The sequence below is a fragment of the Streptomyces fuscichromogenes genome (genome assembly GCF_014645815.1).
In the GTDB taxonomy this organism is placed as follows: Bacteria; Actinomycetota; Actinomycetes; order Streptomycetales; family Streptomycetaceae; genus Streptomyces; species Streptomyces fuscichromogenes.
In genome coordinates this window covers 1-49,095 of sequence record NZ_BMML01000044.1, presented here as the reverse complement: position 1 = coordinate 49,095, position 49,095 = coordinate 1, and the positions used below count along the sequence as shown (strand labels likewise).

Annotated in this window: 24 protein-coding genes and 8 pseudogenes; 13 read left to right on the top strand and 19 right to left on the bottom strand. The window is 66.9% G+C overall.

Translation table 11 applies throughout. The features are described 5' to 3' along the window. Positions 1-392 precede the first annotated feature (392 nt). A complete protein-coding gene (locus IEZ11_RS47505) occupies positions 393-1,682 on the top strand; it encodes a nucleotide disphospho-sugar-binding domain-containing protein (protein ID WP_189269328.1) in 1,290 nt (429 codons plus the stop codon). Between the two features lie 230 nt (positions 1,683-1,912). On the opposite strand, the pseudogene IEZ11_RS52800 reads toward IEZ11_RS47505, so the two are convergent. Continuing rightward, positions 1,913-2,167 (bottom strand): annotated as a pseudogene (locus IEZ11_RS52800) (transposase); the annotation flags it as partial. Positions 2,168-2,463: 296 nt separating this feature from the next. Beyond that, positions 2,464-3,012, bottom strand: a complete 549-nt coding sequence (locus tag IEZ11_RS47495; protein ID WP_308426601.1) for a TetR/AcrR family transcriptional regulator — start codon at positions 3,010-3,012, stop codon at positions 2,464-2,466. A gap of 128 nt (positions 3,013-3,140) precedes the next feature. Between IEZ11_RS47495 and IEZ11_RS47490 the strand changes: the two genes are divergently transcribed. The 3 genes and pseudogenes from IEZ11_RS47490 to IEZ11_RS47480 all read left to right on the top strand — a co-directional run bounded on the left by IEZ11_RS47490 (position 3,141) and on the right by IEZ11_RS47480 (position 5,537). Beyond that, positions 3,141-3,881 carry an SDR family oxidoreductase gene (locus tag IEZ11_RS47490; protein WP_189269326.1) on the top strand — a complete coding sequence of 247 codons (741 nt, stop codon included), beginning with the start codon at positions 3,141-3,143 and terminating at the stop codon, positions 3,879-3,881. Positions 3,882-4,127: 246 nt separating this feature from the next. After that, positions 4,128-4,628, top strand: a pseudogene (locus IEZ11_RS47485) (transposase family protein); the annotation flags it as partial. A 444-nt stretch (positions 4,629-5,072) separates the two neighbouring features. Continuing rightward, complete coding sequence (locus IEZ11_RS47480) at positions 5,073-5,537, top strand: MarR family winged helix-turn-helix transcriptional regulator (RefSeq protein WP_189269325.1); 465 nt, start codon at positions 5,073-5,075, stop codon at positions 5,535-5,537. A 94-nt stretch (positions 5,538-5,631) separates the two neighbouring features. On the opposite strand, the pseudogene IEZ11_RS47475 reads toward IEZ11_RS47480, so the two are convergent. The 3 genes and pseudogenes from IEZ11_RS47475 to IEZ11_RS47465 form a co-directional block, all read right to left on the bottom strand. Beyond that, a pseudogene (locus IEZ11_RS47475) lies at positions 5,632-6,501 on the bottom strand (IS256 family transposase); the annotation flags it as partial. A 116-nt stretch (positions 6,502-6,617) separates the two neighbouring features. Then, positions 6,618-7,451 carry a transposase family protein gene (locus IEZ11_RS47470; RefSeq protein ID WP_189269324.1) on the bottom strand — a complete coding sequence of 278 codons (834 nt, stop codon included), beginning with the start codon at positions 7,449-7,451 and terminating at the stop codon, positions 6,618-6,620. A 73-nt stretch (positions 7,452-7,524) separates the two neighbouring features. Then, a complete protein-coding gene (locus tag IEZ11_RS47465) occupies positions 7,525-7,734 on the bottom strand; it encodes a type IV toxin-antitoxin system AbiEi family antitoxin domain-containing protein (protein WP_189269323.1) in 210 nt (69 codons plus the stop codon). 436 nt (positions 7,735-8,170) lie between these two features. On the opposite strand from IEZ11_RS47465, the gene IEZ11_RS47460 reads away from it, so the two are divergent. Further along, positions 8,171-8,782 (top strand): COG4315 family predicted lipoprotein, encoded by a 612-nt coding sequence (locus IEZ11_RS47460; protein WP_229713859.1) that lies wholly within the window; start codon positions 8,171-8,173, stop codon positions 8,780-8,782. Positions 8,783-8,788: 6 nt separating this feature from the next. Here IEZ11_RS47460 and IEZ11_RS47455 read toward each other — a convergent pair. Further along, a pseudogene (locus IEZ11_RS47455) lies at positions 8,789-8,872 on the bottom strand (IS5/IS1182 family transposase); the annotation flags it as partial. Positions 8,873-9,064: 192 nt separating this feature from the next. Here IEZ11_RS47455 and IEZ11_RS47450 point away from each other — a divergent pair. Then, complete coding sequence (locus IEZ11_RS47450) at positions 9,065-10,762, top strand: IS1634 family transposase (protein ID WP_189269322.1); 1,698 nt, start codon at positions 9,065-9,067, stop codon at positions 10,760-10,762. Positions 10,763-10,879: 117 nt separating this feature from the next. Then, positions 10,880-11,148 (top strand): annotated as a pseudogene (locus IEZ11_RS47445) (transposase family protein); the annotation flags it as partial. Positions 11,149-11,330: 182 nt separating this feature from the next. Here IEZ11_RS47445 and IEZ11_RS47440 read toward each other — a convergent pair. Beyond that, on the bottom strand, positions 11,331-12,173 hold the full coding sequence (locus IEZ11_RS47440; RefSeq protein ID WP_189269321.1) for an SDR family NAD(P)-dependent oxidoreductase: 843 nt from the start codon (positions 12,171-12,173) through the stop codon (positions 11,331-11,333). Between the two features lie 92 nt (positions 12,174-12,265). Here IEZ11_RS47440 and IEZ11_RS47435 point away from each other — a divergent pair, with 92 nt between their 5' ends. Beyond that, a complete protein-coding gene (locus IEZ11_RS47435) occupies positions 12,266-12,772 on the top strand; it encodes a winged helix-turn-helix transcriptional regulator (protein WP_189269320.1) in 507 nt (168 codons plus the stop codon). Positions 12,773-12,969: 197 nt separating this feature from the next. Here the strand turns inward: IEZ11_RS47435 and IEZ11_RS47430 are convergent, their stop codons facing one another. From IEZ11_RS47430 to IEZ11_RS47420, 3 genes are all read right to left on the bottom strand, one after another. Beyond that, complete coding sequence (locus IEZ11_RS47430) at positions 12,970-14,361, bottom strand: DUF6002 family protein (RefSeq protein ID WP_189269319.1); 1,392 nt, start codon at positions 14,359-14,361, stop codon at positions 12,970-12,972. Positions 14,362-14,384: 23 nt separating this feature from the next. After that, a complete protein-coding gene (locus tag IEZ11_RS47425; protein ID WP_189269318.1) occupies positions 14,385-15,485 on the bottom strand; it encodes a potassium transporter TrkA in 1,101 nt (366 codons plus the stop codon). Positions 15,486-15,657: 172 nt separating this feature from the next. Then, positions 15,658-29,286, bottom strand: a complete 13,629-nt coding sequence (locus IEZ11_RS47420; RefSeq protein ID WP_268239970.1) for a non-ribosomal peptide synthetase — start codon at positions 29,284-29,286, stop codon at positions 15,658-15,660. Between the two features lie 635 nt (positions 29,287-29,921). Here IEZ11_RS47420 and IEZ11_RS47415 point away from each other — a divergent pair. Then, positions 29,922-30,503 (top strand): annotated as a pseudogene (locus tag IEZ11_RS47415) (transposase); the annotation flags it as partial. A 67-nt stretch (positions 30,504-30,570) separates the two neighbouring features. Here the strand turns inward: IEZ11_RS47415 and IEZ11_RS47410 are convergent. The 5 genes and pseudogenes from IEZ11_RS47410 to IEZ11_RS47390 form a co-directional block, all read right to left on the bottom strand. Further along, a complete protein-coding gene (locus IEZ11_RS47410; RefSeq protein WP_189269316.1) occupies positions 30,571-31,308 on the bottom strand; it encodes a YoaK family protein in 738 nt (245 codons plus the stop codon). Then, a complete protein-coding gene (locus IEZ11_RS47405) occupies positions 31,289-31,813 on the bottom strand; it encodes a DoxX family protein (RefSeq protein ID WP_189269315.1) in 525 nt (174 codons plus the stop codon). The genes IEZ11_RS47410 and IEZ11_RS47405 overlap by 20 nt, the downstream gene beginning before the upstream one ends. 53 nt (positions 31,814-31,866) lie before the next feature. Then, positions 31,867-32,529, bottom strand: coding sequence for a hydrolase (locus IEZ11_RS47400; protein WP_189269314.1), 663 nt, complete (start codon positions 32,527-32,529; stop codon positions 31,867-31,869). Positions 32,530-32,659: 130 nt separating this feature from the next. After that, on the bottom strand, positions 32,660-34,549 hold the full coding sequence (locus tag IEZ11_RS47395) for an amidohydrolase (protein ID WP_189269313.1): 1,890 nt from the start codon (positions 34,547-34,549) through the stop codon (positions 32,660-32,662). 1,900 nt (positions 34,550-36,449) lie between these two features. Further along, a pseudogene (locus IEZ11_RS47390) lies at positions 36,450-36,668 on the bottom strand (transposase); the annotation flags it as partial. Between the two features lie 455 nt (positions 36,669-37,123). Here IEZ11_RS47390 and IEZ11_RS47385 point away from each other — a divergent pair. Next, on the top strand, positions 37,124-38,053 hold the full coding sequence (locus IEZ11_RS47385) for an SCO0930 family lipoprotein (protein ID WP_229713857.1): 930 nt from the start codon (positions 37,124-37,126) through the stop codon (positions 38,051-38,053). 228 nt (positions 38,054-38,281) lie between these two features. Here IEZ11_RS47385 and IEZ11_RS47380 read toward each other — a convergent pair. Beyond that, positions 38,282-39,995: pseudogene (locus tag IEZ11_RS47380) on the bottom strand (IS1634 family transposase). Positions 39,996-40,438: 443 nt separating this feature from the next. After that, positions 40,439-41,866, bottom strand: a complete 1,428-nt coding sequence (locus tag IEZ11_RS47375; RefSeq protein WP_189269312.1) for a hypothetical protein — start codon at positions 41,864-41,866, stop codon at positions 40,439-40,441. Positions 41,867-42,067: 201 nt separating this feature from the next. On the opposite strand from IEZ11_RS47375, the gene IEZ11_RS47370 reads away from it, so the two are divergent. The 3 genes from IEZ11_RS47370 (at position 42,068) to IEZ11_RS47360 (ending at position 47,673) form a co-directional block, all read left to right on the top strand. Next, on the top strand, positions 42,068-42,361 hold the full coding sequence (locus IEZ11_RS47370; RefSeq protein WP_189269311.1) for a WXG100 family type VII secretion target: 294 nt from the start codon (positions 42,068-42,070) through the stop codon (positions 42,359-42,361). A gap of 89 nt (positions 42,362-42,450) precedes the next feature. Further along, positions 42,451-46,857: a type VII secretion EssC family protein gene (locus IEZ11_RS47365; protein WP_189269310.1), complete on the top strand. Its 4,407-nt coding sequence runs from the start codon at positions 42,451-42,453 to the stop codon at positions 46,855-46,857. 225 nt (positions 46,858-47,082) lie between these two features. After that, entirely contained in the window at positions 47,083-47,673 is a 591-nt protein-coding gene (locus IEZ11_RS47360) for a malonic semialdehyde reductase (protein ID WP_189269309.1), read from the top strand. A gap of 363 nt (positions 47,674-48,036) precedes the next feature. Here IEZ11_RS47360 and IEZ11_RS47355 read toward each other — a convergent pair whose 3' ends face one another. Both IEZ11_RS47355 and IEZ11_RS47350 read right to left on the bottom strand, forming a co-directional pair. Next, the gene (locus IEZ11_RS47355; protein ID WP_229713852.1) at positions 48,037-48,711 is read right to left on the bottom strand and encodes a hypothetical protein; all 675 of its coding nucleotides are present in this window, start codon (positions 48,709-48,711) and stop codon (positions 48,037-48,039) included. Then, complete coding sequence (locus tag IEZ11_RS47350) at positions 48,708-49,001, bottom strand: hypothetical protein (RefSeq protein ID WP_189269308.1); 294 nt, start codon at positions 48,999-49,001, stop codon at positions 48,708-48,710. The genes IEZ11_RS47355 and IEZ11_RS47350 overlap by 4 nt, the downstream gene beginning before the upstream one ends. Positions 49,002-49,095 lie beyond the last annotated feature (94 nt).

The following is a 49,095-nucleotide window of genomic DNA, read 5'->3' as shown; positions in this document are numbered from 1 at the left end:
CAGGAGCCGCGTCCGGCACGGACGGTGACCTTCGGCCGAGCCAGCACCAAAAGTGATCCAGAACCCAAATTCAGCCGTTGCCGACAACATCCAGTCCCGCTTCCCCACACAGGCCATAGCCCACGATCCAGGGCCACGCTCCCACGCTCCACCACGACACGACTACCCGGGCTGAGTCACATGATCGTGTTACGAGCTCTTACGGCCCGCAGCCTGGACAACGCGCAGCTGGTCGTCACCGACAACTGCAGCGGGCTGGTGACCACCTCTCGTTTGAGAGTCCGCCATGCTGGTGAACTCTTTCGAGGTCCTCCTTCGTGTCTTGACTAGACACTAGACACTCGGGCGTCTTGCAAAGGTCCGCCCGCCGTCGCTTGGACGAGGAGCGTTGCTTGAGCAGGATTCTGGTGGCCGCTTCACCGGTTTACGGGCACTTCGCCCCGCTGAAGCGAGTAGCTGCGTTTCTGGCCGGCCGTGGGCATGACGTGACGTTGCTGAGTCATGAGCAGTTCCGCCCGATGGCAGGTGAGAATGTCCGGTACGAGGCGTTCACCGGGGAAGCCGGGATCGACGTGGAGCAGGCGCACGCCGAGCCGGAGCGGCTGGCGATACCCGCAGGACCAGAGCGGTTCGCGTGGGATATGCGTAACATTTTCGTCAAGGCGGTGGCACCTCAGTTCCGCGATGTCCAGCGCATCCTCGCGGAAGCCGGGGACGAACCGGTGGTCTTGATATACGAGACGGCATTCCTTGGTGCGGCGCCCTCCTTGCTTGGGGCTCCTGGGCCGCGCCCGGCGGCCACGATCGGACTCGGCCCCGTCGCCTTCACACTGTCGAGCGTCGACACGGCACCGTTCGGCATGGGTCTGGCACCGGACAGCAGCGAAGAAGGCCGTGCACGCCACCGGGAAGCGAACGCCTTCATGCAGGAGCAACTGCTCGGACCCGCGCAGGGACTTTTCGAGCAGACCCTTGCTGAGCTCGGTGTCACTGCCGCCGAAATTCCCTTCTTCCTGGACTCCCCTGTTCTCAATGCGGACCTGTTTCTCCAGATGTCCGTGGAGGAACTCAGCTACATGCGCAGCGACACCCCTGCGCATGTGCGCTTCATCGGAACGCTACCCCCGGCCGACGCCGGGGGTGAGCTCCCGGAGTGGTGGCCGGAGGTGGAGGCCGCCGAGCGCGTCGTAGTGGTAACCCAGGGCACGATCGCCAACCAAGACTTTGGTGAGCTGATCGAGCCGGCTTTGGACGGCCTGGCAAGCTTCCCCGGCCTGGTGATTGCGGCCACTGGCCGCCCGGGGGAAGTCCGCAACGTGCCGGCCAACGCACGTGTGACGGAGTTTGTGCCATTCGACGAGCTGCTGCCGCACGCGGACGTCTTCGTGACGAACGGCGGCTTCGGCGCCGTTCAGCAGTCTCTGCGCAATGGCGTGCCGATGGTGGCCGCGGGTCTCAGCGAGGAGAAACTGGAGAGCAATGTGAGACTGGCCGCCACCGGTGCGGCCGTGAATCTCGCCAGCCAACGGGCGGCTCCCGCCGAGATACGCAAGGCCGTCGAGGAGGTCGTAGCTACCGCGTCCTACCGGAATAACGCCCGGCGCTTGGCGGCCGATTACGCCGCTGTCGACGCATTCGGTGAGATTGAGAGGGCTCTCGCCGAGCTCACCCACTATCTCTGAGCTTGAAGTTTCCGCTCTGGGCAGTTTCGTTGAGACGCCATCCGTCTGTCGATCACTCGCCGAACAGGATTCGTGCGATCAAGTGAAGGCTGGGGCATGGCGGCAAGGCCTGCTGGTGGTTCGGGGGTGCGATCCCAACCGAGTACCGGATGCCCTGCCGCGACCACCCCGCCTGCGACGTAATGACCAGCAAGATCAGCGGCAACCTCCGCCGCCCGCAGAGAGTGAACCGACCCGCTCCGCACCTTCGGGATCTTCAGGTCCAGGTCGCCGGCCTGCGTGGTCAGCAGCCTCTCCCGGTGGCCGTTGCGCCAGGTCGTGCGCGCCTCGGAGTGTTCACGCGGCGCGGCACCGATCACCTCGGTGGCCTCGGCCTCGATCAGCTCCTGCAGAATGCGCTCGCACACCACCCTGATTGCTTCAACTCCATCGGCCCGACGTAGTGACTCAAGCAGCCGCATCAGCTCAGACTGGGACAAGGCCATCGCGTGCTCCTCCGGTCGAACTGCCCGTTCACCAGGGAGACTTGCGCGATGGCCTGCCCATGTTCAGGGAGCATGCACCGCCAACGGATGCACGCCCCGGGCAGACACCCGCGCGTTCCAGGACTCGGTCCGGCTACACCACTTCATGGAACGCGATCGCGGCGGAGTCCGGGGCCCCCGGAGCAAGTGCCTTTGCGGCTGCCCAGTTGGACGTCAGGGGACTACCTGCATCGCCACCAGAAGCGAGAGGTACTGCATCTGCAGACGTGAAACGATCAGAGTCTGAGAGGTACAAGTCAGTCGTGTCTGCGCAGCCCGTCGAGAATGACGACGAGCAGACGGTGAGCCCGCTCGTTCCACTCGCTGGAGTCGATGCGCGCCAGATAGCCGAGTAGCAGGATGACGTCACGGGCATCGACATCGTGCCGAATGGCTCCCCGAGACTTGCCGGCGTCGAGCAGCGTGGTCAGCGCGTCGCCGATGGGCCCAAGGCTGTGTTCGCTGAGGTGCTGCCACACCCCGACCTCCAGCGCATCGAATACTCCACGCTTGACTTGCGAGTACTCGGCGACCCGGTCAAGCCACAGGGCCAGCGCCCTGACGGGTTCGTGCTCGGCGAGAAGTACCGGTGCAGTCGCTACCAGTTCTTCGACTTCGTAGCGGTACACCTCGGCCAGAAGAGCCTCGCGGGTGGGGAAGTGGCGATAGAGGGTGCCCTGACCTACACCCGCGCGCTTGGCAATGGCGTTGAGTTTCACGTCGTCAGAGTCAGCGATCACTTCCCGCGCGGCCCCGATGATACGGGCCCGGTATTCGGCGGCGTCGGGGCGGCGGGAAGCGGCCATCATGCCTCCTCGGCGGCAAGGACTGGCACAGCGGACACGTGTCCGCTACGGTCGGAGAACCGTAGCGGACACGTGTCCGCAACGGGAACTGAAGCGGACACATGTCCACAGTACGCGAGAGGAGTGTCATGCCTTCCTCCTACGACAAGGTCGTTGCGATCACCGGCGCGAGCGCTGGTATCGGCGAGGCGACGGCCCGCCTGTTGGCCGAACGCGGCGCAACGGTTGTACTGGGCGCCCGACGCACCGCGCGGCTCGACGAGCTTGCCGAGTCCATCCGGCAAGCTGGCGGCACCGCGCTCACCTGCAAGGTCGACGTCACCAACCGCGAGGATCTACAGCAATTCGTAGCGGCTGCTGTAGAGGAGTACGGGAGGCTCGACGTCATGGTCAACAACGCTGGCGTGAGCAAGCTCGGCCCGATGACCCAAATCGACATTGACGCCTGGGACGCAATGATCGACGTGAACCTTCGAGGCGTACTCCACGGGATTGCCGCAGCCCTGCCGGCGTTCCGCCGACAGGGCCAGGGACACTTCGTGACAACGGTCTCCACGGCAGGGCTGGGCTACGCACCGACCATGGCTGTGTATGCCGGGACTAAAAACGCCGTTCGCGCCATCCTCGAGACCCTGCGAAAAGAGTCGACCGATGGCGTAATTCGCCAGACACAGATATCTCCGGGATACGTCAGGACCGAACTCGACGTGGGTATCGACGACCCTGATATCCGCAAGGAAATTCGTCGAGGCATGGACGAGTTCGGACTGTCACCCGATGCCATAGCCCGTGCAATTGCGTTCGCCATCGAACAACCCCACGATGTCGAAATCGGCGAGATGTCCATCCGCCCGACGGTCCAGGGCTGAAGCAGCCTGAGTATCCAGAGCAGCACCACGGAAGCACCTGCCCGCCAACTAGCCGCAGTGGCTACATCGTGGTACTTCTCCCGCACCGGGAATAATCAAGCCCCCTGTGGTCAAAACTGGCAGGAGGAGTGCGTCACTGCGCCTTTTCCAACCTGACTGAGCGATCGGGCAGTTGGGCTGGCAGAGTGGTGAAGCCCTTAACAGAGGCGTTTTCGACCAAGGTGAAGTCTCTACCAGTGGCTTCGTGTGTTTTTCTACCCGTCCGGGCCGGATTTGCACCGTGCTTCCTCACCACTCCACTGTGGGAACACCGCCGCGTGCAGGGCACCCGCCGGCGCCTGAACACTGGCCGACAGACCCTGCTCACCCTCGCCCACCTCCGCAACGGCCACCCCTACCCTCAGCTCGCGACCGGGTTCGGCACCACCACCGCCTACCGCTATGTCACCGAAGCCGTCGACCCTCCCGGCCTCACTCGCCCCGGTCCTGGCCGAGGCAGCCCGGACGGCTTCGGCAAAGGCATACGTCCTGCTGAACGGCACCCTCCTGCCCACTGACCGGAGCGCCGCAGATCAGCCCTCGTATTCCGGCAAGCACCCAGAACAGGGGATGACCGTGCAGGTTATCGACGGTCCTGCCAGCCGTCTGCTGTGGGCGTCACCCGCCTTGCCCGGAGCCGTCCACGACGTCCGGACAGCCCGCGAGAACGGCGCCATCGACGCTCTAGGCCGGCGTCCCCTGCCCTGCCCACAAGAAATACCGTGCCTGCATCACGCCACCTCAGGCTGAAGATGGAAAAGATTCCCTCTTTCGGCACTGGTTCTCGGTCTAGGATCGGTGCTCCTAGACCGAGAACCGGACGATTTAGAGGCCAGCGAGTCACGCCCCGATGAACGAACCGCCGGTGCAGCACAGAAGCAGGGCCTTCACACCATGACGCTGCCAGCTGCTGTCGACGAAACAGCGCTCTCCCGGACAGTGAATCCGTCTGTGTTTCCCCGCACCACGGCATGGGCTACGAGAGGTTATCGTCAGGGCAACCGCGCCAACCTGCCTGCCACGCCAAATTCGCTGGATCGTAGCCCCGTGTCACGCGTTGCTGTGCTTTGCGGTCCTCCCCACCGAGAGTTCTGCGAGGAGAAGCCGCGACTCCGTACCGGCCCGTTCCTCTTCTGTCCAGTCAGGAGCACCATGAACGCATCCACATCGCTCAGCCGACGCTGGAGAATCCTCGATGGCCTGCACCAGCAGGTCGCGTCACGGATCGAAAGGAAACTGCAGAGAGAATTCGGGATCAGCACTCGTGAGTACTACGCTCTCGCTGCGCTCGAAGGGGGCGCAACGACCACTGAATACCAGGTACGCGCCGTTGCCCGGTCGATCGGTCTGAGTTCCTCCGCCACCAGTCGACTTCTCTCTCGCCTCCACAACCGAAATTTCATCACTCTCCAGGTCAGCGAACGGGACCGTCGCACGCCCGATATCCAACTGACCCCCATGGCACATGAGGTGGTGCGTCAAGGCCCCGGCGTCCTGGAGAAGATCACGAGTTCCGTGATCGGATCGCTGAACCCCGCCGATCACGATCCGGACCTACTGCGGTGGCTGGAGACAGATGCGAATGCGCTGCGCCCAGCACCATGCACGGCTCCATAACTGTGATGAGAAGAGACACGCGGACGTCCGGGAGGCTGAGGAGTCTGCCGGGGTGGGCGTGTCAACTTAACGGCTGATCTTGGTTGTTGAGGTGTCAGTTGTTGTTCGGGGTCAGGCGGCCTTCGAAGGCGATCTGGAAGGCGTTCAGGGGCGCCTTCCAGCGCATGGTCCACCGCTTGCGGCCCTTGCCGGTCGGGTCCAGGCTCATCAGGGCCATGTAGATGCACTTCAACGCGGCGGCCTCGTTGGGGAAGTGACCGCGAGCGCGGACGGCCCTGCGGATGCGGGCATTGACGCTCTCGATCGCGTTCGTGCTGCAGATGACCTTGCGGATCTCGACGTCGAAGGAGAGGAAGGGGACGAACTCGGCCCAGGCGTTCTCCCACAGCTTGATGATCGCCGGATACTTCCGGCCCCAGGCTTCCTGGAACTCCCCGAACCGTTCCGTCGCCGCGTCCTCGCTGGGGGCGGTGTAGACGGGCCTGAGCGCCTTGGCGACCTTGTCCCAGTCCTGGCGAGCCGCGTAACGGAACGAGTTGCGCAGCAGGTGAACCACGCACGTCTGGACAATCGTGCGGGGCCAGACGGTCTCCACGGCCTCGGGCAGGCCCTTGAGCCCGTCACAGACCAGCATCAGTACGTCGTCCAGGCCGCGGTTCTTCAGCTCGGTGAACACATGCAGCCAGTACTTGGCGCCCTCGCCGCCGTCGCCGGCCCAGATGCCGAGGATGTCGCGAGTGCCGTCCACGGTCACCGCCATCACCACGTATATCGGGCGGTTCGCGACCTTCCCATCCCTGATCTTGACGTTGATGGCGTCCACGAACAGAACGGGGTAGACGCGGTCGAGTGGCCGGTTCTGCCATTCGGCCATGCCGTCCATGACCTTGTCGGTGATGGTGGAGATGGTCTGCTTGGACACCTCCGCCCCGTAGACCTCGGCGAGATGAGCGGAGATCTCCCCGTGAGACTCCGCCAAGCTCGTTTCCGCAGTTCAGTGGGGCTGGTGTGATGTGTCGATGAGGCCCTCACGCTGGCAGGTGGCGTGATCGTCGGGGCGAGATCGTCCGCCCCGTCTCGTTACCGCTGTACTTCGCTGTTCGCCAGGACGAGCAGGGCCCGCAGGAGCGTGGTGGCCTGCCGGGTGTCGGTGCGGAGCTTGGTCAGGATCCGCCAGTTCCTGAGGTTCGCGAAGCCGTGTTCGTTGGCGGCGCGTTCGCGGCTGACCAGGCGGTTCGCTTCCTTCTCGGCGGCGGTCAGCTGGTGGTTGCGGGTGGCCTTGCGGCCGGTGATGATCACCGGGTCGTCGTCGGGTTTGTCGTCGAGGCCGACGAAGCCGATGTCGGCCAGGGCGCCGAGGCCGGCTTCCCGCAGGTGTTCGGTGATCTTGTTGTGGCGGGCGGTGGTGATCTCGCTGGACCGGCCGGGCCTGGCCGCGGAGATCCAGATCAGGTTGCCCTTCTCATCGGTCAGTGCGAGAAACAGCAGGCCATGGGCCTTGTGCTTGCCTGAGTAGTTCTTCCGGTCGTCCTTCCCGGTGCGGCGGTGGGTGCGGATCAGGGTGCCGTCGAGGAGGACCACGACCCCGCCGCTGCGGGCGGTCTTCTTCAACGCCCGGTCCAGGCGCGGGGACCGGGCGGCCAGCAGCTTCACGACTTCCTTCACCCAGCGGCGGACGGTGGACTCCCCGACACCGTTGCCGCCGGCCATGTCGGCCAGGCGCTGGTCGTGACGCAGGACGGCGAGCACGATGACGGCCTGCAGGCCGGGTTCGGCCTTGCGCCAGGGCGAGCGCATCTGGTTCCGGCGCCGGCGTATCAGGCCGGCGACGAGGTCGATGGTCCGCTTCGACAGCGGGAGGCGGACCTGGTAGACAACTTCCTGAGCGCCCTCGGCGGGCTGGTTTTTCGTCACACATCAACCAACTCCCGCCGGGGGCCCTCGCGTTACGGCAGGAATCGGCCCGTCCGGCCGCCGACACCGCTGGTCAGCATGGTCGGTAGCGGCCCGATGCGGTGCGGACGAGCCAGCCCCGGTCGGAGAGTCTGCGCAGCTGGCCCCGGACCGGCTCGATCTTCGCCGGAGTCGTCTCCCGGCCCAGCGCGAGGGCGACGTCCTTGGCCGTCACCGGACCGTCCGCCCCCGCCACGATCTCCATGATCCGGCGGTAATCCGAGGTCAGGGCCTGAAGCCCCATCCCCTCGACGCGATCGGGCACCACCCGCATCCCGCCCGCACCCGGGCCCACCGTCACAGCAACCGGCTCCGGCTCCGGCTCCGGCTCCGGCTCCGGCTCCGGGGCTGCCGCCCCCGGCCGTCGCAGTCGTGTCGCCCTACGACCCGACGGCCCGCACGCGGGCCGCGGACATGCCACCCGTTGGAAAAGGCTCGTCGCGCATCTCACCGGCGGCGGGAGCCAGCACGCACCGGGGACACGGGGCTGCGGTCCCGGATCGTTCACCGGCCGGCCGGGGCAGGCGCGGTCTGCGAAGGTTCGCGGGTCGTTGAACCCCGGGGGGTGGCTGTCTCGTGTTGCGGGCATGACGTTTTTCACCCGCCTGCTGCTCCCGGACAGGGCGTCGGGCAAGGCGCTCCGTGATGCTGTTGCTGTTCCCGTGCTGGCCGTGTGCTGTATGGCCGTGCTGTCGGGATGCGGCAAGACGATCCAGATCGGGAACGCGTCACAGTCGTCGCCGCCGTCGGCCCCGGCCACGTCGGTGTCATCGTCCGGCGCCGGATCGGCCGGATCGTCTGCGGCAGCGGGGCCGGGTAACGCGGGGCTGCAGGTGGTGGACTCGACGGCGGAGCAGGCGGGTCTGCACGGCAACGGGGGAACGGTCGTGGGTGTGGCGGTTCAGGAGGCTCCGCCGCGGTGGGTCCAGCTGTCGGCCGTCACCAGCGACCAGTTGCCCGCGCAGCATTTGATCAACATCAACCAGGCTGCGCTGTACCGCTTCGACGGTGACTCGACGTCTTCGGCCCAGTCGGCCTGTAACGGGGCGTGCGCGGTCAAGTGGCCGCCGGTGACGGTGGAGGAGGGCGGGAAGGTGTACATGGCGGGAGTGGATCCCGACGAGGTCGGAGCCATCCGCCGCCAGAACGGCCAGGTCCAGGTCACGGTCGGTGGTCATCCGATCTACCGGTACACGGGAGACAGCAAGCCCGGCGACCTGAACGGTCAGGGCGTGGACGGGAAATGGTTCGCTGTCGGCCCCAAGGGCGAGAAGGCCACCAGCAAACAGTGAGCTTCTTCAGCGTTGCCGCTTCAGGGTGAGGACCGTTTTGGCGATTGATGTCATGCGGTTTGGGCTGTGTCGGGGTCTGCGGAAGATCCGGCATGGCGTCAGCGTGCAGGAGGCCACCGATCCGGGCCCTGAGTTCCGCAGTTCGTGGGCACGATCGGGTCTGTCGAACGGTGTCCGCGCTGGTCACGGTGCCGCGAGGCGTGTGCTGCGCCGAAAGTGCGTGGGCACACGCCTATATGATCAGGTATTGATCTCCCTGCTGTGATCGTTCATGCTGTGGGCATGTACTTGCGGACCACCCAGCGGAAGAACAAGAACGGCACGACGGTCCGCTACGTGCAACTGGCCCACAACCGGCGGGTGGACGGGACCACGCAGGCCGAGGTGCTGCACAACTTCGGCCGCGAGGACCGGCTCGACACCGACGGCCTGCGCCGCCTGGTGGCCTCGATCAACCGTTACCTCGGCGAGGACGGTGCCGACGCGGCAGCTTCGGCGGCCGGCGGCGGCCTGGAAGTGACCGGTTCGCGCCCGCTGGGGGCGGTCTGGCTGCTGGAGGGGCTGTGGCGGCATCTGGAGATCGACAGCGCGCTCGCCAGGATCCTCGGCGCGCGGCGGTTCCGTACCGACGTCGAGCGGGTGCTGTTCGCGCTGGTCGCCAACCGGGCCATCGCTCCGGCCTCCAAGCTGTCGGCGGCCGAGTGGGCCGGCCGCGACGCGGTGATACCCGGCCTTCAGGCGATGGACGAGGACCAGGCCTACCGGGCCATGGACCTGCTGGTGGAGGCCGACGCCCAGGCTGAAGTGCAGGAAGCGGTGTTCTTCGCGGTCGCCAACCTCCTCAACCTCGAGGTCGACCTGCTGTTCTTCGACACCACGAACACCTACTTCGAACGCGACGAGCCCGACGCCGGCGAGACGCCGTTCCGTACATACGGCAAGAGCAAGGACCACCGTGACGACCTGCCACAGATCACCATCGGGCTGGCCGTCACCAAGGAGGGCGTCCCCGTCCGCTGCTGGGTATGGCCCGGCGGCACCAGCGACCAGGCGATCCTGCCGCAGGTCAAGGACGACATGCGCGACTGGAAACTCGGCCGCGTGATCACTGTCGTCGACCGCGGCTTCTCCTGCGCGGACAACCTGGCCTACCTCACCCGCGCCGGTGGCCACCACATCGCCGGGATGCGCATGCGTGACGGAGGCGACCTGGCCGAGGCGGCACTCGCCCGCCAGGGCCGCTACCAGCAGGTCCGTGACAACCTGCGTGTCAAAGAAGTCAAACTCGATCAAGCCCCGGGCCGGCGCTTCGTCATCTGCCACAACCCCGCCCAGGAAGAGCGCGATCGCCACCACCGTGAAGAAGCCATCAAGCGGATCGAAGCCGAACTCGAGCGGATCCGGGCCCAGCGTGAGCGCGACGCCAAGCGCGCGACGACCCCCAAGGCGCGAGAGCGGGCAGAAGCCGCCCACGTGCGCGCCGAGTGCGCACTGATCGAACACCCCACCTTGAAGCGGTGGTTGAGGACCTCGAAGAACGGACGACTGGCCATCGACCGCGCCAAGGTCAAAGCCGAGGAGCGTCTCGACGGAAAGTACCTGCTGACCAGCTCCGACCCGCACCTGAGTGCCGAAGAGATCGCGGTCGGCTACAAGGCTCTCCTGGAAGCCGAGCGCGGATTCCGCGATCTGAAAACGGTGCTGGAACTACGGCCGGTCTTCCACCGCCTCGAACACCGGATCCGCGCCCACGTACTGCTGTGCTGGCTCGCCCTGCTGCTGATCCGCGTCGCCGAACGCCGCACCGGCCAGACCTGGAACCGGATCAGCACCCAACTCGGCCGCGTCCACGAAGTCACCCTCACCGGCGACGCCGGACAGATCACCCAGACCACCCCGCTCACCCCCGAGCAGGCCGCCCTCTACCGCGACTGCGGCATCAAGCCGCCCCCCAGGATCACCGCCGCAGACCCGTCCTGACCAGCCAAGAACACAACCGCGTGGGCACACGCCCGCACGTTCGCACCCTTGGCATTTCCGCAGCTCAGACCACCGATTCGACACCCTTGCATGCCCACCAACTGCGGAAGTCAGGCGGGCGGCCGGCTGCTGTGGCTCTCACCCGCGTTGCCGGGCCGGACTCACGACCTCCACCGCGGCCCGCACACACCGGATCATCCGCGAGCGCCAGGGCGTCCCTGTCCTGGCCGACCCCGCCCGCCGGGGCGGGCGGCCGCTGGGTGACCACAGGCATCGAACACAAGCCCCTGCGGGAACCCGCCCTCACCAAGAAGACCGTCAACCGTGCCCCGGCAACGGCACGGGCACCGGTCGAACGCGACGTCGCGCCCCTGAAGTCCTGGCGGCGGCGCTTGTGGGAGCGGTAGGCCCGTCCCTCGCCCACCCGGTCGCAATCAAGGCTGGCGGACCCGGCAGGGGCCTGCGCCCATTCCTCGACCCGGGCGCCGTCCAGGACGAGGACTGATCTCGCACTTGAGCGGAGCACTCCTGCGACGTAGCGGCGCGCGGCCTGCTCGGCGAGCCGAAGCTACGGCATGGGGGGGAAGTCCGCGCTGCGCGACGCGTTTTCGTAGGCGCGCAGTTCCTCGATCATGCCTTCCAACTGGTTGTGGACGGCGTCGTAGCCGGACGCGCCCAGAACCAGCCGACTGGGAGGCCTGTCCTGATCCATTGCGTTCACGACGGCCCGCACTCCTCGGTAGGGGTCGCCGGGTTGCCGGCCGTCCTGGTCGACCATGGAGGCGCGCACGGACTCGACAAGCGGCAGGTAGGCGTCGACGGTCTCGGACACCGGCTCGTCGGCGAAGCCGGAGTACGCACGAGTACGGAACGCGCCTGGTTCAACGGCAATGACGTTGATGCCGAAGGGGGCTACTTCGTGCCGCAGTACCTCGGTGAGGCCCTCGACGGCGAACTTCGCGGCGCTGTAGTAGCCGAAGCCGGGCACGCCCCGTCGGCCGGCGACCGAGGACATGTTGATGATCCATCCGCTGCCACGGGCTCGCATGCCGGGGAGGACGGCGCGCAGGAGCCCGATGACGGAGAAGAAGTTCAGATCGAGGGACCGCCGGACGTCGGCGTCGGCCGCGCCTTCGACAGAGCCGTACCAGCCCCGGCCTGCGTTGTTGACCAGGACGTCGATGCCTCCGAAGCGCTCCTCGGCCGCCTGAACGGCCTCCCGGGTCTGTCGGGTGTCGGTGACGTCCAGAGGCAGGACGAGCACTCTGTCACCGTGGGAACCGGCCCACTCGTCGAGCAGATGCGGGCGGCGGGCGGTGAGAACGACATTGTCGCCGCGCTCCAGGGCGACATCGGCGTAGGCCGGGCCGAAACCGCCCGGGGTCCCGCCGGTGATGAACCAGGTTTTCATGTCTCCTCGGCATACAGGGCACGCTCTTGACAACTGCTAAAGTAGAAGGAAGTGACTTCTACTTTAGCAGTAACCACGGTAAGGAGGGAGCCATGCCGAGCCGAATCCGGCTGGAGGACCGGACGTGTCCGCTGTCGACCACGGTGCAGCACGTCGGCGAGTGGTGGACCCTGCTGATCCTCCATGACGCCTTCGACGGCTATACGCGCTTCGATCAGTTCCAGCAGAGCCTGGGCATTTCGACCAGCATGCTCACCTCGCGCCTGAAAACCCTGGTCGGCGACGGCCTGCTGGAACGGCGGCCCTACCAGTCGAACCCTGTCCGCCACGAGTACGTTCTCACCGAGCGAGGGCGGTCCCTGCGACCAGTGATCGTCTCCCTTGCCGCCTGGGGCAATCGGCATCTCGCCCAGCAGGACCGGTCCATGATCCTCGTCGAGGCCGAGACCGGTCAGGAGGTCGAGCCGGTCGTGGTCGACGCCCGCACCGGGAAGAGCCTCGACGACAGCGGCGCGTACGTGTTCACTGCCGGGCCGGCCGCCAGTAGGGCAATGCGGGCGCGCTATGCCGAACTTGATCGGCGGCGACGGACACGATGAGGCGGCGCCTGGGGCGTAGACGCATCACGTTCGCCGGTTTCCGTGCCAGGGCGGCGGCGCACGTCGGCCCCGCACCAGCAGTCGAAGCGAAGAGGCATCGGACCGGCGGCGAGCGCGAGGAGGTATTCCGGGGCATCGCGGCCGGTGAAGTCGGCCCCAGCAGGCCAACGCCCTCCGCATGGCCAAGCCCCAGGCCATCAACGCAGGCCATCCTGCACAAGTGCCCTGGCGACGGCAGAGGGCGATTGCACCGGGACGGTTTCGGATTCGTCCACTGACACGAAATCCTCCGTCGTATAGCAGCCGGAGGCATGCACAACGACCTCACGGTCCCCCGGAACGATCTCTCGCTCGATGGCTGCCAGGGCGCCGGTGAACGCCATGATGGTCGACCACTCCCGGACCGTACGGAGATCGGTTGGGAGCGGGCGGGACGATCGCGAAAGCCACCCGCGAAGTTGTGGGTACCGCTGCAGGCACTCTTCGAGGGAGACCACGATTCCGTCGCCCCCGTACTGTTTGATGACCTCGTTCATGTCCGGTGAAGTCACGGGCCGATGCGTGTAGAACGTAGGGTCGAGGACCTCCTCGGGATCATGCGTCACCTGCGGGTAGTGCGGGTCGTCGCCGTTTCGGCGGTACAGGCCGGATTCGGAATCCAGACGGTAACCGGGCAGGCGAGAGCGAGAGAAGTCGCCGCCGTTCCGCAGACTGAGCACCATGTCGGGGGTTCCGAGGTGCTGTACGAGGAGCGTCCCGGGGCGGGTCGCCGGCGTGGCGACGCCGGCCTCTTCGAGCACTCGTCGGCCGGCATGGTAGCCGAGCATTCCGTAAGCGCTTGACACGGCGTGCGCGTGCCAGCGAGGCGCTCCAGCCTCGGCCGTCGGCGACACCGAGTTCTCGAAAGACGCGCGCGCGGCGTCGGCGACCAAATAGTTGCGGATGTCGAGCGAGTACCAGATGTTGAGCTTGTGGCGTTTCTGTAATTCACTGGCGTACTCGTCGACGAAAGCGCGGCCGATGCGCTTGACGTCCTCGCTGCGCTCGCCGGTATAGAGGAGTATGGGATTCAGCTCGCGCAGGGCGGAATCACGAGTGAGCTCGCTCTTTCGCAGCTTGTATCTGGAGGACTGCGGGGACAGCGTGACGACACGCAGCTGTTCGGGTTCCACCAGACCGGCGTTGATGGCGCGAAGTACGGCGTCCCGCAGGGCGGTTCCTTTGTTCGCGGAGCTTGGTGTCATGATGACGATGCGTTCGCCGCTTCGTCGGATGTATTCCACCGCGCGTGCGGCTATGAGGAGGGAAGGGAACGTCTTGGTCGTATGGGTGCCGGGATTCTCCATCAGGTCGAGCAGCGAAATCCGGCGGCCTCTGTACTCACCGAGCCGATGCCAGCTCGCGGTCGCAACCGAGGCGAACTTTCGGTAGTTGTCGTCCTGTTCCGGAAGCGCAAACCCAGGCGTGAACTGCCCCGGGACGCGAACCGGTGCCGGGTCGGCAACGATTTCCTTCACGGCTAGGTGGAACATCTCTGGATAGTCGAGCAGAAGATTCTTTCTGGTCGCCTGTTGTCCTTCGGAGTTCATAAACGACCCGTTCCTTTCGATCGTTATACGGAGAGGGAGGGAGACGTACTCGGCAGAGTCCGCAGCCGGGTTCTGAGTTCGGCCATACGAACGCCGGCCGAACTCAGGTCGGCGATCTCGAACCCCGCGGCGATATCGGGAAGGTGGGCGATCAGCCGATCCGCCGTGGCCGGGCTGAAGTGGACTTTTCCCTCGTCGATTTTCACCCCGTCGAGAACAGCCCATCGCTGGTTGGCGGCGACCGCATCAGCATCCGCGATGAATGCGGGGAGCCTGAGGGAAACCCGGTCGGCGCTGATGGTCACGGGATACCCGCCGGGGAGTCCGGCCGGGCCGGGAAGGTGTGTATTCACCTGTCGTCCGGCCACCATGTCACGCAAGAGCAGTGCCGTCACAAGTCCGGTCACCTGATTCGCCTCATGCCGAGGGACTTCTCGCTGTGAATTCAGCAGCGTGCCGACGGTCAAGGGCTGTCCGGCGTGCCAGGCGAGGGCATCGTCCGCGGAATCATCCGGTGCACGCAGGTGCAGATGGTGACCGAGGACGACGAGCTCCTCCTGGTCGCACAGATTCAGCGCTTGTTGGATGCCGGCCGCCAGAACTGCGACGTTTCCGACGCCGGCCAGTACGGGCACACCACAGGCACGAAGCAAGGGGTTGACGGCGTCCGGGAAGCACGCGTTGAGGAAGAACGCCTCCGGGCGGACGTCATGCAGCGCACGCCCGACAGCCACTGCGAGCTCGGCGTGGAAGGTCAGAGAGAGGCCGAACCCAGCCTGCTTGAGGAGGTCGCTCCACGCCGAGGGCGCGGACCGGAACTCCCAGGGAGACTGGAGGGATGCGCACAGCAGCAGGCCCGTCGGAGGGTTGGCGGCCAGGACTTCCGTGAGATCGTCATCCCTGCCGAAGTCCACGGCCGCGTGCGTGAAGCGCACGGGCGATCGCAACACGGCCGCCCGGACATTTGAGACCTGCGAGATCTCGGCGGCCTGCCTGCCGTCTCGCGCGATGACGAGGACCTCGGCCTGCACATCGATCAGGCCGGAGAGGCTGTAGCAGACCGCTCTGGCGAGTGAACCACTGCCGACAATCACCAATCTGGGCAGATCATGATGGGTGGTCATGGATCTCTCTTCTGGACAGACTGTGGAATCGCGGAGATCGACGGTGTACCGGCATGTGCCGGTCGACGCGGCCTTTCGGGGGGCGAGACTCTTCCCCGGACCGTCCCCGCCGGCGAGATCCTCAACCGTACTTCTGGGGCCCACGCAGGATCGCGCGCGTGGGCACCCTGTATCAGTGCGAACGCCCTCCCGAAACGGCCGTGAGTACTGCCCCGACCTGGCTCAGGGGCCCCGGCTGTGTCATGCCGATGTGGGTTGAGGCGATGGGGCGGACGCGCAGACGACCAGTGAGGTAGGGCCTCCACCGCTCTATGGCTGCCTCGGGTATCCCGTTCTCCGTCGCGGGGAAGTGGAGGATGTCGCCGATGAAGTTTCCTGGCGTCGTGGAGTGGACCATCAGCTGTTCGCCGCGTGTGTTCCGGATGATCCGCCCGATGTGGTCCTCGGTCACCTCCCGGAGGGCGGGAGCCTGCTCCCTGATGATCTTCAGTGCTTCGGGCACGGACATTGCGCCGTCCGCGGTCTCCACGGCCACCCCGAGGGCCTGCAGGAGGTTGACCAGGACTGTGTGTTCGTCCGCCTCCAGATAGGGGGTTGCCGTGTCAGGCGGGTAGGCGTCCATCATGGCCAGAAGAGCCACTTCCTGGTCGGCCTCTTGAAGCCGTACCGCCACGGCGTGCGCGAGGTTGCCGCCCAAGGACCAGCCGAGCAAGTGGTAAGGACCGCTCGGCTGGATGCTCTTGATGTGCTCGACGTACCAGGTGACCAGAGCGTCGACGTCCGACGGTGCCCTCTCCGTGACGCTGAATGTCGGCGCCTGCAACCCGTAGACCGGTTGGCCCGTGTCCAGATACCGCGCAAGACCCGCGTAGGTCAGGCTGAGGCCGCCGGAAGGCGGAAGGCAGAACAGCGGAGGGCGTTCTCCATGGCCGCGCAGCTCGACTATCGGTGGGAAGAGGTCCTCCGCGGTGCCGGTGGGTGCGTCGGAGCCGAGCATGGACACCAGACCCGCCACGGTCGGATACCGGAACACATCCGCAACCGCTATGTCCGCGCCGGTGAGATCACGGATCCTGCTCAGCAGCGTCACTGCGAGGAGGGAGTGGCCGCCTAGTTCGAAGAAGTTCTCGTCGATTCCGACTTGGGGGAGGTCGAGTACTTCGGCGAAGACGGAGCACAGGAGATGCTCGTCGGGAGTGCTCGGTGCCCGGTGCGTACGTCCTGTGGTGTAGTCGGGGAGGGGCAGGGCTTTGCGGTCCAGCTTGCCGTTCACGGTCAAGGGAAGCGCGTCCACTTCGACGATGGCCGTGGGCACCATGTGCTGCGGCAGCACCCGGCCCAGGTCCGCCCGCAGACCGGCAGTGTCCAGGCCGTCCGCGCCGCTTGGGCCGGCCACGTAGCCGACCAGGCGGCTGTCCCCGGGCCGGTCTTCGCGCACCATCGCGGCGGCCTGCACCACGGACGGGTGCGTCAGCAGCGCGGCCTCGACTTCGCCCAGCTCGATGCGGAAGCCGCGGATCTTGACCTGGTCGTCGGTGCGGCCCAGGTACTCCAGCTGTCCGTCGACGGTCCACCGGGCCAGATCGCCCGTGCGATACATCCGCTCTCCGGGGCCACCGTAGGGGTTGGCGGTGAACCGCTCGGCGGTCAGCCCTGGCCGGTCGAGATATCCCCGTGCCAGCTGCACGCCCGCGAGATAGAGTTCGCCGGCGCAACCGGTCGGAACCGGTCGCAGGGCCGAGTCCAGCAGATATGCGCGCATGTTCCACAGTGGTGTGCCGATGGGCGGGATGCCGCTTCCTGACAAGGGACCGCTGGAGAGCGCGGCGACGGTTGCCTCGGTGGGGCCGTAGATGTTCAGCATGAGGCGGTTTTGGGACCATCGGGCGGCCGTGTCGGCGGGGCAGAGGTCGCCGGCGACCACCAGGGTGGGGTTGTCCGGGAGGCCTCCCGCGTCGGTCAACAGTGGCAGTACTGCGGGTGTGAGTGTGGCGTGGGTGACGTTCTGCTCGGCGAGGAGGCGGGCCAACGGCGCTCCGGGGGTGAGTCGGTGCGCGGGTGCCAGTACGAGTGCGGCGCCGGCGAGCCAGGCGGGCCACATGTCGGCGACGGAGGCGTCGAAGCTGGGCGAGGCGAACTGCAGCAGCCGGCTGTCCGGGCCTATGCGCAGCCGGTCGATGTGGTCGGCTGCCAGGTTGGGCACGCCCTTGTGGGCGACCAGGACGCCCTTGGGACGGCCTGTCGAGCCGGAGGTATAGATGACGTATGCCAGATGGTCGGGCAGCAGGGGGCCGTGTCGTTCGGTGTCCGGGAGATCGCGGTCGGGGCGGCTCGACAGGTCCTTGTGGAGCAGATGATCGTCAAGTGCAAGGCCCACCACGCCGGTGGGGCGCGGAATCTCCCGGGTGGCGCCACCGGTGACGAGGATCAAGGGCCGCGCGTCGTGGAGCAGGTAGGAGATTCGTTCGTCGGGGTAGTCCGGGTCGATGGGCAGGTATGCGGCGCCTGCTTTCAGCGTGGCCAGGATGGCCACGACGAGGTCGATGGACCTGGGGATGGCCAGCGCGACGAGACCGTCGGGTTTCGCCCCCCGTTCCACCAGGAGCCGCGCGAGCCGATTCGCGCGGCCGTTGAGTTCGGCATACGTCAGCCGCGTGTCCTCGAACACCACCGCGACCGCGTCCGGCGTCCGGGCGACCTGCGCCTCGAACAACTCCGGCAGCGTCCCGGACACCACCTCCCGAGCAGTGTCGTTCCGCGCTCCCAGCATCCGGTCCCGCTCCGCCTGGCTCAGCACCTCGGTTCTGTTCAACAAGGTGAACGGCGCCGATTCCAGGCACTCGACCAGGCCCTCCACCGCCTCGCAGAATGAGGCGGCCACACTGCCCGGCTCGACGGGCAGAGCCGTCTGCGTGCTCACGGTGAAGCCATCGCCGGTGTCATCGACATTCACCGCTACCGGATAATTCGACCGTTCCTCAGACCACACCAGCTCGATTCCCACGGCGGACACGTCGGCGGAGTCCATGCTGTGGCGGTAATTGAAAAGCGAGGTGAACAGTGGCGTCTGGGGCGGCACACCGCTGGCCTGCTGCGCCAGCGTCAACGGTGCGTGCTCATGCACCAGCAACTCACTCAACCGTGCCTGCATCTCGTACACCGCGTCCCGAACGTTCGCAGAACCGGTGTCGAACCGTACGGGCAGCGTGTTGATGAACGGGCCGACCGCCCGGCCGGCGCCCTTGCCGGCGTTCAGCCGTCCCAGCAGCACCGTGCCGAACACCACGTCATCACGGCCGGACGTCGCCGCCACGACCCGTGCCCAGGCGACATGGAACAAGGTCGCCACGCTGACACCCAGCCGTCGTGCCTGTTCACGCACGCGTGCGCCCGTACCCGCGGCCAGCCGCATTCGTGCCGCGGACACGTCACGGCCGTCTCCACGCACGTCGAGCAACCCGTACGGCGCGGTCGGCTCACCCACATCCTCCAGCAGCCCCGTGAAAAATCGCTCGTGCTCCTGATGCGTTGTGCCCAGCCGCGTCCGCGCCACGAACTCGCGGAACGGCGGCGGTGTGAGCAGCAGGTCCTCCTGCCCGGCAAGAACCGCCCGGACCTCCTGGAGCGCCACGGCGAGTGACGTACGGTCATCGACGAGATGATGGATCTTGAGCAGCATGTACCACTGGTCGCCCCCCGCAGCGGTCGCGACGACCACGCGGAGCGCAGGTGGCCGCCGCAGGTCCAGCGGCACACCGCGCAGGGCCCTCAGGCGGGCCACCGCGTCCCCGTCGTCCGGCGGCAGCGTCTCCACCGGGACGGAAGCAGTGCGCAGGACGACCTGGACCGGCTCACGGAGCCCTTCCCACACGAAGGCCGTACGCAGAACGTCGTGTCGGTCGACGATCCGCTGTACCGCGTCGATGAACGCGTCCATCGACGCGCGGGCGGGGAACCGCACCACGACCGATGTGACGTAAGGATCGACGCCGGCCTCGTCAGCCAACAGGTGGTGGAAGTAAATGCCCTGCTGCAGTGGCGTGAGCGGGTAGATGTCGGCGACGTTCGCCGCGCCGCCGGGAACGGCCGCCACGATCCGGTCGATCTCCGCAGGAGCGAGCTCGGCCAGGGTCACCATGTCAGGCGTGATCTCCGTGGCGCCCCCGGGGATGCCGTTCTGCGGAACGACGGCCTGCCCGGCCGACTGGTCGACGGAGCCGGCCAGGCCCTCCACGGTAGGGGTGGTGAACAGTGACCGGACGTCCACCGGTACACCCCGCTCACGGGCCCGCTCGACCAGCACCACCGCGAGCAACGAGTGCCCGCCCAGCTCGAAAAAGTTGTCGTGCACGCCGACTGCGGGCAGATCGAGCACCTCGGCGAACACCCCGCAGAGGACCTCCTCGTGAAGGGTCGCGGGTGCCCGGCCGGCGGTCCCTCCGGTGGCGTCGGGGGCAGGCAGGGCCGCGCGATCCAGCTTGCCGTTCACCGTGAGCGGGAGTGCGTCCACGACCACCACGGCCGAGGGCATCATGTGGTCGGGAAGCAGACCGGCGAGGTGGGCGCGCAGGACGGTACCGTCCACTTGCGGAGCCCGGCCGACGTCGGGCACGACGTATCCGACCAGGCGTTTGTCCCCGGGCCGGTCTTCGCGCACCATCGCGGTCGCCTGCACCACGGACGGGTGCGTCAGCAGCGCGGCCTCAATCTCCCCCAGTTCGATGCGGAAGCCGCGGATCTTGACCTGGTCGTCGGTGCGGCCCAGGTACTCCAGCTGTCCGTCCGCGTTCCACCGCACAAGATCACCGGTGCGGTACATCCGTTCTCCCGAACGGCCGTAGGGGTTCGCCACGAACCGCTGCGCGGTCAATCCGGCACGCCCCAGGTAACCCCGTGCCACTCCGGCCCCGCTCACGTACAGGTCGCCGGCCGTGCCTGGCGGCACCGGCAGCAGGGCGCCGTCGAGCACGTACACCCGAAGGTCCGGCAGACCCCGGCCGATGACACTTCCGGTCCGAGCCGTGTCCTCGGCCGACAGGGGTGCGTAGGTGACGTGGACCGTGGTCTCGGTGATCCCGTACATGTTCACCAGACGCGGGGTGTCGTCGGCGTGCCTGCTGTACCAGCCTGCCAGACGCGCCGGGTCCAAGGCCTCACCGCCGAACACGACGAGGCGCAATGCCCCGTCCCGGCCCATCGGGGTCTCCGCCTCGGCGTGCGCCAGCTGGTAGAACGCCGACGGCGTCTGGTTCAGCACCGTCACCCGTTCGCGGACCAGCAGACGCAGGAACTCCTGAGGCGACCGGGACACGGAGAACGGAATGACGACCAAGCGTCCGCCGTGCAGCAGGGCTCCCCACAACTCCCAGACGGAGAAGTCGAAGGCGAAGGAATGGAACCACGTCCAGACATCATCCGGCCCGAACCCGAACCATTCCCGTGTCCCGGTGAACAGCCGCACCACGTTCTCGTGCGTGACCAGTACACCCTTCGGCCGCCCCGTCGACCCGGACGTATACATCGCGTACGCCGGATGGCTGGGCAGGAGGACCCCCGCGCGCTCGGCGTCCGTCGGATCCCCGCCGTCCAGACCTTCCAGTTCAGCGAGGGTGGCCGGATCGTCGCAGACCAGCCGCGCAAGGTCCACGGGCAGTCCGGGAGCAACGTCACCGGTGGTCACGATCACGGTGGGGGCGGCGTCCTGGAGCACATGGGCGATGCGGTCAGCCGGATAGGCGGGGTCGATCGGCACGTACGCCGCGCCTGCCTTGACCACGGCGAGCAGCGCCGCGACCAGATCCCCGGAGCGGTCCATCATCACCGCCACCCGGCTTTCCGGGCCGACACCGCCGGCAATCAGCAGACGGGCCAGTCGGTTCGCCCGGACATTCAGCTCCGCGTACGTCAGCCGGACGTCCTCGAACACCACTGCCGTCGCGTCCGGTGTGCGCGCCGCCTGGGCCTCGAACAATTCTGGCAGAGTCGTCCGCGGCAGCTCCCCGTCGGTGCCGTTCCACTCGACGAGGATTCGGTCGCGTTCGGCTCGGTCGAGGACATCGGTCCTGCGCACGGGCGTTGTCGGGTCCGCGGTGAGTGTGCTGAGCACGTGAACAAAGCGCCGCCCGATGCCCACCGCGGTCTCATGGCCGAACAAGTCGGTGGCGTAGGTCAGTTCACCGCGAAAGCCGGCGGGCGCACCCGACCTGTGGGATTCCTCTCGCAGGTCGAAGGAGAGGTCGAACTTGGCCGGAGCACGGCCGGTGGCCAGCACCTCCACGTCGAGGCCGGACAACTCGAGCTCCGGGACGGCGTTGTTCTGCAAGGTGAGCATCACCTGGAACAGCGGATGGTGGGCCATGGACCGGGTCGGCGCCAGGTGTTCCACCAGACGTTCGAAGGGGACATCCTGGTTCGCGTATCCGTTGAGGGCGGTGTCACGGGCCTGGCCGAGCAGGTCCAGGAAGGTCGGCTCACCCGACAGGTCGGAGCGCAGAACGAGGGTGTTGACGAAGAACCCGACCAGGTTCTCCAACGCCTCGTCCGTCCGCCCGGCGACAGCGGTACCGATCGGGATGTCGTCGCCGGCGCCCATGCGGTGCAGCAGCACAGCCAGCGCGGCATTCAACACCATGAAAACCGTGACACCCTGGGACCGGGCCAGCCCGACCACCGCCTGGTGCACCTCCGCGTCGACATGCAGCGGAACGCTGTCACCCTGATGCGAGGCCACCGGCGGACGGGGCCTGTCCACGGGCAGCGCCAACTGCTCCGGCACACCGTCCAACGCCGCACGCCAGTAAGCCAGTTCCCGAGCCAGTGGACTGCCGGCGTCGTCCTCGTCACCCAGCAGATCACGCTGCCACAGGCTGTAGTCGGCATATTGCACCGGCAGTGGCGCCCAATCCGGCACCTGCCCCTGGCAGCGGGCCGCGTACGCCGCCGACAAGTCACGCGCCAGCGGGGCCAGCGACCACCCGTCGGCCGCAATGTGGTGCACCACTACCACAAACAGGTGTTCATCGGGGCCTGTCCGAAACAGACAGGCCCGAAGGGGGATCTCCGCCGCCACATCGAACCGGTGGCCGCTCGCCTCCTCGACCAGACGAGTCAACTCGGCCTGCGCGACCTGACCGGCGTCGACGACCGCCAGCACACCGTCAACAGCGTCGGCGTCCACGATGCGCTGGTACGGCAGTCCGTCCACTGTCGTGAACACCGTGCGCAGCGCTTCGTGCCGGCCCACCAGGTCGTGCATCGCTGTTCGAAGGGCGTCGCTGTCCAGCGCACCGGTCAGCCGCAAGGCCATCGGAATGTTGTAGGTGGCCGACGGACCTTCCAGCTCGCCCAGGAACCACAGCCTTTGCTGCGCGAAGGACAACGGCAGCAGTTCGGGGCGCTGCACCGGGCTCACCCGGGGCCGGTGCACAGCGGGAGCCGTCAGCCGTGACGCGAGACGGGCCGGGGTGCTCGCCTCGAACACCGTCCGGACGGGGACCTCGACCCCCAAAACGGTGCGTATCCGGTTCGTCAGCCGCACCGCAGACAGAGAATGTCCGCCCAGTTCGAAGAAGCCGTCGTCCACGCCTGCCGAGGGCAGATCCAGCACCTCGGCGAAGACTCCGCAGAGCAGTTCCTCCACCGCCGATCGCGGTCCGCGGCTGCGTACCGCCGCGGACTCCGGAGCGGGCAGCGCGCTGCGATCCAGCTTCCCGTTCGGGGTCAACGGCAACCGGTCCAGGACGACCATGGCCGGAACCATGTACTCCGGCAACCGAGCCGCAGCCCAGGCACGCAACCCGGCCGTCTCGAGCCGCTCCGCGCCCCTGTTCGGCACCGCGTAGCAGACCAGCCGCCTCTCGCCCAGCTCGTCCTCACGCACCACCACCGCGGCCTGCTCCACGCCGCCATGGGACTCAAGAACGGCCTCGATCTCCCCGGGCTCCACACGGAACCCCCGGATCTTGACCTGGTCGTCACTGCGGCCGAGGTACTCCAGCGCCCCACCGGGGGCCCAACGCACCACGTCGCCTGTCCGGTACATTCGCTCGCCCTGCCCGAACGGGCTCGCCACGAACCGTTCCGCGGTCAGCCCCGGACGACCGGCATACCCGCGTGCCACCTGAGCACCGGCGACGTACAGCTCTCCCGGTACGCCCGGCGGCACCGGCTGCAGACCGTTGTCCAGCACGTACAGTTTGGTGTTGGTGATCGGGCGTCCGATGGGGACCGCCGCGCCGTCGGCATCCGCGTCGCACATCCAGCCGCTTGTGCCCAGGACCTCCGTCGGTCCGTACCGGTTGTACAGGATGGCGTCGAACGTCGAGGTGAACGCGTCACGCAGGGCGGGGGTGAGGGCCTCCCCGGAGCAGACCACGGCGCGCAGGCTCGTGCACCGCGCGACGGCCTCCGTCTGCAGGAAGACGTGCAACATCGACGGGACGAAGTGGGCGAACGTCACGTTCTCCCGGCTGATCAGATCGGCCAGATAGTCCGCGTCGCGATGCCCGCCCGGCCTGGCCACCACCAGGGTGGCGCCTTCCAGGAACGGGAAGAACAGCTCCATCACGGAGACGTCGAAACCGAACGGTGCCTTGTGCAGTACCCGGTCGGCGCGGGTGAGACCGTACTCCCTCCGCATCCACGAGAGGATGTTGACGGCGCCCCGATGCGTCATCTCGACGCCCTTGGGACGTCCGGTCGATCCCGATGTGTACATCAGGTACATGGGATGGTCCGGCAGCAGCACGCCTCGGTCGGAGTCCGACAGGTCCTGGCTGTCCAGGTTCGCCCACTCGGCTGCGGTCGCGGGATCGTCGACCACGACGCGTGTCGTGGACTCCTCGGGTACCAGCACGTCGGCGTGGGCCTGATGAGTGACCAGCACGGCCGGCCGAGCCTGACCGACTACATGAGCGGTGCGCTCGGCCGGATAGTCCAGATCGAGCGGGACGTATGCGGCTCCCGTTTTGAGGACCGCCAGCAAGGTGACCACGAGATCGGCCGAGCGGTCCATCAGCACCGCCACGCGGCGCTCCGGACCCGCGCCCAGACCGGCCAGAAGGCGGGCCAGGCGGTTGGCTCGGGCGTTCAGTTCCGCATACGTCAACCGGGTGCCCTCGAACACGACCGCCGTCGCGTCCGGTGTGCGCACCACCTGCGCCTGGAACAGCTCTGGAAGCGTTGAGCAGGTGACCTCGCGGAGGGCGCCGTTCCACTGAACCAGGATCCGGTCCCGTTCCACGGCGGTCAGAACCTCGATCCGGGCGAGGCCGGTCGACGGTGCCGTCTCCAGCGCCGAGACAACGGCCTCGGCGGCCGTGGCCACCAGGGAGACCAGAGCAGCGGGATCGACGGGGGAGGCCGTCTGGGCAGAGACCGCGAATCCCTCACCTGTGTCGTCGATACTGACGGCGACCGGGTAGTTGGTGCGCGCGTGGGCGCGGAGCAACTCGGCACCGTCGATGCCGTCGATGCCGGAGGCGGCGGCATCGACCCGGCTGTGGCGGTAGTTGAGCAGCGAAGTGAACAGCGGCGTCTGAGCGGGGATGCCACTGGCCTGCTGAGCCGCGGACAGGGGCGCGTTCTCGTGCACCAGCAGTTCCGCGAGATGTTCCTGCATGACGCGCGCTGCCCCCAGCACGCTCTCGGCTCCCACATCCATACGGACGGGGAGGGTGTTGATGAACAGTCCGGGCACCCGATCCGCCCCGGCTCCGGCGTGCATACGGCCGAACAGGACGCTGCCGAAAACGACATCGTTCCGGCCCGAAGTGGCGGCCACCACTCGTGCCCAGGCGATGTGGAACAGTGTCGCAGGGCTGACACCGTGGCGCCGTGACTGCTCGCGCAGCCGCAGACCGAGGCCCGCGTCCAGAGACATTCGCGCCTCGGCCACACCGTGGCCGTCGCCGTGCACGTCGAGCAGGCCGTACGGTGCGGTCGGCTCAATCACGTCTCCCAGCAGACCGGCGAAGAACTTCTCATGTTCCGCCTGCGAGACACCCGACCGGGACCGGGCGACGAACTCCCGGAAGGGGAGCGGCTCGGGCAGGGTGTCCTCACGGCCGACCACGAACGCGGCGACCTCGGCCATGAGCACGTCCAGCGTGGTGTGGTCCTGGATCAGGTGGTGGACCTGCAGGAGAGCGAACCACCTTTCGCCCCCGGGCTGCTGGGCCAGATGGACCCGCAGCAGGGGCGCTCGCGTGAGGTCCATGTGTGCCGGGCACGCCGACAGCATCCGGTCCGCGACGTCGATCCCCGGGGCGGAATGGAGATCCACCTGCTGGACGGGCACCGCAGCCCGGCGCACCACCACCTGAACCGGTTCGCGCAGTCCTTCCTGGACGAAGGCCGTGCGCAGGATGTCGTGCCGGTCGACGACCTGTTGCAGAGCGGCGAGGAACGCGTCCACTCGGGCACGGGATTCGAACCCCAACACGAGCGGCAGGACATAGGGATCGCTGCCCTTGCCGCCCTCCATGAGGGAATGGAAGAACAGGCCCTGCTGAAGGGGGGCCAGCGGGTAGATGTCGGCGATGCCGGCCGCACCGCCGGGAACGGCCTGGACGATCCGGTCGATCTCCTCGGAAGTGAGCTCGGCCAGTGCGAGCATGTCCGGGGTGATCACCGTGGTGCCGGCGGGAATACCGTTCGGCGGGACAACCACCTCCAGGGCCGTCCGGGCACTCGCAGCCAGACGCGCCACCGTCGGGTTGGTGAACAGCGCTCGCACATCGACGGCGACACCCGCGGCGCGCGCACGCTCGACCAGCGTCACGGCGAGGAGGGAGTGTCCGCCGAGTTCGAAGAAGTTGTCGTCGGCGCCGACTTGAGGCACGTGAAGCACTTCGGCGAACACCGAACACAGAAGCTCTTCGACGGGAGTGTCCGGCGCCCGGTACGCGTGCCCTGTTGCGTAATGGGGAGCGGGCAGGGCCTTGCGGTCCAGTTTGCCGCTCGCGGTCAGGGGGAGCGCGTCCAGTTCGACGATACCCGCGGGCACCATGTACTCCGGCAGCACGCTGTCCAGACGCGCCCGCAGGCCGATCGTATCCACTCCGCCCGCGCCGATCGCCCCGACCACGTATCCGACCAGACGCCTGTCCCCGGGCTGGTCCTCGCGCACCGCCGCGGCGGCCTGGATCACAGCCGGATCGGTCAGCAGAGCCGCCTCGATTTCGCCCAGCTCGATACGCAGGCCGCGGACCTTGACCTGGTCATCGGTACGGCCCAGGTACTCCAACTGCCCATCGGCAGCCCACCGGGCCAGATCGCCGGTGCGGTACATCCGCTCCCCCGGACCACCGAAGGGATCGGCCACGAACCGCTCGGCAGTCAGCCCCGGCCGGTCCAGATACCCGCGCGCCAACTGCACACCCGCGAGATACAACTCACCCGCGGCACCCGCCGGAACCGGGCGCAGCGCCGCATCCAGCACATATGTCCGCGTGTTCCAGACCGGGCGACCGATGGGCACTCCACCGCGCTCACCACCGGTGACCGCATAGGCCGTGACATCCACCGATGCCTCGGTCGGCCCGTACAGATTGTGGAGCGGCACATCACCCAGAACCTCGCCGAAACGCTCCGCCAGATCCAGAGCAAGCGCCTCACCGCTGCCGAACACCACGCGTAGTGGTGAACAGAGCGCAGCCTTCGGCTCGTTCAGGAAGGCCCGGAGCATCGACGGGACGAAATGCACGACCGACACCCGCTCCCGCCGGATCAGGTCCGCCACGTACCCCGGATCCCGATGCCCCCCGGGTGCCGCCACCACCAACACCGCGCCTCGTGAGAGCGTCCAGAAGAACTCCCACACCGAGACATCGAAACCGAAGGGGGTCTTCTGAAGAACTCGGTCCGGACCGCCGAGTGGATACACCTCCTGCATCCATGTCAGACGGTTCACGACACCCGCGTGGGACACCGCCACGCCCTTCGGCTGACCCGTCGAGCCGGAGGTGTAGATCACATAGGCCAGGTGCGACGGCAGCAGCGAGCCGAGCCGGTCGTCGTCGCTCAAGTCGGCGTCGTCCAGCACCGTAAGGGCGGGATCACTGATGGACACGCTGGGCACCGTGCGGTCCAGCGGGCGGCGCGTGTTGTCGTAGAGCACCAGTGCGGGCCGGGCGTCATGCAGCGCTCGGGCCACCCTTTCGGCGGGGTGCTCCGGGTCGACCGGCACGTATGCCGCACCTGCTTTGACCACCGCCAGCAGTGCGACCACCAGGTCGGCCGAGCGTTCCATGAAGACCGCAACCCGGCTGTCCGGGCCGGCGCCCTTGCTGACCAGCAACCGTGCCAGTTGGTTCGCCCGGGCGTTGAGCTCTGCATACGTCAGCCGGGTGTCCTCGAACACCACCGCGGTCGCGGCCGGGGTGCGAGCGGCCTGGGCCTCGAACAGCTCGGCCAGCGTCGCCTGCGGCACCTCCCGGGCGGTGCCGTTCCATTCGGCCACGATGCGCGCGCGTTCATCCGGGGTGGTCAGATCAAGCCGGGCTATCGGCGAATGGGGCGTCAGATGGGCCAGCATCGTGAGCAGTCGGAGGAAACGCTCCTGGTGAGCGGCGCTCTCGTCGGCAGAGTAGAGCGCCGGGTTGGCCACGAAGTCCACCTGCAGGCCGCCACCAGGCCTGTCGTAGAGAAGGATCATCATATCGTCCACCTGGCCATTGGCCAGGTAGGTGCGTGAAGTGGTCTCGCACTGTCCGAACTGCGGGCCCGCATCACTCGGCAGGATGTTGACGACCGGACCGAACAGCCCTTTGCCGGTCCCCGACAGTTTCAGGTCCCGGATGAGGTCGCCGTAACGGTACCGCTGATGGGCCAACAGCCCACGGGTCTGCGCCGAGGCGTGACGTGCCAGCTCACGCACGCTCATCCCCGGACCGATGCTCAGCCGCAGCGGGAGTTCGTTGGCCAGCGTCGTCACGGCGCCGGCTACCTTCGAGCCCTTGCGCGCGGGAACGGCCAAGCCGAGCACAGCCTCCGAGGCCCCCGCCATACGCTGCACATACAGAGCGGCCGCGCCGATGAGCAGCGCGGGCAGCGCCACCCCCGACGCCCGGGCCAGGAGCCGCAACGGCTCGGCGACGTCGTGGGGAACCAAGGCACTGCGACGATGGGAGGGACCGGATGCCCGGGCCGTCCCAGCGGCGAGCGATACGGGTTCGGGCCGGTCCGCCATCTGCTTCGACCAGTACACCCGGTCCTGCTCGAACCTCTCACTCGCACGGTACAGCTCATCGTCGGCCACGATCTCGTCAATCGTCGCGAACGGTGTGAACGGACAGGTCGTTCCGTTGTCCAGGGCCGTGTATATCTCGGCCACACGGTTCAGCCACACCGAGTACCCGAAGGCATCCACGGCTATGTGATGGGCGCGAAGGTACACCACCGTCCGTTCCTCGCCGACGAGGAAGGCGGTCAGGGCGAACACCGGCTCGTTCTCCAGGTCGGCAGGCCGTGCTGAGTCGGCATGCATCCACGCCTTTGCGGCTGCCAGCGGCTCGGCCTCCCGCCGCAAGTCCACCACGGGCAGTCGGTAGCCGAGTTCAGGGCCGAGAATCTGCCATGGCCCGTTGGCGTCCTGTACGAACCGCAGGCGCGTCACTTCCGTCTCGGCTGCCGCTTGGCCGAATGCCTGCTCCAGCAAGTCGAGTCGAAGAGCTCCGGAGATGTCCAGGTACTCGACCATGTTCTGGCCCGGGTTCTCCGGATCCATTGCCTGGGCGTACCAGATACCCTTTTGCGCCGCGGTCAGGTCGTTCCTGATGCTGCTCGGCGTATCGTCTCGCATTACTCAATTCACCTCGATATGAAACGCGAAGACAGGGCCTGGGATCTCGCCGGCCACCGACTCCGCATCCAGCCGTACCGAATCCGGTCGGCGCGCCCCATCCAGCCTGTCAAAGAACGCGTGGGTATGAGTCAGTGTCGAGGCGCGCAGATGACATCCGACGAAATATTTCCACCGACCCCATTCCCTGGTACCCGAACCCGAGTCAGGAGTGCTCCGAGACTCACATCGCGTCGACCAGGCTTCCGGGTCGCATGTCAGACCACAGAATGCGGGTATGTCTCGCTTGTCTCCTGAGGCGGCGTGGTCGTGTCACCTTCAGCCCTCCGCGACTGTGTATGAGTGGCGTACCGCTCAAGAGACCAGTAACCGACATACGGTACGGGGCGCCATGTCACGGCGCTCCAGATGCCAGGGGAAGTGAAATGTCAACCAGAACGGCACTTCCTGCCTACTAAACGATATCCGGCCTCGGAAGGTTCAACAGCGTTGGGGGGTAAATCTAGTGGCGGATCTGACGATCATGGGGGAGACGTCAGGTGGCTGACGCTGTCGTGGAGTTGGAGACCGTGGAGCCTGCCGTGGGTGCCTCGCCTGGGCTGTCTGCGTCCGTGTCGGACGAGCAGTTGGTCGCGATGCTGGTGGAGCGTGCCCGGTCGCAGGGGCTGCAGCTGACCGGGCAGGGCGGGCTGCTGCGGCAGCTCATCATGCGGGTTCTGGAGTCTGCCGTGGAAGGTGAGATCACCGATCACCTCGGCTACGAGAAGCACGATGCCGGCGGCCGGGGCAGCGGCAACTCCTGCAACGGGGGCCGGGCCAAGACCGTGCTGACCGGCGTCGGGCCGGTCGAGGTCAAGGTGTCGCGGGACACTGCGGGCACGTTCGAGCCGCGTGGTCAGGAAGCGGCAGCGGCGGCTGACCGGAGCCGGCGAGATGGTGCTGTCGCTCTCGGCGAAGGGCCTCACTCATGGGGAGGTCGCGGCTCACCTGGCCGAGGTCTACGGGGCGCAGGTGTCCAAGCAGGCCATCTCCACCATCACCGACAAGGTCATGGACGGCATGGCCGAGTGGCAGAGCTGTCCCCCCGGCCGCGTGTACCCCGTTTTTTTCGTCGACGCCATCAACGTCAAGATCAGGGACGGGCAGGTCGCGAACCGTCCCGTCTACGTGGTGAGGGCGGTGAGGGCGGTGACGGCACCCGCGACATCCTCGGTATCTGCGTTCCGCGTATTGTGCTGCTGCGCGCCGACTTCATGGTGGTGCGGTGCTTCTGCTGGGCTGGTGTCAGGGGGATGGTCGGGTCCAGGCGGCGTGTGCGGTCGAGAGACGGTGGGTGGACGCTGAGGTGGCTGCGATCAGTGCCAGTGTCAGGACCAGGGCGAGGACCAGGTGCTTGTGCAGCACGAGTTGGGCTCCGGCCAGGGCGCCGAGGAACATGGCGAGCACGGAGAGGATCCGGCGGCCGGGGCGCGGTGCCTCGCCACCGGCAAGTGTGGAGTCCGCGGCCAGGCCCGTCAGGGTCAGGGTGAGAACGGTTGTGGTGAGGTCCGGGACCCCAAGACGCCGCGCGACCGCGTTCTGCAAGCCCATCGCAAGCCCTAGGAACACGATCAAGCTGTACTTGACGGCGATGGTGACCCGCCCGTCCGCCGCTGCGGCGACCACCACGACGACCGCGACCAGGACAGTCTGCACGGCCGTCGCCATACGCAGCAGATGCCCGCGATGCACGGCGAAGCGCGTGCCGAGCCTGCCCCCTGCGAGGGCACCGAGGAGGAACGCGGCTAACGAGACGACGGACGCGAGCGCGGACAGGCCATCGGCGCTGGCCAGGGCGAATCCCAGGAAGACCACATTGCCGGTCATGTTGGCAACGAAGACGTGCCCGAGTGCCAAGTAGCTCACGGAGTCGACCAGCCCGGTGGTCACCGTCAGGGCCAGCATCAGGGGAGGCAGCGGTCCGTGACGTTCCTCTCCGCGCGGTATCAGCGTGCGGACCGCGTCATTCAGCAGTGTGCGCATACGACGTCCCTTCTGCTGTGGTGGCCGGCCGGTGCAGCACCACGCGGGTCAGCAGTGCGCTCGCCGGCCCGACCACGATCGCGACGACCGCTGCCCACACCGGCCAGGGAGTGATGGCCAGCGTGTGATCCACCGACCACTGTCCTGGCCCGGTGAGGGCCAGCGTGGCGGAGGCCACGACGAGGACGAGGGGGTATTCGTATCCGTCGTTCTGCACCCACAGTCCCTTGGGCCACTTCACGCTGCCCGCGACCGTCATCACGCCCATCGCGGCCATTGCCGCCAGGGGCGTGAGCAAGCCCGCGGTCAGGAACAGACCAGAACCGATCTGACTGGCTCCCGCGGCGAGTGCGGTTAACCGACCGCCGCGGAATCCGTCGCGGCGGAACTCCTCGGTCCCGCCTGCCAAGCCGTTTCCTCCGAGCCGGAAGCTCACCTTCTGCACTCCGTGACCGGCGATGAGCAATCCCACCACCAGCCTGAGGACCAACAGTCCAGCGTCCATCGTGTTCCTGTCTGTTCCTGACTTACATCGTCACTGCGGGTGAACCGGCGTGATCAGCCGGCGGCGTGGGAGCCGATGACGGCCTGGGCGTAGACGACTCCGAGGCCGTAGGCGCCGGCGTGCTCCTTCACCACGTCCATGACCGCCCCGTAGGTCTCGGCGCGGGCCCAGTCGCGCTGGAGTTCGAGGAGCACCTGCACCCAGGTCACCGGGGTTGCGCCGCTCTGCACCATGCGCTGGATGGCGTGCTCGTGGGCCTGCGGGGTGACACCGCCGGACGCATCAGCGACCACGTAGACCTCGTAGCCCTGGGCGATGGCGGAGAGCACGGGAAGGACGACGCAGACCTCAGTCCACAGACCGGCGATGACGAGTTTCTTGCGGCCGGTCGCCTTCACCGCCTCGACGAAGGAAAGGTCTTCCCAGGCGTTCATCGTGGTGCGGTCGATGATCTTCTGCTCGGGGAAGACTTCCGCCAGCTGCGGCATGATGGGGCCGGAGAAGGACTCGGCGGCGACGGTGCTCAGCACGACCGGCACGTCGAATGCCTTGGCGGCCTTGGCCATGCCCACCGTAGAGTTGATGATCGCGGTGCGGTCGCTGCTGCCGGTACCGAAGAACATCTGCGGCTGGTGGTCCACGAAGAGCACCGCACAGTTGTCCGGGGTGAGCAGGTCGGGGCTGGGAGCCGCGGTGACCTCGGCGATGTTGACCATGGGTGTCATCCTTTTCAATAAGCGATGGCGCGGGCTCCTGCCCGTGCCGTTCGAGGAGCCGCCCGGTGGACGGCGCTGGTGGGTGGTGTCCCAGAAGAGGCGGCGTATGTGCCAAGCCACTCCCAGGAGTTCAGAGGGCGAAGCAGGGGTCGAAGGGCGTGCTTGCCGTGTCCGGGGCGAGTCCGCGGGCGATGCGCCACTGGCGGTGCTGTTCGGATTCGGCGATGGCCTCGCTGAGCGACTCCGCCTGGTGGGCGCCCGGCAGGGCCGCCCGGCGGGACGCCTGGTAGCCGCCGAAGTGCGCCACTGGGCTCCAGGCTGGATTGACGGGCGGTAGCTCCTCATCGAGGCCCTCGTACTCGGCGGCGGCGTAGACGATCCGGCCGCCAGTCACTGTCAGCAGCGACTCGATGTGCGGGATCTCCGGTTCGGGCACGGTGAAGTAGTCCTCGGACAGGACCGCCAGGTCCGCATAACAGCCTGGCCGCAGCATGCCCTTGACCTTGTCCTCGCCGGTCAGCTCGGCGCCGGCGCGCGTGAACATCGCCAGCGCCGTCTGCCGGTCCACGCGGTTGGTCGGCGGGCGGAGCGTCAGATCGGCGACGGTGCGGCCGCTGACGAGCCAGTGCAGGGCGACCCAGGGATTGTATGTGGAGACCCGGGTCGCATCGGTGCCGGCAGCCACGGTCAGTCCGCGGTCCAGCATGGCTCGGATCGGCGGGGCGTCCGCTGCGGCACCGGGACCGTAGCGCTGCACGAACGCCTCGCCCTGGAAGGACAGGCGGTTCTGCACGGACACGGCTCCGCCGAGGGTGGCGATACGGTCGAGGCTGTTCGCAGAGACGGTTTCCGCGTGGTCGAACAGCCACCGGTTCCCGGCCGGGAATAGCCCTTCCGCGGCGAGTTTCTCGAACACCGCTAGGTCACGGCGAATTGTTTCGTCGTACGTGGCGTGCAACCGGAAACCCCACCCGTTCTCCATGAGTAGGCGAACCGCTTTCTCGAACTCAGCCTCGTAATCCGGGGTGAGTTCTGGGCGTGGTTGGCTGAAGTTTTCGAAATCGGCGGCGGCCCAGGTGAGATTTTCACCCGCGCCGTTTAGACGCAACCATTCGCCTCCGTCCCCGGGACGGACCATTTCGATCCAGCGGGCGAGGTCCTCGATCTCCTGACCGGGAGTCTGCGGGAACAGATGATAGGCGATGCGTAACGAGAGCAGTCCGGCCTTGGCCAGTTCGATGACGGTGGCGTAGTTGTCGGGGAAGTTCTGGAAACCACCGGCGGCGTCAATCGCCGAGGTCAGGCCGAATCTGTTCAACTCGCGCAGGAAGTGGCGCGTGGAGGTCTTCTTGTCCTCGCCCTCCAGCGCCGGCGCCTTGGACAGCGTCGAGTAGAGGATGAGGGCGCTGGGAGCGGCCAGGAGCATGCCGGTCGGTTCCCCGTCCCGCCCACGCACGATCTGGCCGCCCTTGGGGTCGGGCGTGTCTTTGGTGAACCCTGCGGCCTTGAGCGCCGCCCGGTTCAGCACGGCCGACTGGTACAGGTGCAGGACGAACACCGGGGTATCGGGGGCGGCGGCGTTCAGTTCGGCGACGGTCGGCAGCCGATGTTCGGCGAACTGCTCGGCGGACCAGCCGCCAACCACCCGCACCCACTGGCCCTTCGGGGTACGAGCGGCCTGCTCCCGCAACATCGCCAAGCCTTGGCGCAGGCTGCGCACGCCGTCCCAGCGCAGTTCCAGAACGTAGTTGAGGCCGCCGCGAATCACGTGCAGGTGGGCGTCGTTGAGGCCGGGGATCACCCGCCGCCCGAGCGCATCGACCACCTTCGTGACCGCGCCGAGGTGGGGAGCCACGTCCTTGTCGTCGCCGACGACCGTGACGGCGCCGTCGCGGATGGCGAGCGCCTGTGCCTGCGGGCGGCTCGGATCCCCTGTATGGATCTTCGCGTTGCGGATGACAAGGTCCGCGACATCGCGGGTGGCATGCGGAACGAGCCCACCGACCGGCATTGCTGACATCTCTTGAAAACCCCTCCGGAAAAAGACTTCGAATAAGATTACGGCCTGGCGATGGCGGACGAGGGTAATTCAACCGCACATAAATTCCCGATTATTCAAATCGAATCGAATCGAGAGTAAATTTCTACCGACACTCGCCGTGCCCTGAGATCAGATTAAGTCCTGCGCGTGTGGGGCTGCGTACGCTCCGCCATCACGATAGGATCGATGCGCTTTCAGCGTACCGGATTTTCCCTCACGGTACACTGATGCGTCCGAGCCTTGAATGGCATAGGATGGACGGATTTTAGCAGCGCGTTGCGAGTATGACAGCAGTTCCCTGCGGGTAATTTCCGTGCGCTCGACGATTTTACGTGACGTTCAGCGAACGGAAGGAACTTGGCGGGATCATGGCCATATCTCCGAAATGAGCAACGTCCCCGTGAATATTCCGCCCTATCCACATGTCCGATGTCGCCCAGCTGGTTTCAGCCAGAGCTAAAGACGTGGCCCGCGGGACGAGCTGAACAAGGGTGACAGCTGCGCGGACGAGCAGCTGTCGTCCAAGCGGCTGTCTTCCCGCTCGATCCGGAACCTGTTCGGTCCGGTCTATCAGGGAGACCGCGACGCTCAGGGCCGCGGCCGACAAGCCGGCGATCAGGGCCGCAACCGGGGAGTGTGCTGCCACCAGGACAGCGGGATGGCTGCTGCTTCACGATGCTCGACCATGGCAAAGGCTCAACCGGATTGGCCGCCGGTGCTCTCTCGCCGGTCTGTGACAGCACCGGCTTGTCGGGGGTGCGGGCTGCACGCGACCAGGCGGCACCGGCCAGCCGGGGCTGGGATCCCCAGCCCGCGCACACGACCGCCAGCACGACCAGGGCACAACTCAGCATGGACTGCCGGGTGAGCGGCTCCTCCAGAGGGGAGCCGTCGGGGACCTGGTGCGGTCCGGACCGACTGCGAGTACGCAGATGCCCAGCAGTGAACTCCACACAAGGACGATGGAGATGACCAGGGAGGCTGTCGAGGAGGCCACGTACCGTTCCGCCGCTGCGACGCCACCCATACCGAGGACGAAAGGCAGGATCCCCACCCACGCCGATCGCCACAGTTGGCATGTACTTGGCAGCCCGTGGCGATGCAATCCGCACAGCGGCATACCAGCCAACAGAAAGGGGGCGGAGCGAAATCCTCTAGGGCAAAATTTACCGCCAGATATGCCGCGTCCAAGATCAACCAGGTCACTTTCAGGCGTAATGCGACATTCCAGGCGGACGATTCCCTGTTCACCATGCAATCAGTGTACGAGATAAATCGCCCCGGCGACGAGGATGGAGGCGCTTTACGTTCGTGCACACGCACAAACAATTTCGCGATTCAAGTGATGGTAAAAAACTTCTTTACTGTTTGATTGTTCGCGCCGGTCGTGCCGCCAAGGGACCCGGGGCAGGAAAAGTGCCCACGTCAATACGCAGCACTCAATGAGTCGCCGTACGCGCCGCCGCTGTCAATACATGGCCTGTTACGAGTACGTATCTCGGTCGCCACGAGCTGGATAAAGCGCGATTAATGCGCTGTTCTCGCCGTGTGCCATCGAGAGCTGAGGTACGTGAACTCGGCGGCACATGGCATGCGATGGCCGTTATGGTAAGGAGCCTTTTTCGTCGCCTCGAAGGCATAGTCGGTCAAGCGACTCGATGCGGCTGCGCGCATATGCATCGCATCCGGTTTCGACTTTCCAGGAGAATCACGATCCTATCGGGTGATGTGCTCGAATTCTGTCGCGAGGCCGTTTCCTGAACCCCAGGGTCGAAGTCCGTGAGCCGGGACAGCCGTATCTCCCCCGCCTTTCGGGGTTCGGGAGGGCGTGGAGCCGGTCCAGGGCATCGGTGATCACGTCGGTCCAGGGCCAGTGCGCCGCGAGGCAGTCCCCGCCCAGCGCGACCGCCAGGGCCACGTCCAGCAGGATCTTGCCCGGATCGTGCACCGCCCGAGGCTTCCGCCACGGCGTCAGCGCCGCGGATATCGCGGTGTGCAAGCCAGCCTTGCGGACGCTCCCGACCAGCAACACACCCCCGGCCTGCGAGACCACCGTCTGGGCGGCGCCCTCGACGCGGACACGCGGGTACGACCCGATACGCTTCTTCGCCTGGAGAGTGCTTCTTTCCGTGCAGCCAACAGAACCCTAGACAAGTCCCATCGTTGCAGCTCAGGAGCGCTCTCTGCTTATTTGATCAAACCTCGGACACCCTCACGAGTGACCATGAGCTTCGGTTGATCACGGACCACGCCTTCGCCATCCAGCTCCAGCCGCTTCTGTCGCAGGAGCCGGGTTCCCCCTCCGGACCAGAAAGCAGCCCGTCGGAGCAACACGGTCACAGTGTCCTGCCCGGCCACCGGGATCAGCTCCCCGCGTCCGTGGATGCCCGGGCGCGCGGAACCGGCGCAGGATGCCAGGCTACGACGGTCGACACACCGCGGAGCACCCATCATTCCGAGCCAGCACGTCGAACAATTTGGCATGTCTGCAACGTGTGTATGGCGATGCTGTCACAGCAGGATGTGGGAGCACTGAGATCGTGAGGACTGTTCGTGACAAGGCTTGAACAACGGATGAAAATCGCAGCTGGGGCACTCGTACTTGCCTCTCTGCTGTCCGCGTGCGGCTCCACGCAGGCAGCGCAGCCGGGCAGTGCGCCGAAGGCCAGCACGACGCTGAACAGCGTTCCCTCCTTGAACGTTTCAGAACGGAACGCCGAAGCAGCCGCTCCCACGGCTGTGTCCGTGCGGGTCGACGGCAACCTCAAGTCTGTGGTGGTCGACGAGAATGGAAAGACGCTGTACGTCTCTGCCAAGGACAAAGCGGCTTCAGGCAAGTCGAGTTGCGATGACACGTGCGCCAAGACGATGGTGCCCGTCCCCGCAGACGATGTCACACCGGGCACAGGCATCAACAAAGACCTTCTGGGGTCGATAACCAGGGTAGATGGTTCGAAGCAGCTGACTCTCGGAGGAAAGCCGCTTTACTCCTACGCAGAGGATGAAGCAGGCGAGACCAAGGGGCAGGGGTTCCAGAAGACGTGGTACGCGGCGGCTCCGGACGGCGCCAAGGCAGGGGTGAGCAGGCCGGCTCTGGGCGTACTCGACAGCCCCAAGCTGGGTCGCGTCCTTCAAGACAAGAACGGTCATACCCTCTACCTCTTCACCAAGGACACCCCGTGGCCGATGCAGACGGCCTGTGATGCCACGTGCCTCCAGAAGTGGACCCCGAGTGCACCGGTCACCGCTGCCGATGCCAAGGCCGTCGGTCTCAGTCCAGAGATTCTCTTCACTTTCACCACGCCCAATGGCACGAAGCAGGAATCCTTCAACTGCTGGCCGGCCTACACCTTCAAGGGAGACAAGGCGCCTGGCCAGACGAACGGCCAAGGGGTAGGTGGAGTCTGGTTCGCGATCAAGGCCGACATCCCCAAGAGTGACAGAGGCAAGACAGTCCCTGCCGCCGGCCGGGACCAGTACTGACACCTGACACGGACAGACGCGGGGGTCGGTCCGATCACGGCAAAGGCCGCTGGTCGGTGACCATGCTGTCGCCGAGTCGAGTGCAGGGCTCGGCGACGTTCGACACGCAGAAGTCCCCAGGTTCGACGTAATTCGGCAGCCTGGAGTCCCGAATCTGGGGTCTGACCAGGGCGGACATGCGTGTGTCCGCCTGGAGGGCGTTTCTCTAGGCGGTGGTGTTCACGCTGGTCAGCAGGGTGCGGGCTGAAGCGCGACGATCTGCTTGGGGACGGGGATCTCCAGCTTCGCGAGCAGGTCTCGCTGGGCCTTGGTCAGGGCGGTGACCTGCTGGAACGTTCCGGTGGAGCCGGTGAAGGTGCCCAGATGGAGCCGGTCGAGCTCACGTCGGATCTGCGGCCAGGTGCTGCCGGTGGTGGTCTCGGTGATCCGGATGAGGAGGAGGGCGAGCCAGCACAGGATGACGTGGGCGCGGATGCGTTCTTCGAGCCGGTGGTAGACAGGCCGCAGGTCGATGATCTGCTTCATGTCGCGCCAGCCGCGCTCGACTTCCAGCAGTTGCTTGTAACCCAGGGCGATGTCCTCGGCGCTCAGGTGGGGGTCTGAGCAGCGCAGGAGGTACTTCCCGTCGAGGTTCTCCTCCGCTTTGATCTTCGCCTGGTCGATGCGGAGCTTGCCGACCGGGGTGGCGCGAAGGCAGCGGTTCAGGCCGGGCTTGTCGGCGATCCGTCCGCGTAGTTCGCCCCGCTTGAAGTCGCTGAGCTTGTCCGTGTCGGCGATCAAGTCTGTCAGTTGGGCGACGAGTTGTTCACGCATGTGCCGGTCACGCTCGGCCGCCTCGGGGTTGTGGCAGATCACGAACCGGTCGGTGTCGCTGATCCGCACCTCCTTGACGCGCATGTTCTCGGCGACGTCCTGGTAGCGGCCCTGCCGGGACAGGGCGGCCTGCACTTCGGGACTTCCCGAACGGAGCTTCTCGCCGATGATGTAGGCGTGGTCGCCCTTCCGCAGGTGGCGGCGGTTCTCTGCGGAGGAGAAGCCGCGGTCGGCCACCCACACGATCTTGGACAGGGTCCAGTCCCGCATCTCGTCCTTGACCTGGCGTATCAGCGTCTGGTCGGAGGCGTTGCCCGGCCAGCACCAGCAGCGGACAGGGATCCCGTCCCTGGTGACCGCCATGCCGATCACGATCTGCGGCAGGTCGTCGCGGGAGTCCTTCGACTTGCCGTAGGTGCGGAATCCGGCCTGCTTTGCGTCGTCGCCTGCCTGGTCGCCGTCCAGCTTGCGGCCGGTATCGTCGCGGGCAACCGGTTCGTCGGGCTCCTCCAGTTCGAAGTAGGTGCTGGTGGTGTCGAAGAACAGCAGGTCGACCTCCAGGTTCAGCAGGTCCGCGACCTCGTCGAACACCTGCTTCTCCAGGTCGCCGGTCACCTCGTGCAGCCAGTCCATCGCCCGGTAGCAGGTCTGTTCGCCGGTGGCGGCCAGGCCGTCTATGTGTACGTCGTTCGTGATCCACTCCGCCGCCGCGAGCTTCGAGGACGGGGCCAGGGCGCGGTTGGCGACCAGGGCGAACAGCACCCGCTCGGTCGCGGTCATGTCCCGGCGGCGGCCCCGCTTGGGCTGCCCGACCCGGCCGACGATCTGGTCGATCCGCAGCCGGCGCCACAGCTGGTCGAGCACGTAGGCGCCGCCGAACGGCACCGAGGAGGTGAACTCCAGGTCCGGCGCTGCGGTCGCCGTCAGCGCGTCGCCCGGCTCCAGCAGCTTCGATAGAGACGCGACCAGGCGCCTGACCGCGTCGCGGTCCAGGTCGTCCTCGCGGCCGAAGGTGAACAGCACCTTCGGCACCGCCCGTCCCTTCACCGGATCCCACTCGTTGTGGGCCAGGTGCAGGTTACCGGACCGTGCCGGACTTGTTCTCCCGCTTCGTCGTCTTCACGTACACAGCTCCAGACGATATGCCGAAGCAACAGGCCGCCACAGGTTAATCAAGAAAATCGCGTCTCCAGGCACTTTCAGGCGCTTGCCCCCATCGCAGCTCGATGACCTGCACCTTCAGCCCTGCAAGACCTCTAGAACCCGCGAATTACGTCGAACCCGGGGCAAAGACAAGAGGAGTGGCGTCCCGGGCAGGTGGTCGACCGGCCGACTTGGCGAGCGTCCGCACGAAGCATTGGGGCTGCGACTCAGCCCACCATGTTTCCCTTGACGTCATGCATGGGGCTGTGACCCAATGCAGGAGCTCAGAGGGTCTGCAATCGGCGAGCGTTGCAGAGGCCGAAGTCCACGACTTTCTGCCGTACCTGCGCTGAGGCCCTCCGAAGACGTCACGCCGTGGCAAGCCGGGCGCACGGCGGTGTTCTGATCAGGACCGCCGCCTAACCCGCATCAGGCCGGCACGGTCAGCCGTAGAGGCAGGACGGGGACCGTTACGCATCCCTCCTCGTCCGCGTGCCATTGCCAGTGGGCGCCGACGGCGTCCCCGTAGACAAATCCCGTCCACCCGGAACCCTGCGGGCCGCAGAGAGCCTCGAGTTCAGCTGTCTCGCGCGGCCCTGGGGTACCGGCCACGACGACCACGCCGACAACAGGGTGCCGGTTCGAGGGGGAACGGATGATGCTCGGCGTCGTGGTGTCCGCACGCAGGAGGGGCTGTTCGACTCGGGGAAGCTGCCTCAGCGTTGGCGGCACGGCGGGAAGCGGCGAGCCGTCTGCCCCGCCCAGTACGGTTATGGGAGTCTCCGGACGATTGCGAGCGACCTCGGCCAACAGGTTCTGCACCACGTCACGGGCCACGGCGGCATTTCCTGTCACGCTGAGCACGCCGTCGAGCCGGCTGAGGTCGACGAAGACCGGGCAGTCGGCCTCGTCCGTGCCCACTCTGACCAGGAGCGCTTCACCTGTGTTGGCTTGGGGGACGGCGTCGGGCCGGTCCAGCCAGCCGACGTTGGACGCGGAACGCTGCCAGCACGCGCCGTCGACGAGGGCCCAGGTGTCGTCAGGGGCTTCCGCTGTATCCAGCCACGCCATCGCGCCGGATTCGTCCACCCGCAGAGCGTGGACGGGCACGGCAGGCCGCTGAGGGGTGGCCGCGAAATCGCCGAGGGCTTCGTAGGCCCGTCGCACCGAGTCGGCGTCTGCCGCGAAGCGAGAGCCGATGGAGCGACGTACAGCGAGACGGCGTCGACGCCGAGCAGGATCGCCTAGTCGGCGCATCGCTCGGCCGAAGGCAGCTGCCCAGGCCTTGATCCCTCGGCGACTCACGATGGCCGCCGTCACCAGGGCGAGCACGAACGCGCTGGCCACCGCGATGGCGGAGGCCAGGGGGATGGTGAACACGGCGGTGTTCCCGGTGGACGAACTGCCATCCGTCGGCGCGGCCGTTCCATCGACCTGGTTGCCGGAACCTGCGGTCTGACCTCCCGAAGTGTCCCTCGCCAGCTGTACGTCAGGACCCGAGGCATCTTCAGGCAATCGCAGAATCCAGCCCGGATGCAGTGCTTCGTCAGGGCTGTTCAGACTGCTGCCGTCCTTCTGGGTGAGACCGCGGTTGAGAGTGAAGATGTCACCGGCTCGTGACTCGTCACCGAGAGTGGATTTAGCGATCGCTCCCAGAGTGACCAGCGTGCCGCCCGTCTGCGCGGGATCCTGCACCACGAACACCTTGACCAGGTCTCCGTCGGCGGCCATCGCAGCAGCAGGTGCACCGAACACGGCGAGGCACACGAGCAACAGCCCTGTCAAGGCCTGCAGCAGGCGGCGCGCCGTGGCCAGTCGTGCACCGCTCCCGGGCCTGGATCCGGGACTGTCACTCATTGTGTCCACCTAGGTTTCTGGCATGGGCATGTGCCGACTACACGGCACAGCCCGGCGGAAAGGTTCGACGATCGGGCGCACACATCTGTTTGCCGCAGTTGAACCTTCCGGTCGGCCAGTGTCGTGTATGCGGCGACGCCACCCGGGAGACCACGGACCGTGGCACGGGGGCTGACTCACGTATCGATAAGGAGCAGTGCCATGCCCAATTTCAACGTCAACTCCGACGAAACCGCCAGCACCTCCCAGGCCCTCCTGAGTGACTTTCAGCAGCTCACGGACAAGCTCTCCGAGGTCAGGAACAAGATTCAGAGCCTCCTGTCCAACGGCTACAGCACCCCTGCGGCCCAGCAGAAGTTCTCGCCGTTCTTCGACGAGTTCGCCAAGGGCTTCCAGCAGGTGAACGACTCGCTGCAGGGCATCGGTCAGTACGTGAAGTCGGTCGGTGACGCGTTCGACCAGACGGACAGTGACCTCGGAAACAACCTGAACTGACCGCCGCTGCGGCCGAAGCGGTGTAAGGCCAGGCCCTCCGCGATCCGGCACCCCACCTCCCTCTAGAGAGAAGACGACCAGCAGTGCGATTGACCGTCAGTGTTCGAGAGACGCAGGACGACGGGGTGTCGACCACCGTTGCCGTCGAGACCGAACCTTCCGTGCCAGTGGGCCAGTTTGCCGCGGAACTTGCGCGGTCGGTCGGAGCCTTGTCCATGGAGTCGACCATGGGGGAGGAGGGTGGTGGGCCGACGCTCTACGTCGGCTCGGTCCCCGCGGACCCCGGCACCACCATCCAGGAAGCGGGAATCCGCGATGGCATGGACCTCGGCCTCGGCATTCCCGTACCCGGAGAGCCAGCTCCGGAGGGCCGTACCGAAGTCCGGTTGGTGTCGGGTCCCGGTGCCGGCACTGTGTTCCGCTTGATGCCGGGCGATTACGACATCGGCGGTTCACCGACCTGTCCGATCCGTCTCACCGGCGACGCACCGCCCAGGGCGGCCCGGGTCCGGGTCCGGGTCGACGGGAGCGCGCAACTGTCGGCACTTGAGGGGGTGTTGCTGGACGGCAAGCCGGTCCCGGAGGATGCGGCATGGCAGGCGGGCAGCCAGCTGGAGGTCGGAGCGCACCTGCTGGAGCTCACGGCTCAGCCCACCCGCCGGGCGCCGCTGACCGTGGCGCCCGATGGCATAGGGCTCGAGTTCAACAGGCCGCCGCGCTTCCTGCCCCCGGCGGCGGGCGCGAAATTCCGGTTGCCCGCCCCGCCGACGAAGCCGGACAAGCGGCCGATCCCGCTGCTGCCGATCTTGCTGCTCCCGGCGGGCAGCGCCACGGTGGCCATTCTGGTGACTCACCGGTGGTCATTCGTCTTCATCGCCCTTCTCTCTCCGATCGCCGCGCTGGCCAGTCAGTTCAGCGGACGCAAGCAGGCGATGGTCAAATACCTGCAGCAGAAGAAGGAGCACGAGGAGACCCTGAGCCGGGTGAAGGCCGACATCAACGACGCGGTCCTCGGTGAACAGCTCAACCTCCGGCTCTCGCTCCCTGACCCGGCGGCACTTGTGCAGATGGCGGCCCAGCCCTCCGAGCGGCTGTGGGAACGTCGCTGGAAGGATCCCGACTTCCTGTCCGTGCGCGTCGGGACCACCGACCTGCCGTCTTCCCTGACGGTGGACGACCCCACCCAGGACGAACACCGGCGCACCACCGTGCCGCGGCTGAACCAGGTTCCGGTCGCCATCTCCCTGCGCCGCTCCGGGGCAGCGGGCTTCGCAGGGCCGGACGCGACTCGGATGGCAGCCTGGGTGACGGCCCAGGCCGCCGGTCTGCACAGTCCGAGCGACTTGCGTGTCGTCGTACTGGCCGGCCCGGACGGCGAGCAGGAGTGGTCCTGGACCCGCTGGCTGCCCCACGCCCAGGCCCAGGGTGAGGACGCGTACGCTCTCGTGGGCAGCACCGCGGACTCTCTGGCGCGGCGCATCGGTGAGTTGGGGCAGCTGGTGGCGTCCCGCATCGCCGCCGGTCCGGAACTCGTCCGCGGCGGGGTGACCGGCCATCCCGACATCCTGGTCGTGCTGGAACAGGCCCGCCGTGCGCGGTCGCTTCCCGGCGTGATCTCCTTGCTGCGGGACGGCCCGTCGGTCGGCGTGTACACCTTGTGCATCGACCGCGAGGAGCAGTTGCTGCCGGAGGAGTGCGGCGCCGTGGTCGTCCTCACCCCAGGTACGCAGTCGCTTCGGCTGCGTACCGACGGCGGCGGGGCACTGGGCGGTGTGCGCGCCGACTCACCGGATCACTTCTGGTACGAACGCTTCGCGCGAGCGCTGGCTCCGCTGCGTGGCGTCGGTGACAACGACGAGAGCGCTCTGCCCGGCTCCGTTCGGCTGCTGGACCTGCTGCACATCGAACCGCCCACCCCCGACGCGTTGATGGCCGGCTGGTCGCTCGGCGGCCGCAGCACCCGAGCCGTGCTCGGTACGGGCTACGACGGGGACTTCGCGGTCGATCTCGTCCGTGACGGTCCGCACGCCCTCATCGCGGGTACCACCGGTAGTGGAAAGTCGGAGCTTCTGCAGACTCTTGTCGCCACCCTCGCGGTGGTCAACAGGCCCGACGAGATGACCTTCGTCCTGGTCGACTACAAGGGTGGCAGCGCGTTCGCGGAGTGCGCCGAATTGCCACACACCGTCGGGCTCGTCACGGACCTGGACACCCAGGAAGTGGAGCGCGCGCTGATCTCGCTCGGTGCTGAGCTTCGACGCCGTGAGACACAGCTGGCGGTGCATGGCGCCAAGGACATCGAGGACTACCTCGACAAACGTTCGCGCGGCGGCAACGTGGCACCGCCGATGCCCCGGCTCGTCCTGGTCATCGACGAGTTCGCCTCGATGGTCCGGGAACTCCCCGACTTCATCTCCGGACTGGTCAACATCGCCCAGCGTGGCCGCTCGCTCGGTATCCACCTGGTCCTGGCGACCCAGCGTCCCGGCGGGGCCGTCACCCCGGACATCCGGGCAAACACCAACCTGCGTATCGCGCTGCGCACCACGGACACCTCGGAGAGCCGGGACATCATCGACGCCCCCGACTCCGGCGAGATCTCCCCGTCCAACCCCGGGCGGGCCTACGCACGTCTCGGTCCGTCAGCGCTGCTGCCGTTCCAGTCTGGTCGGGTCGGTGGCCGACGCCCCGGCGGGAAGGCGGTGGACGACGCCCCTGTCACGGCGACCGCGGCGCCGATCTCATGGAACAGCCTCGGTGGCCCGCTGCCCGCGACGATCGTGCGAGGCTCCAAGGCGAACCAGAGCGAGGCCGTCACCGATCTCGCCGTCCTGGCCGGCGCCATCGCACGTGCGGCCGAACTCTTTGGAACGCCACGCCAGCCCAGCCCTTGGTTGCCGCCACTGCCCGAGACACTGACCTGGACACCGTCACCCTCGCCCGCGGACAGCGGCGATCGCCCGGCGGCACTGCCCCCTGTCGAGTACGGCTTGGTGGACCTTCCTGCCCAGCAGGCGCGCACAGCGTTGACGTTCGATGTCGATCGGGCGGGCCATCTGCACATTGTGGGGTCGCCGCGCAGCGGCCGCTCGCAGACACTGCGTACCCTCGCCGCGGCGCTGGCACAGGCCCACGGTGCCGACGACGTGCATCTGTACGGCATCGATTGCGGAAACGGTGCGCTCAACGCCCTGACCGCTCTGCCGCACTGTGGTGTGGTGGTGGACCGTGGCCAGATCGAACGACTCGGTCGACTCCTGGACCGACTCAACTCGGAACTCACCGTTCGCCAAGGCATTCTCGGCACTCGGGGCACCGCCGACCTCACGGAGCTGCGTGGCGCCCAGACACCAGGTGAGCGGCTCGCTCACATCGTGCTGATGATCGACCGGTTCGAGGTTTTCGAACGAGAGTTCACTCAGTACGACAACGGAAGCTACATGGAGCGTCTCCTGCGGCTGCTGCGCGACGGAGCGGGCGCCGGAATCCACGTCATCCTGGCCGGGGACCGGGTCCTGGGAGGGAGCCGCTTCTCCAGCACCACCGAGGACAAGGTCGTTCTGCGGCTCAACGACCGGCAGGACTACTCCAGCGTCGGCATTCCCACCAAGTCCGCCCCGTCACAGCCCAGCCCCGGGCGCGGCATCCGTGTACAGGATCTCAGCTCCGTGCAGATCGCCGTCTTGCGCGAGGATCTGTCCGGTACCGAGCAGGCACAGGCTCTCACCGATCTGGGCCACGAACTCGCGATTCGGGAGCAGTCCGTACCCGAGCAGCGGCGCCCGCTGCGTCTGGACCTTGTTCCCGACCGGATCACCTACGCCGACGCCATGACCCTGCACATGCCAGGGGGGCCGATGAAGCCGCTGGTGGCTGTCGGCGGCGACACCCTCACCTCGCTGGGACCAGATCTGTCCGACGTGCCGTCGTTCATCATCGGTGGGCCTCCGCGCAACGGCCGCAGCACGGCCCTGTACACCGCGTCGCTCTCCCTCCTGGCCGCTGGCGCGGGTCTGCTCGTGCTCGCTCCCCGTCGCTCGCCGCTGCGAACGCTGAAGGGGCGCCCAGGGGTGGCGTCGGTGATCACGGACGTCGAGGTGCCTGTGGACGACTTCCGCGGCGCGCTCGGTCAGATAACCGAGGAGTACGGAGTCGTCGTGGTCGATGACGCGGAACTCTTCATGGGCTCGGAGATCGACTCCGACCTGGCGCTGCTCGCGCGTGGTGGCGCCGGTGCCGGCTGGGGCGTGCTCGCGGCCGGCAATGCCGAGTCCTTGTCGTTGAGCCTTGCGGGCTGGATGGGGCAGATGAAACGCAACCGGTGCGGAATGCTCCTGTCCCCGCAGAACCTGTCCGATGGTGAGCTCATCGGAGTCAAGCTGACCCGGGGGCTGGTCGGTGCGGCTCCTCAGCCGGGCCGCGGCCTGCTGCATCTGGGCGATGGGACGCTGCGGGGCGTGCAGGTGCCCTTTGCCTATCCCGAGCCTGAGGTCTAAGGCCTGACTGAGGTGCTGAGCCCGGCTGCCGACGCGAGAGCGTGCTCCCCGTGGGGCCTGCGGTCTCGCGGCATGCAGGAGTCGGGCTCGACGAGGTCCAACGGAGTAAGTCGCTCCATCCCGCATTCATCGAATAGTCAAATTTTTGGGACGCATCATCGGCATGCCAGATGAAGCGGACCATAGTCCGGTAATTGAACCAAGAACCCCCAAGGAAGTTCAGCCATGTCTCTCTTACTCGACCCCGCCGCCCAGGACCTGCTGTTCCGTGAGGCCCGCACCGCCAACACCTTCACCGACGAGCCGGTCACCGACGAGCAGGTGCAGGCCATCTACGACCTGGTCAAGTACGGCCCGACCTCCCTGAACCAGTCGCCGCTGCGCGTCGTCCTGGTCCGCTCCCCCGAGGCGCGCGAGCGGCTGGTGCGGCACATGGCCGAGGGCAACCAGAAGAAGACCGCCACCGCCCCGCTGGTCGCGATCCTCGCCGCGGACAACGAGTTCCACGAGGAGCTGCCGCAGCTCTTCCCGCACTTCCCACAGGCCAAGGACATCTTCGCCGGCGACCGCGGGGTCCGTGAGAAGAGCGCCGCCCTGAACGCCACCCTCCAGGCCGCCTACTTCATCCTCGGCATCCGGGCCGCCGGTCTCGCCGCCGGCCCGATGGCCGGCCTCGACTTCGAGGGCGTCCAGAAGGAGTTCCTGGACGACGACCACACCCCGCTGATGGTCGTCAACATCGGTAAGCCCGGCCCGGAGGCCTGGTTCCCGCGCGGCCCGCGCCTGGCGTACGACGACGTCGTCACCACCGTCTGAGCAGTCGGTCGACGGGCGTCGACGAGACGCGGAAGGCCCCCCGGTGTCGAAGCCGTGACACCGGGGGGCCTTTGGCGTGCGTTCCGTGATGGGCGCTTACGCGGTCTTCGCTGCTCGGGCCATCGTGGTGACCGGTCGAACTGTGCCGTACCGGTCATCACCTTCGTGGGGCCCTTGGTCTCATCAAGGACCGGCGCGTCGTAGCGGCCGCCCGTGCAGCGGGTTCGGGGGCGGCCGCTGGTCTCTCCGGAGGGCATCGTCGCCCCCGTGCCCTGGCTGGCTTGGGCGACGGGGTAGGTCCGGTGCTCCGTCGATCGCTCGATCGCCTTGCGTTCCTCGCACTTCACATCGTTGGGTCCGGCGTCACGCGGCGACGGTGTCCTCGGTGTAGCGGAAGGTGCCGGAGATGGCGTCGAACAGGTCGTAGACCTCGCTCTTCAGCGGCAGGTTGGGGCTGGCCAGGGTGACCACGAGGAAATCCTGCGTAGTGCCCGGCACCGGCATCATCGTATGCATGGTCAGCAGCTTCATGTCGACGTCGGCCGTCACGCGGACTGTCTCCGTACCGGTGACCCGGGCCACCTTGCCCACGTTGGGCACCGTCGCCGTTGTGATGGCGCGGTCTGCGGGTACGGTTCCGAGCGTGGAGCTGCCGAGTTGGGCGGACAGTACGGGCAGAGTCAGCTCCTGCCCGACGGGCATGCTCACCGCGAACACCATGCCGTAGGCCAGGAAGAGCCCGTCCGGATACATGGCCGCCGTGCCCACGGCCAGCAGTGCGCCGTGGCGGCGGGCGGCCGCGGTCATTTCCCTGCCCTGGCGGAACATGTCGTTGATACGGGCCTGTTCGCCCGATGTGGTCGCTGCGGCCAGGGCGCGGGCTCGAACGTCGGCCATGGCGGCACCGGTGAGGTCGGCCTGCTGCCACTGGTCGGGGATGTCCAGCAGGAAGCCTCGCCCGGTCCTGGCCGACTGCTCGCCATGGTGGCTGTCGCCGCGGTCGGTGTGCCCGTCCTCGAAGTTGAACTTGGGTGTCATCCGTTGCTCCCGTCATCGAGGTTCGACACGGCGTCCTGGTCGGTCTTCTCGAACGAGTCCAGGATGTTGCCGATCGCGTCCTGGATCTCTTTGACCTGCTTCTTCAGACGGTTCTTGCCGTCCTCCCACTTGTTCTCGAAGTTCTGGGCGGCTCCTTTGGACAAGTCGCGGCCGAACATCGCGTCGAAGTCGAACGTGTGATGGCCGATGTCGATGAAGTCGTGGACGAAACCCAGCGTGGAGCGGGCCTCTTCGAGTTCATCACCGGGGATGACTATCTGTGACGCCATGTGTTTCCTCGATTCGTCGGCGGCGGGAACCAGCACGCACCGGGGACACGGGGCTGCGGTCCCGGATCGTTCACCGGCCGGCCGGGGCAGGCGC

Coding starts and splice junctions, on each gene's coding strand:
- IEZ11_RS47435 (WP_189269320.1), top strand. CDS start 12,266: ATGCCGAGCCGAATCCGGCTGGAGGACCGGACGTGTCCGCTGTCGACC.
- IEZ11_RS47360 (WP_189269309.1), top strand. CDS start 47,083: ATGTCTCTCTTACTCGACCCCGCCGCCCAGGACCTGCTGTTCCGTGAG.
- IEZ11_RS47440 (WP_189269321.1), bottom strand. CDS start 12,173: ATGAAAACCTGGTTCATCACCGGCGGGACCCCGGGCGGTTTCGGCCCG.
- IEZ11_RS47400 (WP_189269314.1), bottom strand. CDS start 32,529: ATGGTCAACATCGCCGAGGTCACCGCGGCTCCCAGCCCCGACCTGCTC.
- IEZ11_RS47425 (WP_189269318.1), bottom strand. CDS start 15,485: ATGACCACCCATCATGATCTGCCCAGATTGGTGATTGTCGGCAGTGGT.
- IEZ11_RS47460 (WP_229713859.1), top strand. CDS start 8,171: ATGGCCGTGCTGTCGGGATGCGGCAAGACGATCCAGATCGGGAACGCG.
- IEZ11_RS47395 (WP_189269313.1), bottom strand. CDS start 34,549: ATGTCAGCAATGCCGGTCGGTGGGCTCGTTCCGCATGCCACCCGCGAT.
- IEZ11_RS47480 (WP_189269325.1), top strand. CDS start 5,073: ATGAACGCATCCACATCGCTCAGCCGACGCTGGAGAATCCTCGATGGC.
- IEZ11_RS47355 (WP_229713852.1), bottom strand. CDS start 48,711: ATGACACCCAAGTTCAACTTCGAGGACGGGCACACCGACCGCGGCGAC.
- IEZ11_RS47495 (WP_308426601.1), bottom strand. CDS start 3,012: ATGGCCGCTTCCCGCCGCCCCGACGCCGCCGAATACCGGGCCCGTATC.
- IEZ11_RS47350 (WP_189269308.1), bottom strand. CDS start 49,001: ATGGCGTCACAGATAGTCATCCCCGGTGATGAACTCGAAGAGGCCCGC.
- IEZ11_RS47420 (WP_268239970.1), bottom strand. CDS start 29,286: ATGCGAGACGATACGCCGAGCAGCATCAGGAACGACCTGACCGCGGCG.
- IEZ11_RS47430 (WP_189269319.1), bottom strand. CDS start 14,361: ATGAACTCCGAAGGACAACAGGCGACCAGAAAGAATCTTCTGCTCGAC.
- IEZ11_RS47410 (WP_189269316.1), bottom strand. CDS start 31,308: ATGCGCACACTGCTGAATGACGCGGTCCGCACGCTGATACCGCGCGGA.
- IEZ11_RS47465 (WP_189269323.1), bottom strand. CDS start 7,734: ATGGGGCTTCAGGCCCTGACCTCGGATTACCGCCGGATCATGGAGATC.
- IEZ11_RS47450 (WP_189269322.1), top strand. CDS start 9,065: ATGTACTTGCGGACCACCCAGCGGAAGAACAAGAACGGCACGACGGTC.
- IEZ11_RS47375 (WP_189269312.1), bottom strand. CDS start 41,866: ATGAGTGACAGTCCCGGATCCAGGCCCGGGAGCGGTGCACGACTGGCC.
- IEZ11_RS47370 (WP_189269311.1), top strand. CDS start 42,068: ATGCCCAATTTCAACGTCAACTCCGACGAAACCGCCAGCACCTCCCAG.
- IEZ11_RS47490 (WP_189269326.1), top strand. CDS start 3,141: ATGCCTTCCTCCTACGACAAGGTCGTTGCGATCACCGGCGCGAGCGCT.
- IEZ11_RS47405 (WP_189269315.1), bottom strand. CDS start 31,813: ATGGACGCTGGACTGTTGGTCCTCAGGCTGGTGGTGGGATTGCTCATC.